The following is a 48,388-nucleotide window of genomic DNA, read 5'->3' on the forward strand; positions in this document are numbered from 1 at the left end:
TTACAATACTAATGCTCAGGAGCAGGGCGTATCCCTGCTCTTTTTTCGTTGCTGGAAGTCCCAAACGAGCTGAACCGTACCACAAGTAGGGCGTTTTATTTAAAATCCTATTCAGAGGCTTCGAATTGCTTAAATAATTCAATTTTATAATCGATTTTCGTCAAGATTTCTTCAAGCTTCTTTATTTGATCAACTATCCTGTAGCGGTATCCTCCATGAAGTATTTCCTTGCAATCGTCAATTCGCGCAGCCTGTACAGAGTTTAAGCGAAAATATGCCGTATAGATGTTCTGGATAATCTTGGGTGATCCCCTATTGGGAAAAATGGATCACCAGAGGGAGTAGAGCGAATGTTCGCGGCGTACGTCCTCAGCCACTTTCTCCTTTTAGAAGAATTAACTGATATGTTGAAGGTTAGTCGTCCTTCTAGAATCATTACTGTGGCTACTGGCAATCCATGTTTTCTCAGAAATCTGGAAAAATGTTATCGAAGAATACAAGCTTATAAATCGTTTCAGCGGAATGCGGGCCATGACTCAGAAGATGGACGGTCGCATACTGCTTGCTTTTGAACGGGCCAATCGTTTTGAAGGGACGGGGGTGTCGTCTGTTGCCTTTCATCCCGGATGGATAAAATCTAGATTAACGCGGCATGCACCATGGCGTCTTAGAGTCATGGCACTTTATGGATATTATTGTATTTTTTTTGTTTTTGCGGCTTCTGCCAAGGAAATTGAGGAGATGAACATTTTCTTTATCCCTTTCCTATACAAAATAATTGACAAAATTTCGCTCAAAGGATGTTAAAGAAAACATACCATAAATAGCAGCAATTCGAAAATAATCCTCGCAATCTTTGGTTATAACTCTCCATTTGCCATTAGTAACTTCAATTCATAAAGGCTAGGCAGCTTCTATCACAAGGAAGACCCTAACCTTCATTTCTAAACCTTACTCAAACGCCCCTCGAATCTCCTTCACAATCCGCTTCATTCGCTCAATCTCTTCTACTCCAAGCCTGCTCACAGCTACAGCATACTCATCGATTGCCTCCCGCTGTGCAGTCTCCAGCTTATTTGTTTTATCGTAGCTTTGAAATAACTCGCTAGGATGAACCTTTAAGGCATCCACAATTTTTTCAAGTGAATCTATAGAAAAGTTACGCTCTCCCCGCTCAACTGATCCTATGTATGCATCATCCAGGTTAGATAACTCCGCAAGCTGTTGCTGGGTCAGACCTTTTGCTTTCCGTATGTCCCTGATTCTATCTCCAACCGAATTGCGTAACTTTGTCATTATTAATCACCTCTCCTAAAGGTTAGGAGAGACTAAGAATAATTAGCAGGGTTATAAAAGCGGTATAATGCATTGAAATAACTACTTNNACTTCTAAGTTATTAGATAAAGTGATTCTTGCTAACTTTACTCTTTTTAAGGAGGGTTTATGTATGTATCACTCTATCCTAAAAGCTCTCGACTCCGACATTCTTATCGACATGATAGAAGCTGCAGAACAAGCCGAGCAGTGGAACAAAATGCTCTATATAGCCAACATCTTATGGAATTACACCCAGCATATTTATGAAGAAAGACAGTATTGTAAGGCGACAGGCAAGCGTATCCCATTTATTAAAATGGATCATCCACTGGTATATTATTTTGGTATCAGCGAGCAAATGCGAGGAATTGCTTATCTTAACTTGGGCGACTATGAACAGGCCAGAAACAGCATATACCGTTATGCTGAACTCAGCTGGATGGAGGACCTGGGAGAGGAAGGCCAAGTCATAGTCCGCGATTTCAGGCTCTTAGCCAAAGTGAATTTATATGCTGTAGAAATTCTGTCCGGGAAGACAGAACTCCTGAACGATTATGTTCGTGTTCTTCAGTCTTTTCCGCAAGAAGTGTTGGATGGTTTGGCAGTTATTCTGCAAGCAGCGTTACGCTATACAATAAATGTCGATAAGCACTTGGACTGCATGAAGAAGGAATTAAACCGCATCGACTTATCGCAGACAAATGAAATTGTTCAATCAAAATATCAGAGATTATTCAATCTCATGAACTTATACAATTCAACGAAACCTCGGTATCCTCCGGTCTCCAATTTAGTTTGACTATTCTCTAAACCCATAATATTCTTATTTAAGAAGCATATAACAAGGCCAAAGCATGGCCGTGACTTGACCATTCAGAGGCATTTATCCCAGCGAAGGGATAGTTGCCTCTTTTTTGCGTATCCGGCTGAGCAAGCATGTGGCAAGAAAGGCAAATATACCGATTTTAGGAGCAGCCGACATGATCATTTATAGCAGCAGTGCGCTAGCCTTCAAGGAGAAGGTTGATAATAACGAGTTAACTGTAGAGATTGAGAATGCTTTTATCAGCAAAATGGGGATGCGGCCAAGCCCCGGAGAACGAAGAGCCTGGAACAACTCCATGCAATTCATGGAGCGGGTCGTGCGCAATTCCAAGATCGCCGATGACTGCGGCATTATGATCGAATACAACATTCCGGCTACGAGTAAGCGGGTTGATTTCATTGTGGCAGGGCAGAACGCGGAAGGTAAGGATAACTTTGTGATCGTGGAGTTAAAGCAGTGGGATGCCGCTAAGGAGACGGACCGTGAAGATGTGGTCATTGCCCATATCGGAAGCAGGGAGCGTGAAACACCTCATCCATCCTATCAGGCATGGTCTTACCGGCAGCAATTGGAGGATATGAATGAAGCGATTCATAGCAGTGATTTAACCAGCCATTCCTGCGCATACTTACATAATTACCGGACACCTCAGCCAGACCCGCTTAAGAACGAACGCTATGAAACATATATTCGCAAAGCACCTTTATTTATGGCGGAAGACACGCAGAAGCTCCAGGAGTTCCTTCATAAGCACATCGGTAACGGAAACGGAGTAAATCTGCTGTATCTCATAGAGAACGGGAGAATTCGGCCTTCGAAGAAACTCATCGATCACATAGACGGACTGTTTCAAGGGAACTCCGAGTTTATTTTACTGGACGAGCAGAAGGTCGCATATGAAACGATCATCAGTTTAGCCAAAGATACGAGTAAGAAGCGTACCATCCTAATTAAAGGCGGCCCGGGCACAGGAAAATCGGTCATTTCAATGAATGCGTTGGGTGGCCTGCTGAAACAAAAGCTAAACGTTAGATTTATTGCGCCGAATGCCTCTTTTCGAACGGTAATGGTGGAGACTTTGGCGAAGCGGCAGGCGAAGAACAAAGCCAGGGCGCGGTCGCTTTTCGCCGGATCTGGGCAGTTCTATGATGCACCTAAGGATTTCTATGATGTGTTGGTTGTAGATGAAGCCCATCGCTTGAAAGGGAAAGGGGCATATCAATACCGGGGCCTCAACCAGATCGAGGATATTATTGCTGCCTCCAAAATTAATGTGTTCTTCATTGACGATTTCCAGCGGATTCGGCCGGATGATATCGGATCGGTAGCGGAAATAAAACGGGTTGCGGAACTTCATCAATCTGAGGTCCATGAATATACGCTTACTGCGCAGTTTCGCTGTTCGGGAGCGGAGGGGTTTCTCAACTGGATTGATCATATTTTTCAGATTAGTCAGACAGGCAATTTCAATGGTTGGGATCAGGATACTTTTGAATTCAGACTTATGGATACTCCCCATGCGCTCTATCAGGCCATCAAGGATAAAGTGAACGAGGGGCATAAAGCCCGGATGCTTGCCGGATTCGCCTGGAACTGGACTAAGGACACCGAGGGTAACCGGAACGGAGAGATTGCCGATGTCATCATTGAGGAGCATGATTTCCGGATGCCGTGGAATGGACGGGCCATCTCAACCATGTGGGCGATTCATGAGCAAGGACTGGAGCAAATCGGATGTGTTCACACTTCACAGGGCTTGGAGTTCGACTATGTGGGTGTAATCATCGGCAATGATTTGAAGTTTGATGTGCAGAACATGGAGATATACGCCGATTATGACGAATACAAAGATACCATGGGGAAAAGAGGCCTTAAGAACAACAATCATCAGCTTACGGCATTGATCAAAAATATCTACAAAGTGCTGATCTCCAGAGGCATAAAGGGCTGTTATGTGTATTGCCGCAATCCTGAGCTAAAGAATTACATCGAAGGACAACTTCAGCGGGTAGCGGTAGAGGAAGGCAGATAAATGACGATAATGAAGGAGCATTTATGAAAGAAATCATCGGATTTATATTCCAGTAAGATTATTGCAAGAAGACATATGACAATGGGGTGTAAGAGTGGGACTAACAAAGAACGAAATCATGATGAAGATTGAAAAAAACGGGCTTCAAGGGAAGATCATATGCCTGCATTCTTCGCTCAGATCATTTGGAGAAATTGAAGGTGGGATTAAAACCATCGTCGACGCATTTCTCGATACTGACTGCACGTTAATTGTGCCGACATTTACCTATGGATGTGAAACCTCCCCGCCAGCAGAGCGTCGAATCGAAAGAAACGGCTATGACGATCACGCGACGTTTGATAATGCAGTAGCATTTGAAATGGATACAAGGATGATCTCAACCGAAATGGGTGCAATACCCAAGTATATCATTCATGAAAAACAATGTTACAGAAGCGAACATCCTTTAAATTCATTTGCTGCGATAGGGAAAAAGTCCAAGGAAATCATTTCAAAGCAAACCCTTCTAAATGTATATGGACATTATAAGTATATTTATGAGATGGAAGAGAGTTATCTCATTTTAGCTGGAGTAGGACTAGACAGTGCAACACCTATTCATTATGCAGAAGAAAGAGCAGGCAGAGTATTGTTCCGAAGATGGGCGAAGCATAAAGATAATGAGACGATTGAAGTGGAAGTAGGGAGCTGTTCAGAAGGATTTCCCAATATGGAGAAATGCGTAGAAGAGATAAAAGCTGAGGAAATCGTAGGCAACAGCAATTGGAAGATTTTTAAATTTAAGCCCTTCATTGACGTAATAACGGAAGCGATCATCAATGATAATGAGATCACAAAATGCGAAGATAGTCATTGCCTACGGTGCAAAGATGCAATAGCCGGAGGGCCAATCCTGTAACCTCCAAAGGGGTTGTCCTGAACCAACTTAAGAAGTATCTTATTTTCGAGACGACATTGACTTCTTTCGCTCGTCCATACACTGCGCGTTTCCTTCTTGATGAGGGTACTGGATGTTTTAAGGCTTGCTGCAACAAGCAATATCAGATATGCAATTACAGGGTATCCAATCTTGCCGTTTTAGGATACCCTCCAACTTCTGATCCAGGCTTAGACGTTATAAGACATTTAGGAGCAAGCTTTACTGTGCTTGAATACTCCATGATATTGTAACCCACCCCCATAGCAAGCGGAACAGCACCAGTTCAGCAAATTGCAGTCTTCTGTGTCTCCGGGGGCGAAGTGCTCAACACCCTTTGGAATTGGGCGAGCCACAGAACACTTGCGGGGCTGCTAATTATTCTATTTTACTCTATAAAAAATCTCTGTTCCCGATCAGCCCCAATTGCTTGGCCTTTACCGTAGCTTCGGAGCGGGAATGAACGCCGAGCTTCTCAAACACACGGGTTAGATTATATTCTACTGTACGCTGGCTCATCAGCAGCTTGCTGGCAATGTCCTTATTGCTTCTGCCGTCCGCCACCTCCTGCAGAATCTCCTGCTCCCGCTCGTTGATGGAGATGTCCTCCATCTGCTTCTCGTCACGGGAGGAAGGCAGCCGCATATCGCTGCGGCGCAGCTGTCTGAGCAGGGTGACGGGGATGACCGATTCCCCGCGGAGCGCGCAGCGGATTGCGGTATGCAGCTGTTCTCTGCTCGCTGTTTTACTGACTATGCCCGAAGCGCCGGCTTCAACCAGAATGTTGAAATTCGAGCTGATCTCGTATCCTGTATAGATCAATATCCGAAATTCCGGGTTGATGCTAATCAGCCTTTTGGTCAGCTCAAGTCCGCTCAGCACAGGTATGTTCAGATCAAACAGCATCAAGTCGTATTCTTGCGTTTTTGCCATTTCAAGCGCCTCCGGCGAACTGTAAGAAACGGTCACATCCATTTCGGGGTCCTGCTCGATCATATTTTTGGTCCCTTCGCATACCGAGGGATGATCATCAACCAGTAATATACGCACCATCATCATAACCTCCTTCATCGTGGCGGGCTGCAAGCGGAAGCACCAGCCGTACTTCAAAGCCTTGGTCAGGCGCAGAATCAAATTTAATCTCGCCATTCAGACTCCGCACACGCTCCTGAATACCGGATATTCCCATATGGCTGAATGAGTCCTTAAGGTCCTTGAGATCCAGTCCCCGCCCGTCATCCTTATAATTGAAATATAACCGTTGGCCGCGGGATTCCAGCGTCAATTTGATATGTGAAGCTTTGGCGTGTTTATCCGCATTTCTGAGCAGTTCCTGAACGATGCGGTACACCGCCAGAATCTGGACATCATCCATTTCGATGGCATCAGGTTCAGTATGAAGCTCCACCGTGTAGTCCGACCGGATCTGCTCCTGTTGAATCAGCTGCTTCAATGCTTCCACGATGCCCATTTCCATTAGCAGCGGAGGCCGCAGCTCATTGCAGGTTTGCCGGATCTGATGGATCACATCGAGCAGCCCTTCCTTAATCTGATCCAGTTGAACGATAAGTTCGTGCTCCATCGGGTAGTCCAGCATCAGCGACTCCAGCTTGCGGTACCAGATAAGCTGATCCTGAAGCGCTGCATCATGCAGATCGGACGCCAGACGGCGGCGTTCGTTCTCGGACAGTGTAAATATCAGACGCAGCACCCATGGCGGGGCCAGCGTATTACGATTCTTAATTTCGCCTTCCAGATTCTCAATCAGTCCCTCTACGAGAAACAGATTCTCATAAATAATGCTGGAGTAATGCGCTATCGTTTTCAGCCAGTTTTTTTCAGCGTAGTTAAAGCTCGTGTAATTCGTTTTGTCGTCGATCCAGAGAATATGCCGGGCAGGGCCATAATTTCCAACCACCAGACAGATTCCCCGGTGCATCCGGATCATTTCTCCAACGGAAAGTCCGTTTGCCGAATGCTGCAGCTCCTGTTCCACCAGGGGATCGGCTCTTCCGTCACTCTTAACACGGACTAGCCCCTGATCATTCTCGCGCGTAATCTCCAGAAAAGAAACATTGCGGATCGGCAGAATCATTCCGATTTCCCGCTCCAGAATTTGCTCAAGGTCCGAGCGTTTCATCACCTTTGAAATTCTTTTGGAGAAACGGTCGATGCTCCCCTGAAAATCCTGCAAATCCTTCATAAAATAAGGGCGCAGCCGGTAATCCATCAACTCTTTCACGAACAGGAACAGCGTAATCATCAAATAAACCGCCAGGAAAATTTGTACCCAAACAATCCAGCTGTACTTATTTTGATGAATCAGCAGTCCCATGACGCCAAGGATCAGCAGGGCGGGAATCAGCGAAAGGGCTGTATAATAAAATAACCGGTTAAGCAGAAAATCGATGTCAAACAGTCTTTGGGTAACGAACAGATAAAAGTATACAACAGGAATCGCATATACAAAGATAGCGGTCAGTTCTGCGGAAATAAACGTCACGCCAAACAGTCCTGGCAGAGCGTTGAGCAGCAGGAAAGGTAGAAAGGCTACAGTATGCGCAGTCAGTGCAAACTTGAACAAGGTATGCAGTTCACCGGACCGGTGCTTACGGAATCCCGAGATCAGCTTGTAGACAATTAGAAAATTGGCGGCTACAAAAAAGACCAGCAGTGTCTGGGTTTCGAGCGGGTGGATTGGTTGGGTCAGAGCCACATCCAGAATCATCATTATCGCTACCAGACCTGAACAGGCATACATCACTTTCAGGACGAGTCGGGACAAGAAAGGCTCCTTGAACCGCTGAAGATACACCTGCATAAAGTGCACGAAAAAGACAGGAACGGCAGCGAAGCTGGCGCCAAGGCATACCCGTCCGACCGGATCGGCCATTCCGGAGGGCGTTGAACTGAAGTAGCTTAACCCGATACTAAGGAAGAACAGGATGAGCTGCAGCGCAGCGCGGTCATTTCGTTTCTTCCTGTACACATATACGGAGAACCCGAAGAGCAGCAGCAAAGATATGCCGGGGATAAGCAGGCGGAACACCAGCTCGTGCGCGGACAATTCCTGCTTTACCTCCAGCCGGGACGTCACTCGGTCTCCATTCAGATCCGACTGTTCAATGACGAGTGAATGGACATTTTCGATGCTGTTGTATTTGCGGATCGTCTCCAGAAGGCGCGGGTCAGCCCCGTCTGCCTCGAGAACCGTATCCCCCGGGCGAGTCTTATGCTCGCTCCAGCTGCCCGCTTCCACTTTGGTTACAATAACCGTGCCATGCGGCGTTAGCTCCACGTCAATTCCTATAATAGGGCGGGATAGAATCACAAAGGCCAGATAACCCACCAATAGGATAAAGAAGGACAAGCCCCCGATAATTTTTAGATGATGACCCGATAATTTAGGCAATGGGACAAGCCTCCAGGGAAATTATTGTGTATGATCAACACCAGTACATGCCTCTAAGAGGGGTTGGGTCATTATCTTTGCCGCGGCTGTTCATTACGTCCATAAATGCCCGTTCTTCCAGCGCAGACATTCCAGCAAGCTGTAACTGTCCGCTCTTAAGCTGCATCAAGAACCCCGGCTCTTTTACCATCTTACGAATGATTTCTTGTAACATTGTTTGTTCCTCCTCATAATTGGTTTTTTCTTCCTTGAAACCAATATATCAGGTTGGAGTCCTGAGCAAAACGACATTGTGGTCCGTAATTACCGCCAATCGATTACGGTGTTTCGCATGCGGTATTGCGGGGTACCGCCAGCTACTTTGCGGCCTCAATAATGAGATCCCGCCACTTCGGGTCAACTTCCATATGTTCAATGACATCTAGGAACCGATAATAATGCGAACGCATCCGCACCGAGGTATATAGCTGTGTCCCCGTGCGTTCCACGGCATCGCCGAACTCGGCATAGCGGTGCAGCACAGCGTCCGGCTCCAAGCCGCCGGCAAAATACTCCGCAATCCACTGGTCATTCTCCCCGATTTCAGCAAGCAGAAACAGCAGAGGCAGGGTTCTTTTGCGGCGGATGAAATCATTCTTGCCGTCCCAGTTCAATAAATCCCGGTAGTCATTTTTAATCTGGGCGGCAATCCCGATCTCCTCGGCATATTCGGCCACCTGTATATCGGCACTTCCCGTAGCTAGAATCACTCCGGTCGTACAGGCACACACCAGCAGCGCCGCTGACTTTTGCCGCACCATGACAAGGTAGTCCTCTTCGGTTTCAATTTCATTCATCAGATCGAGCGTTTGTCCGTTAATGGCTGCCAGCAGCTGGTCGTTGAATAAAGCCGCAATGCTCCGGGTCCGTTCGGCAGGAAAATCGCTGTACAGCAGCGTCTCCTGGGAAAGACTGAGGAACCCGATCGCCAGATTAAGGGCAATATCTTTGGGCAGCTGGCACCACGGCATATCCGCATGATCCTCATCCTGTAAATCATCAATAATATCAAGCGCGAGAATCATCATCTCCACGGCTGCAGCCGCTTTATAAATACCGTAATCCTCTCCGCCGAACATCCGGTAGTGCAGCAAGGTCATTTTTCCAAACAGCAAAGACTCTGAGAATTTAGTCTCGATCGCCGCCTGGGCGGCTTCATGCAGCAGCTTCACTCGAAAATAACGGTCGATCTGAGCTTGAAATTCGGACATCACGTTCCCCATAAAATTATCCATGAATCGTCCTCCACATCTGCATCTATCATCTCATGCTTCATTTTAATAGATAAAGGTTGTGAATTCCATTGTTTTCCTTTAAAAGCAACCTCTTGAATCCATTCCTCATTTCTGCTCATAGCAAAAAAGGGAGCCTCAGCAGCCAAGCGGCTGTAGAGACACCCTCTAATTCATTGTTTTTGACATTTGCAATGAGAGGAGCGCGGGGAGATCAGACTGGTGTACTGGATTTCATGTCCGCTCAAAATAATTTTACGCTCATGTACGTTGGAGAGTAGCGTAATATACGAGCTGTAATGATCGACCAGGGCTCTCAGAAATTCCTCTTCCAGCACAGCAGAGCTGATCTTTGGCAATGGGCCTGTCCAGCGGATATGATAGGTTTCAAGCCTGTCGATAAGGCAGTCGAAGCAAAAGGAAGGGTGCAGGGCGTAAACCGGGCCGATCTCTGTAATCTCTCCCCCCGCTACCCGGCAGAGAAATATGGTATCCCTGCGCTTCACGTCAACGTCTTCGTGCAATCTTCGCAGTTCAGAGGGATCGCTGTAAATCACAAGATGATGCCGCGGGGCATTCTCATCCTTGATTGGCGGTGTGGCCGGATAAGCGAACGGGATATCGACATCGGCATAACGGATTACACGAATCTCAGACCGCAGATATCCGCTGGTAAGCACCATGGACAGCGCATACGGGTCAACGTCGGCATCAACATCGGGAAACATTCCCTTGAAGCGTTCAAGAACGGCCAGATGACCGGGGTCCACCAGGATGCCATTCTCATAGAGCCGGCCCGCGCCCTTGGATTCACTGGAGAGTTGCTGGTCTTCAAGCGCCTTCTTCAGCTGCACCGGATTACGGTGGGGGATCGAGTACAGCGGGTTGGTGCGGCGGTAGCAATTAATGACCTGCAGAGATTCCTCAGCTGCCTCCAGTTCGAAAAAAGCATTCAACATCTTCTTCTCCTCCTTCGTTTAGCCTAGTACGATGCCATATACGCAGTGCTGGTATTTATGCTCCCTTAACAGCAGAAGCTCCTCCACCTTGTCCGCAAAATATCCGCAGATCGGCAGCGTATTTTTGTCCATTGCGGTGCTGACCAGCTGTACATTCTGCGCGATATGGCCGGCTTCAAGCAGTGCAAGCTTATAGGCCAGACGCCCGTATTTCTTGAAGCTGTAACGCAAATCCGCCATAAAGAACAGCAGAATGGATGCGCCCTCCAGGGCCAGACTCCGGGCATCCGTCTTGTATAGGGTCATTGGGAAAAGCTGCTCCAATTCTTCCGGCGACAGTGCGCTGCGGTAGCGGTACAGCTCTTTTTGCAGCGGCGCATAATAGTATACGCCGTCCTCAAGCCCTTCGACTCCCCGGATATACATATACAGCTTGATGGAGTACATCGCCCCGCCCGAAGGGTAGGTCCGCATGGAAATCTGCTTGCCTGCATGATTGGTTCCCATATGCCGGTCCTCATCACGCGGTCCGGCGGACCAGCTCAGCATAGCCGCCAGCTCGCTCAGCGACCACGACGCGCCCATCTGGCCCAGCAGTGTGGATCTGCGCTTCAGCAGCAGCTTATCGAGCCGCACTTCGAAATTCTCAGGGAAGGAAGGACCGCGCTCAAGACTTACCTTGTCCAGATACTCCTCCAGCGGCACTTCATTGCCGGGGAATTCGTAATTATCCAGCGGCCGCTGGTTGAATCTCCAGGCCACGGACCGCGGCTCCTCTCCCGCCAATTCCTCGAACAGCAGATCATAATCGTAAAACTCGGAAATTTGATTATGGGACGGTAACATCCGAACCCACCTCCTGATTCATTTTGTGACTCCAGAGAGTCCGGTACAGCGCATATTCATATTCAGGACCGATGCCGCAGCGGTTGTTCAGCATATGCAGGTGTGAATACAGGATGGATCTTACCCGCTGCGCATCGTCCTCCGCTTCCGCAATGGCTGCAAAACCGTCCAGCAGGCTGTTCCTCCGTTCTTCGTAGTTCCCGCTGCTCCCCAGCAGACGATCGGTGGATTCCCGCCAGTCCGGGTGCTCCGCACACCAGCGAGCCAGCTTTGAGGGAAGCTCCATGTCGCCGATCTGATACAGCCGCTGCCAGCTGTCCGCGCTCTTGCGGTAAAAGGACAGGACCTCCCCAAGACGGGGAATTCGCGTAAAAGTTCTTTCCGCCAGCTCTTCCAGCAGCCGCATTCCCACAATCAGGCGGCGGGTAAAGGCGCCTCCTGCCATCAGATCCAGCATATCGGCGGCCAGCCTGCTGGATTCCATGAACAGGGATTCCGTCAGCGGCATCAGTGAGGCACCGCCGTATCGCTCGTATTCCGGTTCATACTGCTTGGGGATAATCTCACCTTCCTCGTACCAGTCCAGGTTCTGCAGCTCGAGAGGCTCGCCGTCAAATTTATGGCCGCTGAAATATTCCTCCTTGCTCAGCCTGTGGATCGCGGGATAGCGCCTTATGTAGTCTCTCACCCGGTTAAACAGCTCTTCCTCACCGAGCTCTTCGTCCGCCAGATACCGCACTCGTATATGCGGGCCGTCTTCCCAATACCTTAGAAAGAACCATTTGGAGATTCGTCCCCGGGCCACATGCGCCTCCAGCTGCTCGGCCAGCAGCCGAATAAGTCCGTCATACCCAGGCTGGAACTGATAATACACCCTGTAGCTTTTCCACGTATGCATACATGTCCCTCCCTTATGGAAAAGGATGCGGATAGGGGTTTACCGTAAAGTCCTTGTCCAGCCCCCGCCGCTCTCTTTCCCGAGTCAGCCTTTCCAGAATTACGCGTCTATGCTGCTCTCCGAATGTCATGGGCAGCATGCCGGGAACCAGCACCTTGGCCGCGCTGTACCCAAAGCCCGCTACTTCATCCGGGGTCACATCCGCTATATACAACTCGCCGTAATGGTCAATGATCTCGGCGGCCAGTTCCTCCAGATCGCCGGCCAGATCGTCATGGGTAAACCGTCCTCCGGCATCGTAGGCATCCGGATAAAGCTCCTCCAGAGAAGCCTTCTGCCGGCCATCCTCCCGCAGTACAAAGTCCAGCGCCTGGAGACAATTGCTCTCGCTTGCATAATACAGGACATGGTCCTCGAACTCGGTGACCGCGCCCGGATTGTTCTCAAGCTGCCGCGTCCGTGCCCATGCACTGCCGCCTTCCTTCAGCTCCGCCGCATAAATAGGAAGCGAGGTGATGACCTCCATCGCTGCAGATTCCACAGCCTTCTCGGGAATAACATGAGCGGCGGCGGCATTATATGCCTTCATACCGGCGCCCTCGCGTGTGTCATAAGCCAGCGCCCATACACTGGGCAGCTTAAGCTCCATCGAAATATCGAAGAATCGAATCTGGATGCCTTCCAGCTCCATGAAATAGATAAGCTGCTTCAGCTCTTCAAGATGACTGCCGGAAATATCAATCTCTTGCAGGGGAAGGCGGTTATACCAGGCACAGAGGAAATTATCGCGTTCAATGACTTCGAATAGACCATGCAAGGCTGCTTCCTCCCATGTATTGCCCAGTGCAAGGCCGTTGGAGCTGTCATAGACAAATCTGTTCGTGCCGCTTCTAAAGTGTCCGTCGGCGAAGTACACCAGCTGCTCCGGCACCAGAACTTGCCTGCGTTCCTTCATAGAAAAAACCGGTGTCCAGTACACAGGCAGGCTCTCCTTGTACGGCTGCAGTTTATAGGCAGGATGCGCCATGGTCTCTGCGCTGTGAAGGCCGAATACCGCAGGGTCTACCGCCTGCCCCGAGAGCTGCTCATAGGAATATCTCTCCGCCGCAGGAGCGGTCCGGTCACACATTCCGCAGTATCTTTCCAGTGCTTCAAGAACCGCCAGCTTCTCGGCATCCGGCCGCCGGTAGGCCCGGCCAAATCCGGTCTCGACATAGGAAGGGCCAATACGGATTTCCATACCGCCGGCTTCGATATAGGAGGAACGCAGCTCACGGTAGCGATGCGTAATGGTTCCGCCATCGGGATCAAACCATTGGCGGAGGATCGCATCCGTACCCAAATCCGAGCGCAGCCGGTAGGTGCGTCTGTTTGGCTTCACCGTGACTGCAGTCTGCCGCTGACGCGGAGCTGCAACGGATGAAGAAGCCGCTGCCGAGCATACCGGACATGCTTCATGTCCATTCAGCAGATACCTTTCTGCGCGCAAGGCATCAAAGTGGATATGCTCGGCACAGCCTTCATACCGGAGAAGGCTGTCCGCCGCCAGACGGGAATTCTGAATACAATCGGCGACAAATCCGGCTGCCTGCGGATGAGACCCGGACTCCGGCGTCTCGTTGTACAGAAGCGACAGCAGACTTTCCCTTTCGGCATCCTTATATTTCCGCCGCAGGCAAGCCAGACATCCCCTGGTTTCTGCTTGATGATGCATAGGGCCCACAAGCAGCGTGTCCAGCAGGCGATGGAAGAAGAAAATGCCGCCCGGATCGGGAGCATTCCGGTAGAAAGGGGCGATGTCCTCCTCCAGCAAATGATCCAAGATGACAAACAGCACCGAGTCGTCTGCCAAAAACCGCTGATCCGTCAAGCGATAAGGGACATCCCGCTTCTCCAGTTCATGAATAACTTCCTGCAGAAGCATGCCGTCCGTCCGGTATAACACCGCTTCCTTCATTTCGTGTTCCCTCCTTCCGCTGCAAGTGCAAGATGGATATTCCCGAGTTCTGCAAAACAGGGATAAACAGCTCCAAGCTGTGATACGTTTCTGAAAATGCTGCCGTCATCTCCTGCCCCGGCGGCTCAATCTGTGCACGATTCATCTGCTGAGCCGCATCATGAGGTATGGAACAGCGAATGCTGTTCTGCTGCACCAGAGCATAGAACCGGAGCAGCGCCGCCTCAATAGCCGCTTGCTGTGATGAAGCACAGCAGCCGTCTGTCCAGGCATTTCCTGCTATTCCGGCAGCGGCACGGTAAGCGCCAACTCCTGGAATCCGCTCCACATAAATCTCAAGCAGCTCCGCTTCGGGTACAAAACGGCGAATCATCGCATGGATCCGCGTATTCCCGGAAAGCTCGGCAAAGGCAACTTTATGACATTCCATCCGCTCCAGACGTCCCGCAGCTTCCCACGTCTTGAACAGCTGCTCCGCCTGCCGCTCAAGGCGGTGTTCCTGCCCTGCCGTAACCAGCCAGCCAGCCGATGAGTCGGGCAGCACCCGCTCCAGCAGCCGCTCCAGGTTGCGGCACGAGGCGCGGACGATCTGCTCTGCGTTACCCTCGCCACAGTAGAAGCTTCCGTCGGCTGCGGCAGCTATTTTATATGGAGTCTGCAAAAGGTCGTTGGAGTGTACAATAAATTTGTGCACTAGCTGATTCTCCAGACGTTCCAGCCCATTCAGGCAAGCGATCCAGTCCACGGCCTCCGCCGATCCGGCGGGACCGGTCCCTTCTTCCCTGGAGGCTGTTCGCAGAACGTCGGCCAGCAGTATTTTGGGCTCTACGATCTTTTTCGCGCCGCTAATGTCAATCTGAATGATGCGTTTGGCTGCTTGTGCTTCCTCATTCGGCAGACCTTCGCAGGCGGCAGCTATGCTTCCGGCATAGCTGAGAAGAAGCGGCTCAGCCGTTGCAGTCCTCCACTGCGGGTTGCCGTCTTCCAGGACGGCCATGATCTCCGGATCATCACCTGGCGCCAGATTGCGCAGCAGCAGTGCTTTTTCCGGAGTTACCACGCGCAGCAGCCATTGCCCGCCGGGCGTGATATTAACCTCCGGCTTCCCGCTTGCGGGTACAGAGCGCTTCCCTTCCGGGAGCAGCCGGTTCGCCAGCGCCTCATCAATCGGCTTCCAGTTCGCAGAACTATCGCCGAACACAATCTCTTTCAGCTTTTGGGCGGTTTCCGGTGATGCTTTCAGCTGGTGCAGCCCTTGCTTGCCATACAGATACAGCTGTTCATCCCGTCTAATTAACCAGTGTGTCATTTCGGCTCTCACCCGCCATTTTCATCTCCAGATAACTGTAAGCATCCTTCCAATCCATCTCGTAGCCCGACTCCACGCTCTCGGATACCAAGCCGGTAATTCTCTGCTTACGCAGTGGCGAAATTTCCAGCATCGGCATTAAGGAATACAGCACGGCGGCCACGAACCGGTAGACGACAAAGCCTTTATCGTGGTAATGCTTCAAGAAATCGGAATTGGAAAAAAAGGTTTGATGAAACGAACTGACCTGATCATGGCGTTCGAAGAAATCCTCGCCGTAGTACAGCTTGTCATACACTAGCTCGCCCCGTTCATACGCCTGCTCCAGAATCGTCCACAGCGAACCGATGAAGATCCGCAGCCTTCCGAAAATAAACTCCCGCTCGAACCGGCCTTCTGTGAAGTTCTGCACTCCGTGTGTTACGAATTCCCGTTCCGTGTCCGTCCGTCCATGCAGAGCTTCATGAATTCTGGACGCTGTCGCTTCATCTTTTCTGAACCCTTCCAACTGGGCTTTAAAATATTCAAAATTCGAACGGAGCGATAGATACCCTACCTTAAGCCCGCCTGGACTGCTGCTGCCAGTAATAAAAAACATCTTGGCACTTTCCACATTTTGCTTGTCGGCAGGCAGCCCAATCCATGACTCATAAATATCCGCAATCAGCCGGCTCTTCAGCAGTTCGATACTGTAATTCACATTGGCGCTGCACAGCGGATTGCCATGGCTCAAGCTATTTCCTTCCTCTACCGTCACCTCGCCATCACGGCGAAGCGGCAGGAACGAACCCGAATACTCTTCCATCAGGGCAAGTTTGTTCACCATGCGCTCATACTTCACATATTCATCTTCAGTCCGCTCTCTGGAATGACGCGCCGCATGGCGGCGAATCAGCTCTTCCAGCTGGTGATTGGCATTTGAGGCATCAAGCGTAACCTTAAGATGGAACCCGAAGACCCAGCTTTTTTGCAGAATGATATTCTCCAGATTGGAGGTTTGAACGAACGACAGGATGGACCGGATCAGCAAGGCTGTCGCTTTGCTATCGTATAAATAACAATTAATAGTTCGCAGCCGCATATTCAGCTTCCCCTCCACATGTAATTTCGTAGGTATACTCCAGCACATTGTCCTGCTCCGGAGCCGCCACCGGAAATTCCTCTTCGATTACGATATATTCTCCTTTGGCCGCAAGCTGCATGAATACCTGGAAGAGCAGTGGCGAGGACAAATTGATGAATTGCGGTTTGCGCTCTGTAACCTCTGAAGCCGGCTCTGCTCCCCCGCTAAACGGCCGGGTATAGAACCTGGTGGGTATGCCGTTGGCATCAAAATAATCAATCGCGCGCTTCCAGGCTTCGAAGCGGTCCTTCTCACTGAATGCTTCCGACAACACGGAGGTATTGAGCAGCCATTTCTCCCGGGAAACCATCAGTTCGCGGTCGCCGAGCCAGATCCGGGGAACATGGATAACAGCCTCATCCGATCCTCCTGCCGGCTTCAGCCGTTCACGGAGAATCAGCTCGCCGAGGTCAAAATAGCTGGTGCCATGAGAGGAAAGGATATCGAAGGTCGTGAGAATCGCCGGAGCAGCTACCAGGACCAGCGTACCCAGGAATTGCGGACGTACGGTGTTGCCTGTCGCCTGTTCAAAGAACTCGGGGCTCTCAGTGGATGCGTTGTATCTGAATCCCAAATCCAGCCATGAGAGGGACTGTCCGCTCTCCGTCATCGATTGAATGGGCAAGGCAATCTCTTTCTGCACGGTTCTTTTGCGGATATTGGCATTGAATCCGAAGGTATTGCGGATATCCGCAACCTGATTTCCATCGAAGCATTCACGCAGATAAGCGGAGTATTCGCTTCCGGAGTCCTCCAGGTATTTCAGAAACCGGGCAAAGTAAATCGAGAATCCTTTATACATATGGTTCAACACCATACTGTCGCCGCTCTCCTGTACAAAAAATGAGTGCGAGAGCAGGCGTTCCCCGAGCACCTCCTGGATTTCACTCTGCCAGGCCGCTGTCTGTGCATCAGGAATGAGAATCTCGCTCTCTGCCGCGGCTTCGTTCAGGAATCCCGTTAAGCGGCGGGCGATATTATGCAGGCGCTGAGTCCGCTTATGGCTGTATGCTTTATCCCAATTAAACAGGCCCGAGGTTTCCTTCAATAACTCCGTGTCCGAAAAAAACACCTGCGCCATATCTCTGAGAACCTTCGAGGCTTCCTGCGAATTTGCGGGAACATAACTTGTGCCGTAATGGTTCTTGAAAAACTCTCCGGCTGCAAACTGCATCTTGACCACCGTATCAAAGCACATCATCAGCCATTGGTAACGGGACAGCTGGGCCAGTCGTTTCTCCCGATTTGAGTAGTCCTGGGTCTGCAACGTTTCATCAATGCCGTCAATGTACAGCAGGCTGCGGCGGGGCATCGGCTCCAGATCGAACAATGCAGCCAGCGCTTCGGCACAGTGATACAGGCGTTCAGTAGCTCCAACATCCAGCGAATCGGCAAATTGTCCGGTCAGGGAATTCAACTCGTGCAGCAGCGGAATACACGGGTGATCGACACCGTAGCGCTCCAGCTTCCGCAGCAGCTCTTCGGACAGGTTGCCGGCTTGCTCGTTCAGATATTCCGTCCGCTCCAGCACGCCGTTGCCAATGAGCTGGCGAAGGGTATCATCTGCCTGTTCACCGGAGACGCCCAGCGCGGTAAATAGTTCCCGCATGGCCGCATAGGGGAGAGCCTCCGCTTCCTGCAGACTCCCGAACAGCTTGCGCAGCGCTTCGCTGGCGCGGAGAGTGACAAGTCCCTGTCTGGATTTGTACAGCTGACGCTCGCCCTTGGTGTTCTGCAGAACCGTAATATAATACTTCCCCTCAAGCTCGACGGAGGTGGCGTTCAGGCGGTATTCCAATCGCGTAATCCACTCCGGGTCAAGAAACAGCTTGTCGTAAACCTGCAAAATCAGTGAATCATTCAGGCGGGGATACAGCCGTTTGGCTCCCGTCTTCTGGGCACCGTTGAAATTCCCGATCCCGGAGTATGTCAGATTAGCGAAGGGACTGGTCTTCATGCTGGCGCGGGTCAGAAATTTAATCAGCGTATAATCCAGCTTGCGCAGATTCCGGTCATGCTCCTCAGCTGGTGTCCGCAAGTATTTATCAAGCTTTGCTGTAATCGCACTGTTCACAAACGTGAGGGCATCCCGCAGCTCCTGGTCATCCAGATAGATTCTTTGCAGCCAGCGGCGGTCCGCTGCCGCAAGCTCTTCGAAGTTCTTCCGCAATTCTTCCATCCGGGCCCGGTGTTGCTGCCGCATGGCGAATATCTGCCTGATCTCGCGGCGCAGCTCTTCCGTGAACAAAGCCTCAACCCGCTCATACCGCTTCTCGGCGCTGGCTCTTTCATTAAAAAAGTCACGTTTGAACCGGATGGCCTCGAGCCGCTCCTCATCATGCTCCAGGCTGCCGATTTGCCGCTGCATCTCTTCGGTAATGCCGGCCAGCCGAAGCGCCGGTTCTCCGGCGCCTTGCCGCACAGCTGTATACCGCCCGCTAAGATCGCCCAAATACTGGGCTACATATCTAAGCGGGAAATTGGTTTGTCTGTACATATAAAGGGGTGCTACCCTCATCCTTCCCACTCCCGTCTAATTGTCAGGGACAATCCGGGGCTGCCCGGCCTGCCCGAACATTTGAATAATGGCCTGAAAACTCTTCAATCCGTACAGCAATGCATGCTCATCAATGTCAAAATATCCAGTGTGGACGTTGTTATTGTCCCGTAAATAAGCGCCGATGAAATAATAGCAGGTCTTGACGTTAAGCAGATCCCTTGCGTAGAAGGCAAAGTCGTCGCTGGAGAAAAGGAAAGGTGCCTCCAGCACATGCTCCGAGCCAAACTTCTTCCCCAGCAGCCCGGCGGTGAGCTTCGTCAGAAGCGTATCGTTCACGCAGCAGGGATATTCGGAAATGATCCTGCTGTCAAGAAGGCCCCGCACCTGGGATGATGCCGATACGGCATCAAGGAGCTGCTCATACCCGTCCCGGAGTACGGCTGTTTCCGCAGAGCGGAAAGTAAGATACAGCTTCAAACGATCCGGGATAACATTGTAGTAGCCATTCGTCTCCACATGCGTAATTTTGCAGAACCGGCTGGCCGTATTATAGGCTTGCTGGAAGTGCTGCACCTCTGAGAGCACCTGCAGAACATCCGGCTGGTCGGATGCATGGCCGGATGCCAGCTCCAGTTCGAGCTCTGCGTTCAGGCAGCCTGCCAGTGCAAGGCCGGGCCGCAGCGAGAAATATCCCGCATATAAATCAGGTGTTACATGAAGGGAATACAGGTATTCCAGCTTCTGCGCTCTCAGCAGGGGAATAAGCTCCCGCGCTCCGGCCATCACTTCCTCGGCCGCTTGAAAAATAAAGCGGCAGTTGACAGCCGGTGCTGTCTGGTCCACCCACCGGAGCAGCTGCAGCAGAATGGACATATGGGCATCATGGCCGCAGGCATGGCTGAGGCCAGGGTGCACACTTTTATAAGGAGCGTCTTTGGCATCCTCAATCGGCAGTGCATCAAGCTCTGCCCGGAATCCGATCACCGGTAATCCTTCACCGCCCTGATACGAAGCGATCAGCCCTTTTTCCGAGGAATGCTCTATCCGGATATGGGCCGTATGGCTGAGGATATAATCCTCAATATACAACCTTGTCTTCTTCTCCTGTCCGGCAAGCTCGGGAATGCGGTGCAGGTCCCTGCGGGTTCTCCGCAGCTCTTCCAGCTCATCGGCTCCGCGCTTAAGCGACGATTGCATTCTTTTTATAACGGTAGACTACGAGTGTCACAATCAGCAGCAGCCCGATGTTCAGCGTCATCATCAGAATGCTCTGAAGTGCATCGCCTCCTGTATAGAGGGTCTTAACCGCCTGATTCAGATAATAGCCCGGGAAGAAGCGCTGGATATGGGTCATAAAACCCGGAACCGAGAATCCAAGATCTTTGGTGATATTCATGGACATGAAGCCCAGGTACAGCGGGAAGGAGATAGATTGAAGCGATACGATGTCCAGCAGAAACCCAAGAATCAGGCCGAGAAAAATGTAATACAGACTGGAGTATAGCGCCAGCAGCTCCATCTTCAGCAGCATGCCGTCCATTTTCAACTGGAAGACTGCCGCACCGAACGTGATGATTACGGCCGCGATGACAACATTCAGAAGCAGCTGGACCAGAGCGGTAACAAAGATAAATTTTCCCGGCGAGTAAGGTGTGACGGTGTAAATGCTGCCGATATAGGACTTTTCTTTGGCAACCCGGGTGCTGAGCGTGTTCAGCCCGCTGCCGGCCGTTCCGAACAAGGTACAGAATACAGCGAGATACGTGATAAATTCCCCTTGGCCCTTATCCGGCTTAACAAAGGCATTCAGCACGAGGAAAAAAACAAGCGGCATTACGAGTGTGAAAAATACAAATCTTCGGTTGCGCAGCACCTTGAGAATCTCATAGCGGATAATAGTCATCATGCCTGCATCACTCCTTCTTCATATAGGTCATAGATTTCACGGTAACAGTCCTTAACTTCCTTCAGCCGTTCCTCATATGGAATTTGCCGCTCCTTCAAAACAGCCACAAGCGGGGATTGCTCTGCCGGATTGGAGACATACAGCCGTCCATCCTCCACCAATCCGCCGAAACGGCGCTGCAGCTCCTCTGCTTCCTCGGGCCGCGCGGGATGAACGACGAGGATTTTTTGGGCATTCAGATCCTCTTTGCTTACGACCGCAGCTACTTTTCCATCTTTGAGAAAAATAAACCGGCGGCAGAAGTCGTTCAGCTCATCCAGGTGATGGGAGGTTACAAATATCGATTTGCCCTGTTCCTGCAATTCCTTGATTTTGGTCCAGAACATTCTGCAGGCCGTGACATCCATTCCGACCGTCGGTTCGTCCAGGAACAGCAATTTGGGATTGGCGGCGAGAGAGAGGGCGAACGACAGTCTCCGTTTTTGCCCGCCGGACAGGCTTTGCACCATGCTGCGCGTCTCTTTCACCAGATCCCCGGCTTGAAGCAGCTCATTCGTATCCACCTTTGATTTGCTGTAGCTCTTATGCAGCTCAATGAGCTCCTTGACTCTCAGTCCATCGGGGAACAGATCCTTCTGCAGCATGATCCCGACATCCTTGCGGTTGTCAAAATGCCGTTCGATAACCCCCTCGTCGATATCGGTAAGGCCCAGAATAGAACGGATCATCGTCGTCTTGCCCGCCCCGTTGGGTCCGATCAATGCGATGCTCTCGCCTTCCGCCACATCAAAGCTCACTCCGGCCAGGACCTTCTTTTCCTTGAACCGTTTCTGGACGCCTTCTAATTTCAGCAGCATTTGCATGTTGTTCTCCTTCTTTCTGGTTATCTTTTATAGTGTTCAGGGGAATGGATGGGGCGCCGGGTTAACATCCGCCGAATCCATCTTCCAGTACTGCGCAGCCTGCCGGATACGCCGCCGGCACAGCAACCGGCTCTCTTCGCCAAACCACATGGGCTGCATATCGGGCACAAGCACTTTGACCGCCTCCAGCCCAAGCGCCTTATAGCCTTCGGGTGTCTGACGCACGATAAACGCTTCTCCGTAATGGCCCGTCATCCGGTCCAGCAGCCCTGATGTTTCGTCCGCCAAATCAATCGTCGTATTTCGCAGTTCTCCATAGAACCCGGCAAACCGCTCACGGATGCCGTACTGTCCACCGCCGGCCAGGAAGTTGAAGTGATGTCTTTCCTCCTGAAGAAAATACAGAATGGGATGATCCTCGACCCTCTGTACGCCTTCATGGCGGATACGCCAGGCTTTCTCGCGGATTTCTGCGGCATGCGTTCCGTAATACTCCAGCGCCAGCAGCATTTCTTCGAGTGCCGAGAGGATGGCCCTTTCCGGATTGGGATGGGCGCCGGATGTACTGTATGCAGCGAACTGGGCTTCCGTCTGTCCCAGGCAGAGCACCCAAATGACAGGAATGCCCGTCTCCATCGTGATATCGAACAGCTGCACGGTATATCCCAAAACCTCCAGGCGTCCGGTCATATAGCGGATCTGTGCATTCTCCACCGAAGCTGGAATAATCTCGGGCGGCGACCGCCGCAAATACCAATGATTCAGGAAGGCATCGCGTTCAATCAGCTCCAGACAGGCATAATAGATGCTGTCCAGGAGCGTCGTGCCCAGTGCATTCCCATTGGAGTTGCCTTTGTAAATCCGTGGTCCGGATAAATACCCTTGATCCGGCTTGTAATATGCCAGGCATTCCGGTATATACGCTGCGTCTTGCCGCTTCCAGGAGAAGGCGGGTATCCAGTTCAGGGGCAGGTCTTCATGGTAAGCGGCAATCTGATGTCCCGTCCCCGTTACAGAATCGATAAACATCAGCGGGTCGGCAGCGATTCCTCTGCTTTGCAGGCTGCGGGTGCTGGATACTACACCCAGACGTTCCCGGCCGCGCGGATGCATTCCCGCATAACGTTCCAGCGCCTCGCACCGTGACTTTAGCTCGCTGGACCTGTAATCGGTGGAGCTGCCGATGCCAAGCTCATATTTCTCCTCCCGGTATATCCTGAAGAAGCTGGTTAGGGAAAAAAACGAACGGGTATTTCTATCCTTGTAGATAATAAAATTGGAATCGGCATTGCCCGGTGCGAATACAGCATCGCACACCTTAGTGGCCTGAGTCCGGTACGGATCACCGTACGGGAACATATAATGCTGGTCAAACGCCTGGCGGATTGCAGCGATGTCATCCTCCGGTTCACACTCGGCGCAATGCTTGCAGCGCTCTGCGGGCCAGAAGGAATACCTGCGCAAATCACCGCTGTCCTCAATCCGGTAATAGTCGAGCACTCCGGGCGCTCCGGCCTGCCGGAGCAGCAGGACCAGACATTCCTGTACCAGCTCTTCATCAACGCGGTAGCTTCCTGCGATTTCACTGCGGCCTTCATCCTCAGGAAGCCGTTCGAACTCTCTAAGGTTCTCATTCCTCCGTTGGCCGAAGCAGGACGGACAGCCAATTCCGCCCGGATGGAAAATGGGACCGGCAAGTACTTCGTGAACATCCACATGCAGGAGCGCAAATCTCTCCTCCACGGGCCAAGCCTGCCCTCTGTCCATCTGATGACCGTATGCTATGAAGCAGAGCAGCCGTTCACTGCCGATCTCAAGGACAATTCGCTCTTCCTGGCGGGATACCGCCTGGGACAATGTCATTGCCGCCGTTCTCATCGCCGCTCGCCTCCCAACAGAGAGAAGCCGAATTTGCGGGACAAACCGTCCTCATAACGGAACAGCGGGCTGGCGGGGGCTTCAGCGGGATCGGGCCGGCAAGGCTCGGCGGAATGACACTCCGTCCTGTGGATCTGGTTCCATACCCGGAACAATCCATCGCCGCGGTCTTCACCGAATGCGCTGTACAGCTTCCCTTGGTGTTCGACCTCGATGTGATAAACCACCATGAGGGCTTTTAATTTCCTGTACCTGGCCTTTGAAGGAAGCAACTGCTCCGCATCCGACCAGAATGCAAAGCTGTCGGGATAAAAGAACCCCCGCTCCAGCTCTTCGGCGCTTCCGGCTCCTGAGCGGTTCAAAAAATGCAGATAGGCAGCCTGGTCGGTCAACCCCGGCGAAAGATGACGATAACTGTAGTAATGCTCCAGCAGATAAGCATACATATCCTCCAGAACCCGGCGTTTGCTGAGTCCGGCGAAGCTTTCGACCCTGCCGCCAAAATCAGCCTCCAGCTTCCAGTAACGGTCGAAACGGAAATCGATGTTCTTGACCACTGCCGTCACCAGCTCCTGTGACAGAACACCTTCGTCAACGGCGGTGTCCCGCAAATGTTCCAGCGGACTGCAGTGAAGCGGGCAGCATTCGGCATGCGCCACTTCAGGCAGGGGCTGGATGTACAGAAGCCCGCCGGGATCAAGCCTGACCAGCTTATTGCCGGCAAACTTCCGGCTGCCCAGGAAGGCCGGAAGCTGTAATCTGAACCGGCTTGCTATGGGATACTGCAAGCCGAGACAGCTGGGGCAGACACCGGCAGACAAGATGATCCGGTCGCCCAGCTCATAAGCTTCCAACTCTGTGCCGGTCTGCTCTTCTCCGTTCAACTTGAGCCGGAGATTCGCCAGCCATTGCGCTTCCTCTGGAGACGGCTGCGGGTTGGAGAACAGCCGGACGAGCTGTTCATAGCCTACAGTTCTAAGCCTTATCCTTCTCCTGCGGCCAATTAATTCAGTACCGCCGGAGGCTTCCATAATGCGTACCGGATGTTCGCCCATCTCTTTATCCCCCCATTCTGAGCGGTTCTTCTTGCATTTCGTATACATACTCCACGGCATACTCATTGTCATAAGGATCGGGAAGCGCCTCTTCAAACACAACGGCCAATTCCCCGTACTGCCTGTGGCAGCGGTCCATATGCTTCAACAATTCCATACAATACTGCGGTTCCTCGGCGTCCAGAAAAATCGGCTTATGCAGTCCTGACTCGCCATATTCGATGTGAAGCATACCTTGACGAACAGGAAACAGCCGGATGAACGAATGCAGCGGTGCATGATAGATTTGCAGCAGCTCATGAAGCCGCCTATATCCGTCGAAATCCTGCGTCACCCCGGCAAACAGCTTCTCGTGAAGAATTGTTTTTCTTCTTTGCAGAATCAGCTCCCCGTAGCTGATTCTGCCAATTTGCCGGCATTCATCAATCGTAAGCTCATTGTAGTCAAGCCCGGTTCCGGTGATAAAACCGGATTGGCTGAGCAGGGCAAGGTTCCTGTAATCTTCCGGCAGACAAGCCGGTGCAAGCGTGCCTGTGTATAAAGGAACTCCTCGGTTCTCCTGGAGCTGCAGCTCAAAGCTGTGGCGTTCTCCGTTCCAAATAATCATGGCATCGCGCAAATCCGCAGCAAGGCTGTTGCCCTCCGCAAAGCCGTTCATATTGGGATTGAACCCGCAGGAGGGCGAGTAGGGAATTAGCCGTGCCCGCTCCCCGCAGTTAAACAAGGCTTTTACCCGTTCAGATATGGCGTCATGGCTCTCCGGCAAATGATAGATTGAATAGGCCAGGTAGCTGTTCTTGCAATCATTCACCACGAGCTTTCCGGTGCCGCTCTCTTGAAGCCAGAAGCCGGCAGCCGCAGGCTGACGGATTTGAAGTGCCTCCAGTCCTGCCTCCAGCGAAGCCAGATCAGCTCTTTGTAGAGCAACATCCTTTCCTGACTCTGCCGGCGCCAGCTTCGCCCGGTATTGATCTCTCAGATCCTCCAGCTGCGCTACTGCGGGAGCGTTCTCGAATACACTTCCCCTGCATGTTCGGTTCAGCGCCACATGCTGCTCATACTCTTCGGCATGCCTGGACATGCTCTGTTGAACGGAGGCATACGGCACCGGAAGCATATCGTGGAGATGGTTCTCCATATAGAGCCGGAACTTCAGGCGGTTGTCGAAGATCGGCAGAACTCCGGCCCATTCGGCAAGCGGATCATGGAACGGCTCCACGTCAATAGACGGCCCGGGCGATGCTCCGGCATAGCTGTCTTCATTGAACGGATTAACCGGATATTTGCCTTTCCACCTGAGCAATTCACAGCAGCGGTTCACATGCCTCTGGGCGATTTCGAGCAATTTTTCCCTTTGTGGGACTTCATGGGTCTGTTCAAGCTGACCAGATAGCAGGTGGATGGCTTCCAAATGCCGGGCCAGGGCCTTTATCATGCTGCTGCCAGTACGAAACGCAGAGACAGTCTCGATGAACGACTCCAGCGTAAGCGGCTCACTTTCAATATCCAGCGTATTCTTGATATAGCCGCAGCCCAGCAAATGAACGGCCTTGGCCGTCATCGTTTCCATGCTCTCGTTCCACATCAGCGCCAGCTCATCCAGGCTGACGATGCTGCCCGGTTTGATTGTTGCGGCAGCCGGTGCCTTTAGGCGGTACTTTCGCTTCGTTCTAATATATAGTCCGGGCTCCATTGCTTCCGGTCCGGCGCTACATTCTACAAGGAGAGTGCCTTCTTGATCCCTGTATTCCACCCTGTACCGGCTGGCCCGTATCACCTCAGGAAGCAGCAGCCATAATTCAAACCAATGAAGAAGAATCCATTGAGCGAAGCTGATCCGGCTCTCCTCTCCGGTCCCTTGCCCCCGGTAAATCGAAGTGAAGGAAGAGAGCGGTGCTGTTTTGGCAAAAGAACGCATCATTATTTTCCATACCTTTCCGCTTTTTTTAGAGCTATAGGATTTGTTCAATGAACAATACATTTCATAGTTAGTTAGCAGCAGTGCATTCTGCACACTCGACTGCTGCCGAAACAGCTTATACAGTTCCTGTTCCTGCGTCTTGCACTCGCTCTTGAACCGGGTGCCTAATTCCTGATGCCGCTGCTTCAGTTCACTGCCGGCTTGGTCCAGAGAGAGCGCCTCAGCAATAATCTCCGGTGGAATTTGGTCTGCTTTCGGGATCTTCCCGAGATGGATTTGCCCTTTGCGGATTCCCTGCTGTAGCCGGATATAAGCGATCCGTACCTCCGGCTCCTGTTCTATGCCTTCAGACAACCGCTGCTGCAGCAATTCTTTACGCTGAATAAATACATGATGATCTTCACAATAGGTTAGGAGTTCCTGGTAGAAACCGTGCTTGATCTGCTGCAGGTCACTGGAAGGAACATGATTCCGTCTTTCAAACAGGTAAGTTCGACTCAACCCGGCTCCCCCTTCTGGAATTGTTTTTTGGATGGGCGCGGCTAAGGCCGCCCCATCCACGGTTGATCTTGCAATTTAGGCACAGGAGGAAGAGCACGACGAGCAAGACGATGAGCCGCAGGTGGAAGAGCTGCCGCTTCCGCTGGATGCTGCCGTTGACGGAATCGCGTCTGCTTGTTCCAATTCAATCAGTTCCAGATCAAGAGCTTCCAATTCTTTGTTCAAATCCTTCATTATTTATCATCCTTTTCATAATTAGTATTTTAATATCATTGCGATGCTGCTAATCTTAAGCACAAGAGGAGGAACACGACGAGCAAGACGATGAGCCGCAGGTGGAAGAGCTGCCGCTTCCGCTGGATGCCGCTGTTGACGGAATTGCATCCGCTTGTTCCAATTCAATCAGTTCCAGATCAAGAGCTTCCAATTCTTTGTTCAAATCCTTCATTATTTATCATCCTTTTCTCATAAATTAGTGTTTTAATATCATTGCGATGCTGCCAGTCTTAAGCGCAGGAGGAGGAACAGGAGGAACAGGACGATGATCCGCAGGTGGAGGAACTGCCGCTGCCGCTAGTAGCGGCTGTTGATGGAATTGCTTCCACTTGATCGAGTTCGATCAGCTCCAGGTCGAGGTCTTCAAGCTCTTTATCCAGATGACTCATATGTATACTCACCTCCTTCAGGCCGGTCGGAATGCCGCTTGTCTGGCGCTCCGTTTCCGTTGTTGGTTTCTTTCTGAAGTAAGAGTATCACAGCTAAATCAAGCCTTCACCGACAACAATACCAGTAATTACCACAAATAAATTGCGGTGCAGTTGCAGGTTTTTTGCGGACTAATATGCATATTTGGGTGTCTATACTGATAAAGATTAACGAACAAATACATAGGGGGAAGAAGACTATGGCGGTAAGCGGAAGACAAGAACGGGGCAGAAGAACCTTTCTGAATAAAAGAGTTTGCGGATTATGGCTGATCTGGGTGGCCGCCATCCTGTTTGCGGGGCTGGTTGCGGGTGGAACGCAGCTCATTTCCATGCCTATATTTTCACTGGGGTATATGGCCGGAATATTTGGGATATTAACGAACAAAGCGGTGAACCGCAGGCTGTCCTACGGACCGCAAACCGCCTTTCAAGGCAAGATGACGCTCTATTCTATTATTCTTATGTTCATACTAATGGTGCTGATTGGCGGTCCTCACTTTGGAGACGGCAATTACCGGATGGTCTGGCTGGGGGCTTTTTTAGCGATAGGCCTTCATTTTGTTCCGATGGCATGGGTGCATGGGCGCTCCATGATCCTGCTGGCCATCCTGCTAAGCGCCAATGCCCTGACCGGCATGCTGTGGCCGGACCTGTCTTTTCACACCATTGTCTATGTGGATCTTGCCATTAAGTTGATCTGGGGGGCCGCGCTTCTCCTCTCCGGCCGCCCGGCAGCTGCCGGGCAATCCGCAAGCACTAAGGCGATCGTCAAGTAAACGGAGACCAGGGCAGAACGGATACTATCCAACGTAAAAAGACACCTGTTAAGGTGTCTTTTTACTGTCCAGCGCACCGGGACAGCATGCTCCAGCGATCTGATGGGCGTGAATAAGGATTATATCCCCCGCCTCGCGTCGCTCTGTCTTATCTTCAAATCGAAAGAATTCTACAGCGGGCACACCAAATGCTGCAATGATTTTTTCTAATGTCTCTAAAGTGATGTTCCGATCTCCGCGTTCGACACCACCTATGTAGCTGTAGTGAAGCGATGCCGCTTCTGCCAGTTGCTCTGAGTCCACCCTTTTGCTCTTCTAAGCTCACGAATACGATTGCCAACACTTTCTGGCAAATTCATGGGATCACCTCTGCATTTAGGTTAGAAGAGGGAAGCCAGGCATAACAGACCACCAAAATCAAACCAAGTATTAGATTTACTGTACTTATAAGTAACAAAAACCACCAACTCCCGTCGGTGGTTCATGATCGATATAGTATTATTTCAATTCAATCTCGCCTTGCTCGGTTCCCCAGAATCCAGTCTGGACATTCAAAATAAAGCCAGTCAAGTTTTCCGGGATTTCAAATACTACATTGCCTGTCTGGGCCAATCCGGGATTGATTCCATCATATAAAAAATAGTCTCCGGACGAAGTAATCAATGTGGACGGGTTATACGTAACTTCGTCTTTTTTGAGCTGGAAGAATGAGGAGTCTGTGGTAATCATCTCTTTGCCGACGTTTTTCACCGTTATATTCACTACCAGGAAGACACTTCCTTCAGCCTGAGGCGAGTAGGATAAGAAATCTCCATCTTTGATTTTTTTGGTAGTGGTTACTTTATTAACTTTGAAGACGACATCCCCAACCTGCAATTCTTCTCCCTTTTTTGCAAGTTTTTTAGTTTCTTCTTTCTTGGTGTCCTTTGTTTCTACAGAGCTTGTGCCGGTATTGGATTTAGCGGTTGTACTGCTTGAGCTATCCTTATCTTTAGTAAATACACCAATGAGAACAACCACTACAATTAGAGCGATGAAGCCCAGGCATCCGATTTTAAAAAATTTCTTCAAAAAGAACCCTCCCAGTTAGGTAATTTGAACTATTTTTCTGTACTATCAATATATCGGAGCATGGAAGAAAATTCTTTATAAAGATTAGGTTTTATTTGAAAATAATTGTTTTTTTGAGCAAGTCAAGTAAACTATGAATGATACTATCAGAAATAGAATGAATGCAGCATAAACAACGCGTATGCCTATTTTTCGGGAACGTTCCCAAAATCTCCATTGCCAAATGCCTACATCTGGTATATATTCAAAATATATTTTTGGTAACGTTCCCAAAAAGGAGGTGCTGATCTGTGAGAGTTTCCATCCGGGATATCGCCAAGCATTGCAACATGTCGGTTAGCACCGTGTCCCGGGCACTCAATGGCGACTACGGTGTGAAGGACAAGACGAGGAAGGCTGTACTGGAAGCCGCCAAGGAGCTGGGCTATGTCCCCAACCTTTCCGCCAAGGAATTGGTGAGCCGGAAGAGCAAGCTCGTCGGGCTGCTGATTGATGACAGCGACTATGAAGCCCGTCCGGCTTTTTTCGAACAGCTTCCATATATCAACAAGGTGTTGGCGCTGCACCAATATCGAGCGATTATTTATACGCTTAGCGGAATGGGCTATGTGGATGGGGAGCTGTCGGACATTCTGAATCTGCGCAACTTAAGCGGATGCATTGTGCTGAGCCCATTTCCCTCCGACTATCCGCTCTATGATGAAATCAGGCGCATGAGTTATCCGACGGTGGTACTTGAGAACACGGTGCTGACCCGATATTGCTCCAACATCAATACGGATGAGGTGCTGGGCGCCTATATGGCTACACGCTATCTCATCGACTGCGGGCATCGGCGGATTGCATTCGTGAACGGGTTCGAAGCGTTCGAGATGAGCCGGGAGCGCCTGGAAGGCTTCCTTAAGGCGACCGAAGAAGCGGGCCTGTCGAAAGATGAGACTCCCATCCTCTGGAGCGATTATACCGGCAATGGCGGAAAAAAAAGCGTGCAAGAACTGCTTCGTCTCCACCCGGAGACTACGGCTGTGTTTTTCGCAAATGATTTTATGGCTATGGGCGCCATTTCGTATTTGGCCGAGGCCGGCATTCGGGTACCGGATCAGCTGTCCGTCATTGGCTATGATGGGCATTTCACAGGCAAATATTATAATCCGCCGCTCGCAACCGTAATCATCGACAACCCGGCTATCGGAACGCGGACCGCTGAATTGCTGCTTGAACTGATCAATGGCGGCAGCGGCAAGACGGTCAGAATCAAGCCCCAATTATTCAAAGGCAAGAGCGTTAGAACTTTATAAGGATGGTGGAACCGCAATGTCTAAAGTACTGCGTTATTATGGGATTTGCGCACTCGCACTTGCAGCAGTCACAGTAACAGGATGCACGTTGAATAAATCCGAGGTTGTTGTCCAGCCAATGACCGAATACACTCCCAAGGATGAAGTTGCATTAATTGAGAAGATCCGGCAGAACAAGGATTCCAGCAAGGAGCTGTACGAGACCTACCGCGACCTTACCGTCATTGATATTCATAACCATGATGCCGCCGATCCGGCTGCCATTCAGAGGGAGAGAGAAGAGTACGGAGTCGACCGTATCGTTCTGTTCGGAAATATTTCGGAGCCGAGCGCGAAGTACACCGATCAATTAGCCTGGGATGAGTATAAAAAGACACCTGCGAATCTATACCCCTCCTTTGCGGGATTTCCGATCTATGAGGATGAGGGCGTGACCATCGTTCAGGACAAACTGGAGAAGGGTTATATGAACATAGGAGAAGTGGCGGCCGCTTCGACGTATTCGGAAGCCGTGTCCAGATTGCCATGGAAGTCCCAGCACCCGAACGACGGTAATTTCCCCAAAATCTACGACCTTGCGGCCAAATATAAGGTGCCTGTACTCCTGCACATCGACCCGCCGAGCGGCGAGCCGATCAAGCATTTGGAGGAGGCCCTGGACCAGCATCCGGACACCATCATTATTTTTGGCCATGCCAACGCCTATAACACACCGGAAAATATCGAATCGCTGATCAGCAAGCATCCGAACCTGTATATCGATTTTTTCGCCGGGTTTACGGCGTATAACAGCGAGAGTACAAACAAACTGGAGGACTTCGTTCCCCTGATCGAGAAATATCCGGACCGCTTTATGATTTCCACTGACTCGGGATACGGTTTGTCGAAAACGCTTGCAGCGAAAGCGCTCTATGATCTCATCGACCTGCTCTCCCCGGAAACGGCAGAGAAGGTTGCTTATCAGAATTACGAGGGCCTGATCGAACGGCAGCCTCCGACGGATACGCAGATCGAGACGATTAAGAAGCTATCCACCGAAGCTGGAAAGTCCGGTACGTATAAGCTGAACAAACGGATGGCGAATGAGCTGATCTTTAAGCTGGAGGAAGAGGCGAAAAAGTAAATATCAAGGAACGAGACGCATCATCCGAAATGAGTCCAAGAGTCATGGTCATTTAATTCTGCTCAGGTTCAGCTGACTTTTTTATAAACCAGGCCAGTACCAAAATAATTATTGCCAGAATGAGCTCGATCCCAAAAACGGTTTGCAGACCGGCGACCATGCTTTGTGTCTTCTCATGTACCGCATTGGGATCGGGTGAGTGGTGAAGATAGCGAGTGGCTCTGGACGACATGATGCCGACGAACAACGCGATGCCGATTCCTCCTGCAATCTGTTGGAGCGTATTGAAAATGGCGGTACCATGGGGGATCAGGTGATGCGGCAGCTGATTCAATCCTGTCGTCTGAGCTGGCATGACGACGAACGACATGCCCAAGAACAAGAGAATATGATCGAACAGAATGGAGCCTCGCGTTGTATCACTGTCGATGCCGGCAAACAGCAGCAACGATAGGGCGATCAGAAACAGTCCGGGCATAATGACGAATCTCGGCCCGAATCGATCGAGTAATTTCCCCGACAGGGGCATCATGATTCCGTTCAAAATACAGCCTGGCATCAGAAGTAATCCTGCCCCGAATGCGGTTAGCTGCATCACATCCTGCATATAGATCGGCAGCAATGTCGTTGTGGCGAACAGAACCATCATCAAGATTACAATCAGTATTGCAACCAGAGAAAAAGTACGGTGCTTGAAGACGGAAAGATCAATCAATGGTTCTTTGAGCTTGAGCTGCCGCCATACGAGCAGGAGCAAGAAGAAGCTGCCAATGGCAATTATCCCGTAACCTTCAAGCCGGGTCCGGGCACTTGTCAGGCTGAAACCGTAGGTGACGCAGCCGAAACCGGCGGTAGACAGTATTATGGATACAAGATCAATCCTTGGCTTGGTCGGCTCTGTCACATTCTTCAAGTACAGGATTGCATACACAATCGAAAACAGTGCTACTGGAATCATCATATAGAACAGCCATCGCCAGTTCAGGGTATCAATGATCAATCCGGACAAAGCTGGCCCGATGACAGGGGCGACCATGATGACCAGTCCCATAAGACCCATGGCGGCGCCCCGGCGCTCCGGAGGATAGAGGGCAAGAATCGTATTCATCATTAACGGGAGCAATAATCCTGTCCCGCATGCTTGCACAACCCTGCCCGTCAGCAAGACCCCGAACCCTAGGGATACTGCACACAAGCAGGTTCCTGCTAAAAATAACGCCATCGCAGACAGGAACATCTGTCGGGTCGTGAACCATTGCTGCAACAATGCGGTCACCGGCACCAGTACGCCGATCACGAGCATATAACCCGTCGATAACCATTGGATGGTTGCAGCCGCAACGTTGAATTCCCGCATCAATCCCGGAAGCGCATTGGTGAGCAAATTTTCATTAAGAAATGAAACAAATGCACCAATGAGCAGCGCGGTTAACATCGCCCCACGCTTTATTCCGACGCTTGTCTCTTGAGCCTGTTCGTTCATCTTCTACCTCCCGCATGTTCTTCATCAACCTGAGGAACATTTTACGTGAGGCTGCCCTAATTGAAAAAAGCGAAATGGCTCTTCATACGTGGAATTTCATTCATCCATTGAAAGCATAAGAGGGGGGTTCTCGCTATGTCGCTTATTCGCGCGGTTTTTCTTGACAAGATGCGGTTTGGGGATTAGTATAGCGTGCCGGTCAACTTTAATCCCGTTCATCGCCATCGCCACCTTCCGCATGAGCAGGAACAGGAATGGTCAAGGTTACCTTCCCGCCACCGGTTGATGCATCATTCTCCAGGGTCAAGGTCCCCCCATGATGCTGCGCGGCGGATGCGGCAATGTACAGCCCCATGCCGTGATGATTGCCGGAGCTTCGGCTCGGGTCTCCCCTGTAGAACTGGGTGGCGGCTTCTTTCAGATCGGCTGGCGAGAAGCCGCAGCCCGTATCCGTGACCGTGAAATGAACGGCGGCTGCATCCCCCCGGACAAGCAGCGTCACGCTCCCATTCGGAGGAGTATGCTCGGCCGCATTGGCGATTACATTGACGATCCCCCGATGAAGCAGCTCCTTATCAATGAAGATCAATTCCGGAAGGGCCTCCTTCCGTACAAGCGTACGCAGGTCCTTGCCAGACGCAAGAGCCTTCATCTGCAGCTCCAACTCTGCAAGCAGATCCTCTGAGCGTACCCTCGACTTTTCACGAACAGAACCGGTCTGCATGCTGGACAAATCAATGACCTCTTGGACGAATGCTTCAATTTCTCCGGCGCTTCGAAGAATGTATTCGTTATACTCCCGCTGGCTATCATCCTGCGATGTCTCCTGCAGCAGCTCCGCATTTCCCCGGATGATGGTAAGAGGGGTTTTGATGTCGTGGGCAAGCGCGGAAATCTGCTCTCTGCGGGAACGCTCCAGCTCCCATTGCTGCTTCAACGAAGTGTGCAGGGCTTCTTTCATCTGGTCCAATGAGGCGAGTACGTCGTCTATTTCGCGAATACCGCTGGGCTTGACGGTGAATTCAAGATTTTCGTTCTGGATGTTTTCAGTCGCTTCCTGGAGTCCCGCCATTCTCTTCGTAAGTCTTCTGCCGAAGTGGGCAGCAAGCAGAGACGCTTGAATCAAGATACCCACTATGAAGAGCAGCACCCCCAGCAGCTGCGGGTTTGGCAGATTGCTGCGCAGAAAGGAAGAAGCGTATTGCGGTCTTAAGGTGTACCGGAAGATCCAAATCTCATGCTGGCGCTGGATGGCGGTGTAGAAATGCGGAGAGTCCTGGTTGTTCCCTTGCTGTATAAGCCTCCAGGCATGGCCGGCCTGCGCCGGGGTTAGATTGCCGGAGAGCAGCTTCCCTTCCTTGGAAAAAACTGCGTAATCCGCCAGCTCCGGAAGCTGTCCGGGCGCTGCCGCGCTGTCTGATGCCAGGCTATTCTTGAACGCCTCAATCTGCTTCTCGACATAGTTGGCGGGCAGTATGAGATTGGAGGAGAAAGCCATCGTGAACAGGCCAAGCAGCAGCACCAGCAGCAGAATCGTTCCGATGCTCAAGAACAGGAGGTACTGGAGAAAGAAGGTGCGAAGGCGTATCGTTTTCGTTCGGGTTATAGCTTCCACTTGTATCCAATCCCCCAGATGGTCTCAATCGCGTCGATGCCTGATTTGCTCAGCTTGGCGCGGATGTTCTTGATATGCTCCGTAATGGCGGTGCTGTCGCTTTCCCCATGGAACCCGAAGACCGCTTCATATATGCCTTCTTTGGAGAACACCTGTCCCCGGCTGCGCGCCAGAAACTCGCAAATTTCATATTCACTTTTGGTAAGCGGCACTTTTTCCTCTTTGATATAGAGCTCTTTGCCGGAGAGGTTGAAGTGGACGTTCTCCAGATACAGGACATTTCGCCGTTCACGGCTCTCCCGTCTTAAATGGGCGCCGATCCGCGCCCGCAGCGCGCCTATGCCAAAGGGCTTTACAATATAGTCGTCCGCTCCCAGCCCAAGGCCGTACATCAGATCAGTCTCCAGCGTCTTGGCCGTTAGAAACAGGATGGGGCAGTCCACGGCCGACCGGATTTCCCGGCAAATCGCAAAGCCGTCCATCCCCGGCATCATCACATCGAGCAAAATGAGATCATATGCGCCAAGGTCGGTTTTGCATACCTTTGTAGAGTCTGCTATCGTCGTCACCAGATGATTATCTTTGAGAAGTGCGTTGCGGATCAGAGACAGGATGGCGGGTTCATCGTCCACCACGAGTATTTTTGCCATATGGGTATCCCTCGAATGTGAGCTGTATTTCTAATTATCGGTTGATCGTCCTTCCCAATGCGTAAACCATGCACAAGATAGAATGGAAGCCAGCGCCGTTCCCAGAGCCCAAACCGTTATTCCGGCGTCCAGCCCCGATAGGGCGGGCGATGCAGCAGTACCGGAGGACCAGACGGTCCACATTGAAGCGAAGCGGGCGCTCCAGCCGAACGGGATGTACGGCCAGATTCCATCACCTAGCCCGGTTAGCAGCAAGGCGGCTATCAGGCTTCCTACGATCCCGAGTCCGATGGAAGCGCCTCTTCCAAATCGCAGACTGACAAACCCGTGCAGCAGATAAAGAGGCAGGCTGCTTCCGAACAGAATGAATGCCCCAATGAGATAAAAGAGCATTTCCAGTCTGTCCTGATGCAGAATGCCACGGAAACCCAGTCCGAACAGGACGCTGGCAAGCAATATGGCCCCAAAGCCGAATAACAGCAGCATCAGCAGCTTGCTTGCATAGGCCTTGATTTTGTTTCCGGGAGTCGTGAGCATTCCTTGAAAATGTCCCGCAGCCGCTTCCTGCTCCGCAGCCATTGAACAGACCAGCCCAATCAGGGTAGGAAGGGCGCAGCCCAGAACCTGCAAATAAGCCAGCACTTTGTCGGTGGAGCTCCACGAAGAGTACGAATAATACGCCAGGAATATCCCCGCTCCAATTAGCGGAGCCAGCAGGTGAATCAGGAGAAACGGCGTCCGCCTCGTCTTGAGCAAATCCGCCCTTAGCAATCCCAGCAATCCTGTTAATGGCGCCATCTTACCTAGCCCCCCGCTTGCGGAACCATAGCGCAGTGAGAACGGACAGCACTCCGAACCATGCCAGAGAAATCAGGACACCCGGGAGAATCATCTTCGTATCCCTCAGCGGACTGTCTGCCGGTACGGGAAGGCCGTTCGGCAGTATATAGAGAACCGGGCACATGAGCCTGAATGTAATGGTATAAGGAACAATGCTCCAGATACCACCGGCGCCGAAGACGACGACCCCGGCGATATTGCCGGCCATATTAAGCAGAGTGGTGGCGAATAATCCGCAGCTTGCGGCTAGAAACAGGCATAGCGGAATTTGCCATAGAAACGTGACGAAGATCAGGAAGCTGCCGGCAATGCTGTTCAGCAGCGGAATCGTATTGCCGAACAGCATTCCGCCGGACGTAATGCCAACCAGGAAAATGAAAGTGACCGCCAAGAGCCATTCCGCACAGGCCGCGATTTTCCCGGCCCACAGAATCTTCGGATCAACAGGCAGCGCCAGCAGCCCGCGGTACTTCATCTTGGCATCCTTCTGTACAGCCAGCGAACAGGTGAGGGTAAGCGCTCCGGGCAAGAGCATCGTGTACCACCAGTTGTAAGCCCCGCCCTGAAAATAGCGTCCCCCCATCAAAAAGAAGCAGAGAAGCAGCGTTACCACAGGTCCAATCCAGGCCAGCTTGGGGATAAAGGTGCGATTCCATTTCAACCGTTCAGCCTTGATGTAAGGAAGCATCCTATTCACCCACTCTTCGGCTTTCGGCAGCAACCTGCATGAACAAGGATTCCAGCTCTTGCCCCTGAGGTGCGATTCCCTGATACCCTAGAACTCCACCGGCGATAATTCCGATTTGATCCGCTACCTGTTCGACCTCGGAGAGGATATGGCTCGACAGTATGACGGTGATCCCTTGCCGGGGAAATGATCGGATCAGCTCCCGAAGCTCCTGAATCCCGATGGGATCAAGCCCGTTGGTCGGTTCGTCAAGAATGAGCAGCTTCGGCTGGCCCAGCAGTGCGATTGCGATTCCCAGCCGCTGCTTCATGCCCATGGAGAACTGTCCGGCGCGCTTTTTTCCGGTGTTGGTCAAATCGACTATGGCAAGCACCTCATCAATCCGGGACTCCGGCAATCCGAGCGCGAGGGTACGAACCTTGAGGTTCTCTCTTGCAGTCAGGTTCTCATAGAGCGGCGGCGCCTCAATCAGTACGCCAATATCGCATAAATCCTTCCGGGTCCATTCATGTCCATGAAAGAGAATGCTTCCGGAATCGGGGCGCAGCATTCCTGCGATCATTTTGAGCGTTGTGGATTTGCCGGCGCCGTTTGGCCCAAGCAGACCATAGACCGAGTCCCGGGGAACGGCTAAGGATACTTTGTCTACGGCCGATTGGCGTTTAAAGCTTTTGCATAAATTTTGTGTCTGTAAAATAATGTCTCGCATATTATATCACCCTTTCCACATCCATAGTGTAGAGGGCAATTCTAAGGATTCTCTAAGGAATCCTAAAGCGGAGAAAGATTCGTATTCCTGGGGCGCAAATGCTGTTGTAACTTTTATCACTGCCACAATACTAACACCACAAGTAATATGTTAAACTGTTAGAAGGCATTAACGCTTTAATGAACTGAATAACAAGCAGCTTTGATTGCTATGGATCGCACTATAGCAGGAGCGGCTTCTGGAGAGACTGCGGAGTTCCGCAGCGCCGAAGGGTTCACAATCTCAGGCAAAAGGACAGAAGAGTACTGAATATATATTTGTTATGCTGATAGGAGTCGACAGGACAAGTAGTATTCATATTCTGATGAACCGGGAGATTGGAGAACATCCAGTCTCTTTTTGTATTGGCATCAATGTAAGGCATTCATAGGGGGGAATCAGCATGGCACAGCAAGAGTTAAAGAGAGATTTAGCCAACCGGCATGTTCAGCTCATCGCCATCGGCGGCACCATCGGTACGGGATTGTTCCTGGGATCGGGCAAAGCGATTCAGCAGGCCGGACCGTCCATCATGTTTACGTACTTAATCGTGGGGATCGCCGTATTCTTCGTGATGAGAGCGCTCGGAGAGCTGCTGCTGTCCAAGGCGGGCTATCAATCGTTCACGGATATTGCCGAGGATTATCTCGGGCCCCGGGCGGCATACATTACCGGTTGGACCTATTGGTTCTGCTGGATCATGACGGCGATGGCGGATGTAATTGCGGTTGGCGTCTACGTGCAGTATTGGTTCGACATTCCGCAGTGGGTACCGGCTATTGTCTGTTTAATCATTTTGCTGGGACTCAATCTGTTAACGGTAAAAAGCTTCGGGGAACTGGAATTCTGGTTCGCTTTGATCAAAGTGGTCACGATTCTAGCCTTGATCGGCACCGGGATCGTACTGCTGGTTATGGGATTCAAGACGGACGCAGGAGCGGTGACCGTCAAGAACCTCTGGGAGCATGGGGGAGTGTTTCCGAACGGAGTTTCAGGCTTCTTATTTTCCTTCCAAATGGTTGTGTTCGCCTATGTCGGTGTAGAGTTAGTGGGGGTGTCGGCAGCGGAAACGTCCAATCCGGAGAAAAATATTCCGTCCGCCATCAATAAAATTCCCTTGCGGATCTTATTCTTCTACGTCGGCGCGCTGTTCGTCCTGCTCTGCATTAACCCGTGGACGGAGCTTAGTCCGGCTGAAAGTCCTTTTGTCAAAACCTTTACGCTGGTAGGGATTCCGATCGCCGCAGGCATTATCAATTTCGTCGTGTTAACTTCGGCCGCTTCTGCTTGCAACAGCGGGATGTTCTCCACAAGCCGGATTCTCTATAATTTGAGCAGGAACAACCAGGCGACTCCTCGTTTTGGCAAACTCAATAAAAATCACGTACCGGGGAACTCGTTGTTCATCTCCACACTTGTCATTTCCGTGGGCGCCCTTCTGAGCAAGCTCATTCCGGAGCAGGCTTTTGGAATCGTGACAACGGTTAGCGCCATTTGTTTTATATGGGTGTGGGGCGTTGTACTCGTCTGCCATATCAAGTATAAGAAGACCCGGCCGGAATTGCAGGCTAAATCCAAATTCAAGGCACCCTTCACGCCTTTCATTAACTATGCGGTCTTAACGCTGTTTGCCGCTATTCTCATCATTATGCTGTTCGCCAGCGAGACGCGTCCGGCTTTATTGTTTACCCCTCTGTGGTTCATTCTACTGTTCGTTCTGTATTCGAGCAGAAGCAGAAGAGAGAAGAGCGACAAGAACAGCATCATTCAATCATGAGCAGCAATAATTCCAGGAGAGGAGTGGCCGTTGGCCGCTCCTTTCCTTTTGTGAACAAGAAACCTACAGCTTTAGTCGGTCTGATCAGAAATGATTGTAATGGCTTCATCGATGGTCAGCACTGTTTCGGTCATCCCGGTCATATCTTTCAGGCGTACCTGTCCAAGGCTTGCTTCATTTTCTCCGATTAGCATGACGTACCGGATTCCTCGGGAAGAGGCGGCCGCAAGCGACTTTTTCAGTTTCCGTCCACTTGTGTCCATACTTGTCCGAATCCCGTTAGCCCGCAGCAATGCCGCCGACTTCAACACTTCTGCAACCGTATTTCCGATAGGGATAACCGTAACGATAGCGCCTTTGGTTTGGACCGGACGATTCGCAAGCATCTCCATGATGGATTCCATGCCAAAAGAGATTCCCACGGTCGGATATTGAATATCCTCTCTGCCGACCAGCTGTCCAATTATGGCATCATACCGGCCGCCGGCTCCCAGGCTGGAGCTAAACGCGCCCGAAGCATCGAAGATTTCATACACGGTTCCCGTGTAGAAAGACAGCCCGCGTGACAGGAAGAGATCGAAGCTGCCTATTTCCGCCAGCCCTATTTGCTCAATGAGAGCTTGAAGGGACCGCACCTCTTGCGCGCCGGGTTTGTCCTGGATTCCATACATGCCGGATACATCTTCAAACGCAGGGTTATCCAGCTGAATTAACTCCATGATTGCAGCTGCTGCTTGAGCATCCAGCCCTTTGCTTCTTAGTTCCTGCATAACCCCGTCTAGTCCGATTTTCTTCAGCTTGTCGAGTGTCAGCATGACAGACAGCCATTCATCCGAGGGCACGCCAATGGATTCAAGCACTTCACCCAGGAAGCGTCTGTTGTTCCATCTTAATGTAATCGGGATTTCCAGTCTCTTGAATACTTCAACGGCCAACTGCATGAGTTCGGCCTCAGCTTCAGGTCCCGCAATTCCAACGACATCGGCATCACACTGTAAAAATTCGCGCAGACGGCCCCGCTTCACAGGTCCATCCCGAAATACCTTCCCCATCTCATACCGCTTGTAAGGAAACTCGATACCGGGATTTAAGGCGATCACCTTGGCAAAAGGAATGGTCAGATCATACCGGAGTCCGAGTCTCCGCGAGCCCTGATCGCTTAGCTGGTACATCTCCTTCAGGATTTCATCGCCGCCTGCATACTTGGAGGTTAGCAGCTCGAGCTCGTTCAAGATCGTCGTATCCATTGCATCAAAATCATACCGTCCAAACACTTCCTGAAGCGTCGTTTGAATTTTCTTTCGGAGCGCTTGTTCCTTGCCGAAGAAATCATAGGTCCCTTTTACATTCTGCATCACAATCATTCCCTTCTATTTGGCAAAATAAAAAACGCGCTGGACCTCTTGGTCCTGCGCGTTTCATATGCCGCAGGGAGGCCAACGCAAGAAGCGTTAGCCCACCCTGATTTTTATACAGGTGTGCTAACGCTGTTTGTGATGATGAAGTTGATTCAGTAGGGTTTGTTTCATGATTCAATCACCTTCAACTGTTGATTACAGACGATTATAGCGGATCGCTATGGCTCATGCAACAATCATTGCCTGGACAGTTCCCGGCAGCGGCTGCGACTTTCTGGAAAAAGATAACTTGATCGGAGCCGATTTTTCTGGTATTTTCTTAGTAACAAATTGTTATTATCAATATCGAACTAAGAGATGGGCTACGATGAGCTAACTGCTGCGTTCGCGATATTTTCACAAGAGAAAGAGGGGGCACCTATGAGGAAATTACCCGGCAACTGGAATTTATTCGAATTGGTCTGGCTTGGACTGTTCTGCGGAACGGCAATCGTATTGACTGTGATTATGAAGGATACTTTTTTTGGGTTCACGGTCTTCATGACCGGGGTATTATGCGTGGTTCTCGCGGCCAAGGGCAATCTGATGACCTATGTGTTCGGCATGTACAATACGTTCGGATACGCTTATTTAGCTTATACCAACGGATTGTTCGGGGAGGTCATGCTGAATCTACTCTTCTTCGTCCCCATGAACGCCATCGGCTTCCTGATGTGGAAGAGACATCGCCACGACGGCAAGCTCACCATGCGGGAGATGGATCAGAGAAGCTTGCTTCTCATAGTGGTCGTATGTGTACTGGGCAGCCTTGGACTTGGGTTCGGACTGTCATTCATCCCGGGGCAAAATTCGCCGTATATTGATGCCTTGACGACAGTGTTATCGGTTGTGGCGACATTTCTGATGGTGAGAAGGTTCAAGGAGCAATGGCTGCTCTACATTGTCCTGAATGCCTTCACGGTGCTGCTGTGGGTGATCCGAATGCTGGAAGGAAGCAGCGATGGCGGACTGATGATCGTGATGTGGGGCGCGTATCTGATCAACGCGATCTACGGATATAACACTTGGAACAAAGGGGCTAAGGAGGTTCTGGCATGAGAACGTTGGGATTGACGCTAGGGAAGTTCGCTCCGCTGCATAAAGGACATCAGTTCATGTTCGACACTGCCCTGCAAGAGGTCGATGAGCTGATCGTTGTCATCTATGACACGCAGGTTATGCCGGTTCCGCTGCATGTCCGGGCGAACTGGATTCGTGAGCTTTATCCGACAGTAAGAGTCATCGAGGCCTGGGACGGCCCGGACGGATATTCGAATGATCGGGAGCATGAGATCAGGGAGGAACAGTATATCCTGGGCCTCTTGAATGGCGAGCAGGTTACGCATTTCTACTCCAGCGAGTTCTACGGCGAGCATATGAGCCTTGCGCTGGGTGCCATGGACCGGCGGGTGGATGAAGAGCGCAAGTTCGTGCCGATCTCGGCAACGATGATTCGCTCCGACCCTTATAAATATCGGGAGTTCATCAGTGATGTCGTATACCGGGACTTGATTACGAAGGTCGTGTTCGTAGGAGCGATGTCGACCGGTAAATCGACTATTACGGAAGCCTTGGCCCAGAGGTACGGGACGGTATTCGCAAGCGAGTACGGGCGGGATTATTGGACCGATCATCAGGTGGACCGCAGAATCGGTCTGGAAGCATTCGACGAGATTGCGGCCGGGCATGTCGAGCGGGAGGAGCAGGCTCTGCTTCAAGCGAACCGGTATCTGTTCGTCGATACCAATGCGATCACCACTTATATGTACGCCCTGGACTATCACAGACAGGCTCCGGAGCTGTTAACACGGTTAGCGCTGGAGAACGCGCAGCGTTACGATCTGTTCTTCTTGTGCGACGACGATATTCCATATGACGATACATGGGATCGCAGCGGGGAGCAGAAGCGGCATGTTTTTCACAAGCAGATTATCGCGGATTTGAAGGAGCGCAGAATTCCCTATATTACGCTGAGAGGAAGCCTGGAAGAGCGGATGCGCAAGGTGGATGAGGTGTTGGCCGGGTTCCGGCCGTACAGCAATTTTTTTGGAGAGATGAACAACTAATGAAGCAACTTGGAAGAGGGAGGTGTAGCTGGTGGATAGGCTGGATCGCGACGGTCTGACGGAGCGTGAATTTATGCAGCGGTACCGGGCTGGAGATTACGAGCGGCCCTCGGTGGCGGCGGACATGGTGATCTTCACCGTTACCGACAACGAGGCGGACAGTTACCGCAAGCTTCCGGACAAGGAGCTGAGGATTCTGCTGATCCGGCGGGGCGCGCATCCTTATCTGGGCCATTGGGCGCTGCCGGGCGGCTTCGTCCGGCCGAATGAGACGACGGAGCAGGCTGCGGCGAGAGAGCTACGTGAGGAGACGGGAGTAGACGACGTCTATCTGGAGCAGCTGTATACGTTCAGTGACATTGGGCGCGATCCTCGTACCTGGGTGATGAGCTGCAGCTACATGGCTCTGGTGGCCGGCAATCAGCTTGAGCTTAAGGCCGGAGACGATGCTGCCGAGGCCGCCTGGTTCAAGGTATCCCATCGGCTGCTGCGGGAAGGCAAGGAGCTGACCGGTGACGGATATATCAAGACGCAGCAGTATGAGCTGCGGCTAAGCTCACATGAGGCGGAACTCGCTGCGGTCGTGGAACGGACAGTGACAGTGAAGCAAAGCTCGACAGCCACATCTTATTCCATTGTGTCAAACGACGGGCTGGCATTCGATCATGCGAAGATTATCGCCTACGCCATAGAGCGCTTGCGGGGCAAGGTGAATTATACCGATATCGCGCTTAATCTGATGCCGGAGCTGTTCACCTTAACAGAGCTGCAGCAGGTATACGAGGTCATTCAGGACAAGGAGCTGCTGAAGGCCGCCTTCCGGCGCAAAGTAGCCGATCTCGTTGCGGAAACGGATCATTACACCGAAAATGCGGGCCATCGCCCATCCCGTCTATATCGAAGAAATATGGAGGATTACCGATGATTTACGGAATCGAGGATTTACGACAAGCGTACAATGCCGGCAAGACTTTCAAATTCGTGTTCTTCTGGGGCCACACGCCGCCAAGCGATGGAAGTGTGGACAAGAGCTGCTTCAGCCAGTGGTGGATGAGCCCGTTCACCGTTGAAGGAATCGAGTATTCCTGCGCCGAGCAGTTCATGATGGCGGAGAAGGCGCGGCTGTTCGGGGATGAAGAGATGCTGACACTGATTTTGCGGGCCAAGCATCCCAAGGAGATGAAGGCTTACGGGCGCGCGGTCCGGAGCTTTGACAAGGATGTCTGGGACAGGGAGTGCTACGGAATCGTCAAGCGCGCCAGTCTGGCCAAATTCGCGCAGAACCCGCAGCTAGGCGATTACCTCAAATCGACGAAAAACCGCATTCTGGTGGAAGCCAGTCCACGGGACCGCATTTGGGGGATCGGCATGGGTGGGTCCAACCCGGACGCAGAGAATCCCGTTAAATGGCGGGGCAAAAACCTGCTGGGATTCGCGCTGACCGAAGCGCGGGATGAGTTATTGCAGAAAGAAGGGGAATGAAGTGGACCGAAAACAGATAGCACAGATGACCTTGCGAATACAGCAGCAGGGCTTCTATGAATACGAGGGGCAGCGGGTAGATTTTGCCTCGGCGCAGAAGCATTCCGAGGACAACAGTGAGCTGATCACACCCGAACAGGGGGCGGAGCTGGTAACGGAATGCAATAAGCTGCCGAGGCTGCAGCAAGCGGCAGTCTATTCCGTCGCCAATGAGGCTACCGTGAAGGCGATCATAGATTTGGTCGAAGCGGAGAGAGATCGGGTCGGGGTGCTCAACTTCGCCAGTGCGAAAAATCCGGGCGGCGGATTTCTGAACGGAGCTATGGCCCAGGAGGAGAGCCTGGCGGCATCCAGTGGATTATACAATACGCAGCTTCGCAACGAAGGCTACTATTTGGCTAACCGCGCCTGCCCAAGCATGATGTATACCGACCATGCGATTTATTCGCCGGACGTGGTCTTTTTCCGTGACGAGCGATTTACTCTCATGAAGCGGCCGGTTACGGCTTCCGTGCTGACGCTGCCCGCCGTGAATTATGGACAGGTGCTGCTTAAGGGAGAGGACAGCCTGCAAGCTGAACGGGTAATGAAAGACCGGATGCGGCTGGCGCTGGCGTTATTCGCGCATAAGGGAGACCAGCATCTCGTCCTGGGAGCATACGGATGCGGTGTGTTCCGGAATGATCCGGTGAAGGTCGCGGGCTGGTGGCGGGAGCTGCTGGATGATGAAGGTTTCGGATTATTTTTCTCAACAATCAGGTTTGCCGTGCTGGATACATCCAAGGATCGCAAATGCATACATGCATTCGAAAAGGCGTTTATTGGCTGATGGGATATATACGCTAAGCGCCGTGAGTACGGATTGAATAGGTGGAACCTCTCAAAAGCAATGGGCATAAGCTGATCTATGTCAATTGGAGAGGATGTTGGAGTATGCTTCCTTATCGCCCGGGATTTACGCCCTGCGGGTGTTATTATTCCCCCTATTACCAAGGCGGATGGCTTTGGAGGCAAGGCGCCATGGAACCGGCCGATAGCAGCCGGCTGCCCCATCAGCAGCGGCTTACCTTCGTGCTTGTGCATGGCTCTTGGGCAGACGCCCACTTCTGGGACGGCGTCGCGGCGTCATTGCGCAGCAAAGGGCATATCGTCCATACGCCGGAATATGCCGGTCACGGCAAAGACCCGAACAAAGCTGTTACGCATGCGATGATCACGAAGTCCGTTGTCGATTATATTACGAGGCTGAACCTGTGTGACATCATTCTCGTCGGGCACAGCTTCGGCGGAAGCGTCATCCAGAAGACTGCCGAACAGGTATCGGACCGCATCCGGCGCCTCGTCTTCTGGGACGCGTTCGTACTGAAAGACGGCGAGTCGGTTGCCGATGAGCTTCCGCCCCAGACGAGACAAGGCTTCGAGCAGCTCAGAGCTGCTTCGGGCGATGATACGATCATGCTCCCGTTCCCGCTGTTTCGGGATTTGTTCGTCAATACGGCTACGCTGGAGGTAGCCAAGCGGATGTATGCAGGCGTCACTCCGGAGCCGGCGAAGCCGCTGTTCGAGCAGCTGGATCTTAAAGGGTTCTACTCGCTGACTACGCCGAGAAGCTATGTATATTTCTATCAGGACAATGTTCTGCCGCAAGGAGAAGGCTTCGGCTGGAATCCGCATATGTCCACACGGCTCGGGCAGTTCCGCCTCATCGTTGGCGACGGGGACCATATGACGGATACGGTTACAAGACCAGCTATGTTGGCGCAGAAGATATACGAGGCGGGCCGGGACTGACGTGCCGGCTCGATTTTTTAGCTGATAAGCCCTGTTTCCCTTCGATCCTGGCGGATCATGGAGTGGAGGAGGGTTTTTTCACGCGGCAACCCTCATTATTCCCCCCTTGCTATAAGGCCCTTGCTATAAGACCATTGTTATAGGCTCCCATTGGCCCCTCATAAGCATACGCGCAACTCAGGACGTTCACCCCTTCGGTCTTTCCTTCACCGTCTCCCCTTCAATCAACACCGGCTGATAGTACGTGCAGTTTCTTAGATCCTTCTTCCCTTGCAGCTTCTTAATGACCCAATCGGCGGCGTCGCGTCCCATTTGTTCCTGCGGATGGGTCAATGTCGTGAGCTTGATATTTGCATTCTTGGCGATATAGGAATTGTCCTGACCAATAATCGACAAGTCGTCCGGAACGGATAGATCAAGTTGTCTGCATACATTTACGACTTCTAATCCCACCTCGTCGTTGTAGCAGACGATTCCGGTCAACGAGTCTCTGTTCTCGATTAGAAACTTCTTTAAGTTGGTGGACAGGTCCATCTTTGACTCGGTATCGAAGGACAGCACCTGCTCGGGGTGAAACCGCAATTTGGCCTCTCCAAGCGCCTTGATATACCCCTTCATCCGATATTTCCCCTGCAAATCATCCATTTTGGCAATGATGCCAATCTGGGTATGTCCTTTGGAGATCAATTCCCTGGTCGCCAGATAGCTGGACTGTACGTCATCGAGGCAGAAGTACGGCACATCCAGTTCCTCATAATAGGCATTAATCATGATGAACGGCACATCCTGTTCCTTGAACGACAGGTAGTACGCGATATTCGGATTGTATAGATTACTCTTCGTAGGCTCAATAATAAGACCGTCCACGCCAAAGGACAGCATCATTTCCAGGGCCTTCTTCTCCTGCGCGACATCGTTATTGGTACTGGCTAGCAGCAGCGAATAATTATCTTCATTCAAACGTCCTTCAATCCCGCGAATAATGGAAGGAAAGATGTAATCCGAAATGTAGGTCGTGATAACGCCGATTGTCCGATTGTTGGGATTCCCGCCGGCTTTGGAGCGGAACTGGTTGCTGACATAGGTGCCGGAACCTTTTTCACTCCTTAAAAAGCCCTCGTTGGACAGCTCAAGAATGGCCTTTCGAACCGTCTGCCGGCTGACTTCATACATTTCCTGCAAAGCCGATTCCGTCGGGATTTGTTCGCCTACGCTGTAGGCTCCTGAAAGAATATGGCTCTTGATCTCATCTATGATGACCTGATATTTGGGTTTCACCTGTACTCACTTCTTTCTCTATTTGTTCAAATACTAATTTATTCGCTCGTTAAATTTGTATGTACATATTTGGACGTGATTATGAACCTATTATAATCCATAGT

44 protein-coding genes, 1 pseudogene and 1 riboswitch are annotated in these 48,388 nt (G+C 51.4%); of the genes and pseudogenes, 14 read left to right on the plus strand and 31 right to left on the minus strand.

Annotated features, from left to right (window positions below):
• The first annotated feature begins 531 nt into the window (after nt 1-531).
• Nucleotides 532-807: a hypothetical protein gene (locus KIH86_RS06650; RefSeq protein WP_223081574.1), complete on the plus strand. Its 276-nt coding sequence runs from the start codon at nt 532-534 to the stop codon at nt 805-807.
• A 144-nt stretch (nt 808-951) separates the two neighbouring features.
• Here KIH86_RS06650 and KIH86_RS06655 read toward each other — a convergent pair whose 3' ends face one another.
• Nucleotides 952-1,296 (minus strand): helix-turn-helix domain-containing protein, encoded by a 345-nt coding sequence (locus tag KIH86_RS06655; protein ID WP_223081573.1) that lies wholly within the window; start codon nt 1,294-1,296, stop codon nt 952-954.
• 152 nt (nt 1,297-1,448) lie between these two features.
• Here KIH86_RS06655 and KIH86_RS06660 point away from each other — a divergent pair, with 152 nt between their 5' ends.
• From KIH86_RS06660 to KIH86_RS06670, 3 genes are all read left to right on the plus strand, one after another.
• Entirely contained in the window at nt 1,449-2,117 is a 669-nt protein-coding gene (locus tag KIH86_RS06660; protein WP_223081572.1) for a DNA-binding protein, read from the plus strand.
• Between the two features lie 181 nt (nt 2,118-2,298).
• Nucleotides 2,299-4,176: a DUF2075 domain-containing protein gene (locus tag KIH86_RS06665; protein ID WP_223081571.1), complete on the plus strand. Its 1,878-nt coding sequence runs from the start codon at nt 2,299-2,301 to the stop codon at nt 4,174-4,176.
• Between the two features lie 118 nt (nt 4,177-4,294).
• Nucleotides 4,295-5,077: an AAC(3) family N-acetyltransferase gene (locus KIH86_RS06670; RefSeq protein ID WP_223081570.1), complete on the plus strand. Its 783-nt coding sequence runs from the start codon at nt 4,295-4,297 to the stop codon at nt 5,075-5,077.
• 411 nt (nt 5,078-5,488) lie between these two features.
• On the opposite strand, the gene KIH86_RS06675 is transcribed toward KIH86_RS06670, so the two are convergent.
• The 20 genes from KIH86_RS06675 to KIH86_RS06770 form a co-directional block, all read right to left on the minus strand.
• On the minus strand, nt 5,489-6,148 hold the full coding sequence (locus KIH86_RS06675) for a response regulator (RefSeq protein WP_223081569.1): 660 nt from the start codon (nt 6,146-6,148) through the stop codon (nt 5,489-5,491).
• The gene (locus KIH86_RS06680) at nt 6,126-8,507 is read right to left on the minus strand and encodes a sensor histidine kinase (RefSeq protein WP_223081568.1); all 2,382 of its coding nucleotides are present in this window, start codon (nt 8,505-8,507) and stop codon (nt 6,126-6,128) included. The genes KIH86_RS06675 and KIH86_RS06680 overlap by 23 nt, the downstream gene beginning before the upstream one ends.
• A gap of 34 nt (nt 8,508-8,541) precedes the next feature.
• Nucleotides 8,542-8,721: a competence pheromone ComX gene (comX, locus tag KIH86_RS06685; RefSeq protein WP_223081567.1), complete on the minus strand. Its 180-nt coding sequence runs from the start codon at nt 8,719-8,721 to the stop codon at nt 8,542-8,544.
• A 142-nt stretch (nt 8,722-8,863) separates the two neighbouring features.
• Nucleotides 8,864-9,781 carry a polyprenyl synthetase family protein gene (locus tag KIH86_RS06690; protein WP_223081566.1) on the minus strand — a complete coding sequence of 306 codons (918 nt, stop codon included), beginning with the start codon at nt 9,779-9,781 and terminating at the stop codon, nt 8,864-8,866.
• A gap of 170 nt (nt 9,782-9,951) precedes the next feature.
• Nucleotides 9,952-10,737: a hypothetical protein gene (locus KIH86_RS06695; protein ID WP_223081565.1), complete on the minus strand. Its 786-nt coding sequence runs from the start codon at nt 10,735-10,737 to the stop codon at nt 9,952-9,954.
• A gap of 18 nt (nt 10,738-10,755) precedes the next feature.
• Nucleotides 10,756-11,583 carry a SagB family peptide dehydrogenase gene (locus tag KIH86_RS06700; protein WP_223081564.1) on the minus strand — a complete coding sequence of 276 codons (828 nt, stop codon included), beginning with the start codon at nt 11,581-11,583 and terminating at the stop codon, nt 10,756-10,758.
• Entirely contained in the window at nt 11,567-12,481 is a 915-nt protein-coding gene (locus KIH86_RS06705) for a thiopeptide-type bacteriocin biosynthesis protein (protein ID WP_223081563.1), read from the minus strand. Before KIH86_RS06705 ends, KIH86_RS06700 begins: the two co-directional genes overlap by 17 nt.
• Nucleotides 12,482-12,494: 13 nt before the next feature.
• Nucleotides 12,495-14,438, minus strand: a complete 1,944-nt coding sequence (locus KIH86_RS06710) for a YcaO-like family protein (protein WP_223081562.1) — start codon at nt 14,436-14,438, stop codon at nt 12,495-12,497.
• A complete protein-coding gene (locus KIH86_RS06715) occupies nt 14,380-15,747 on the minus strand; it encodes a hypothetical protein (protein ID WP_223081561.1) in 1,368 nt (455 codons plus the stop codon). Before KIH86_RS06715 ends, KIH86_RS06710 begins: the two co-directional genes overlap by 59 nt.
• Nucleotides 15,728-16,828, minus strand: a complete 1,101-nt coding sequence (locus KIH86_RS06720; protein WP_223081560.1) for a hypothetical protein — start codon at nt 16,826-16,828, stop codon at nt 15,728-15,730. Before KIH86_RS06720 ends, KIH86_RS06715 begins: the two co-directional genes overlap by 20 nt.
• Complete coding sequence (locus tag KIH86_RS06725) at nt 16,809-19,388, minus strand: lantibiotic dehydratase (protein WP_223081559.1); 2,580 nt, start codon at nt 19,386-19,388, stop codon at nt 16,809-16,811. The genes KIH86_RS06720 and KIH86_RS06725 overlap by 20 nt, the downstream gene beginning before the upstream one ends.
• A gap of 15 nt (nt 19,389-19,403) precedes the next feature.
• Complete coding sequence (locus tag KIH86_RS06730; protein WP_223081558.1) at nt 19,404-20,567, minus strand: M20 metallopeptidase family protein; 1,164 nt, start codon at nt 20,565-20,567, stop codon at nt 19,404-19,406.
• Nucleotides 20,551-21,276: an ABC transporter permease gene (locus tag KIH86_RS06735; protein WP_223081557.1), complete on the minus strand. Its 726-nt coding sequence runs from the start codon at nt 21,274-21,276 to the stop codon at nt 20,551-20,553. Before KIH86_RS06735 ends, KIH86_RS06730 begins: the two co-directional genes overlap by 17 nt.
• Nucleotides 21,273-22,133, minus strand: a complete 861-nt coding sequence (locus tag KIH86_RS06740; RefSeq protein WP_223081556.1) for an ABC transporter ATP-binding protein — start codon at nt 22,131-22,133, stop codon at nt 21,273-21,275. The genes KIH86_RS06735 and KIH86_RS06740 overlap by 4 nt, the downstream gene beginning before the upstream one ends.
• 42 nt (nt 22,134-22,175) lie before the next feature.
• Nucleotides 22,176-24,017: a YcaO-like family protein gene (locus KIH86_RS06745; protein ID WP_223081555.1), complete on the minus strand. Its 1,842-nt coding sequence runs from the start codon at nt 24,015-24,017 to the stop codon at nt 22,176-22,178.
• Nucleotides 24,014-25,072: a hypothetical protein gene (locus tag KIH86_RS06750; RefSeq protein WP_223081554.1), complete on the minus strand. Its 1,059-nt coding sequence runs from the start codon at nt 25,070-25,072 to the stop codon at nt 24,014-24,016. The genes KIH86_RS06745 and KIH86_RS06750 overlap by 4 nt, the downstream gene beginning before the upstream one ends.
• Nucleotides 25,073-25,076: 4 nt before the next feature.
• Entirely contained in the window at nt 25,077-27,494 is a 2,418-nt protein-coding gene (locus KIH86_RS06755; RefSeq protein ID WP_223081553.1) for a hypothetical protein, read from the minus strand.
• 75 nt (nt 27,495-27,569) lie between these two features.
• Nucleotides 27,570-27,728: a thiazolylpeptide-type bacteriocin gene (locus KIH86_RS06760; protein WP_223081552.1), complete on the minus strand. Its 159-nt coding sequence runs from the start codon at nt 27,726-27,728 to the stop codon at nt 27,570-27,572.
• Between the two features lie 55 nt (nt 27,729-27,783).
• Nucleotides 27,784-27,942, minus strand: coding sequence for a thiazolylpeptide-type bacteriocin (locus KIH86_RS06765; RefSeq protein WP_223081552.1), 159 nt, complete (start codon nt 27,940-27,942; stop codon nt 27,784-27,786).
• 58 nt (nt 27,943-28,000) lie between these two features.
• On the minus strand, nt 28,001-28,159 hold the full coding sequence (locus KIH86_RS06770) for a thiazolylpeptide-type bacteriocin (RefSeq protein ID WP_223081551.1): 159 nt from the start codon (nt 28,157-28,159) through the stop codon (nt 28,001-28,003).
• Between the two features lie 239 nt (nt 28,160-28,398).
• On the opposite strand from KIH86_RS06770, the gene KIH86_RS06775 reads away from it, so the two are divergent.
• The gene (locus tag KIH86_RS06775) at nt 28,399-28,977 is read left to right on the plus strand and encodes a DUF6609 family protein (RefSeq protein ID WP_223081550.1); all 579 of its coding nucleotides are present in this window, start codon (nt 28,399-28,401) and stop codon (nt 28,975-28,977) included.
• Nucleotides 28,978-29,109: 132 nt separating this feature from the next.
• Here KIH86_RS06775 and KIH86_RS06780 read toward each other — a convergent pair.
• Nucleotides 29,110-29,336, minus strand: a pseudogene (locus KIH86_RS06780) (helix-turn-helix domain-containing protein); the annotation flags it as partial.
• 139 nt (nt 29,337-29,475) lie between these two features.
• Complete coding sequence (locus KIH86_RS06785) at nt 29,476-30,048, minus strand: DUF4352 domain-containing protein (protein WP_223081549.1); 573 nt, start codon at nt 30,046-30,048, stop codon at nt 29,476-29,478.
• A gap of 290 nt (nt 30,049-30,338) precedes the next feature.
• Between KIH86_RS06785 and KIH86_RS06790 the strand changes: the two genes are divergently transcribed.
• Nucleotides 30,339-31,346: a LacI family DNA-binding transcriptional regulator gene (locus KIH86_RS06790; RefSeq protein WP_223081548.1), complete on the plus strand. Its 1,008-nt coding sequence runs from the start codon at nt 30,339-30,341 to the stop codon at nt 31,344-31,346.
• 16 nt (nt 31,347-31,362) lie between these two features.
• Entirely contained in the window at nt 31,363-32,469 is a 1,107-nt protein-coding gene (locus tag KIH86_RS06795) for an amidohydrolase family protein (RefSeq protein WP_223081547.1), read from the plus strand.
• Nucleotides 32,470-32,521: 52 nt separating this feature from the next.
• On the opposite strand, the gene KIH86_RS06800 is transcribed toward KIH86_RS06795, so the two are convergent.
• From KIH86_RS06800 to KIH86_RS06825, 6 genes are all read right to left on the minus strand, one after another.
• Nucleotides 32,522-33,952 carry an MDR family MFS transporter gene (locus KIH86_RS06800; protein ID WP_223081546.1) on the minus strand — a complete coding sequence of 477 codons (1,431 nt, stop codon included), beginning with the start codon at nt 33,950-33,952 and terminating at the stop codon, nt 32,522-32,524.
• Nucleotides 33,953-34,157: 205 nt separating this feature from the next.
• Nucleotides 34,158-35,567, minus strand: coding sequence for a HAMP domain-containing sensor histidine kinase (locus KIH86_RS06805; RefSeq protein WP_235775294.1), 1,410 nt, complete (start codon nt 35,565-35,567; stop codon nt 34,158-34,160).
• Entirely contained in the window at nt 35,555-36,217 is a 663-nt protein-coding gene (locus KIH86_RS06810; RefSeq protein WP_223081545.1) for a response regulator transcription factor, read from the minus strand. The genes KIH86_RS06805 and KIH86_RS06810 overlap by 13 nt, the downstream gene beginning before the upstream one ends.
• A gap of 30 nt (nt 36,218-36,247) precedes the next feature.
• Complete coding sequence (locus KIH86_RS06815) at nt 36,248-37,015, minus strand: lantibiotic immunity ABC transporter MutG family permease subunit (protein WP_223081544.1); 768 nt, start codon at nt 37,013-37,015, stop codon at nt 36,248-36,250.
• Between the two features lies 1 nt (nt 37,016).
• Nucleotides 37,017-37,745 (minus strand): lantibiotic immunity ABC transporter MutE/EpiE family permease subunit, encoded by a 729-nt coding sequence (locus KIH86_RS06820; RefSeq protein ID WP_223081543.1) that lies wholly within the window; start codon nt 37,743-37,745, stop codon nt 37,017-37,019.
• A gap of 1 nt (nt 37,746) precedes the next feature.
• Nucleotides 37,747-38,454, minus strand: coding sequence for a lantibiotic protection ABC transporter ATP-binding protein (locus KIH86_RS06825; RefSeq protein ID WP_223081542.1), 708 nt, complete (start codon nt 38,452-38,454; stop codon nt 37,747-37,749).
• A 228-nt stretch (nt 38,455-38,682) separates the two neighbouring features.
• A riboswitch (glycine riboswitch) is annotated at nt 38,683-38,762 on the plus strand.
• Nucleotides 38,763-38,896: 134 nt separating this feature from the next.
• Here KIH86_RS06825 and KIH86_RS06830 point away from each other — a divergent pair.
• On the plus strand, nt 38,897-40,270 hold the full coding sequence (locus KIH86_RS06830; protein ID WP_223081541.1) for an amino acid permease: 1,374 nt from the start codon (nt 38,897-38,899) through the stop codon (nt 40,268-40,270).
• A gap of 71 nt (nt 40,271-40,341) precedes the next feature.
• On the opposite strand, the gene KIH86_RS06835 is transcribed toward KIH86_RS06830, so the two are convergent.
• Nucleotides 40,342-41,625, minus strand: coding sequence for a histidine--tRNA ligase (locus KIH86_RS06835; RefSeq protein WP_223081677.1), 1,284 nt, complete (start codon nt 41,623-41,625; stop codon nt 40,342-40,344).
• Nucleotides 41,626-42,048: 423 nt separating this feature from the next.
• On the opposite strand from KIH86_RS06835, the gene pnuC reads away from it, so the two are divergent.
• From pnuC to KIH86_RS06865, 6 genes are all read left to right on the plus strand, one after another.
• A complete protein-coding gene (pnuC, locus tag KIH86_RS06840) occupies nt 42,049-42,726 on the plus strand; it encodes a nicotinamide riboside transporter PnuC (protein WP_223081540.1) in 678 nt (225 codons plus the stop codon).
• Nucleotides 42,723-43,733: an AAA family ATPase gene (locus tag KIH86_RS06845; protein ID WP_223081539.1), complete on the plus strand. Its 1,011-nt coding sequence runs from the start codon at nt 42,723-42,725 to the stop codon at nt 43,731-43,733. The genes pnuC and KIH86_RS06845 overlap by 4 nt, the downstream gene beginning before the upstream one ends.
• Before the next feature lie 31 nt (nt 43,734-43,764).
• Nucleotides 43,765-44,658, plus strand: a complete 894-nt coding sequence (locus tag KIH86_RS06850) for an NUDIX hydrolase (RefSeq protein ID WP_223081538.1) — start codon at nt 43,765-43,767, stop codon at nt 44,656-44,658.
• Entirely contained in the window at nt 44,655-45,215 is a 561-nt protein-coding gene (locus KIH86_RS06855) for an NADAR family protein (protein ID WP_223081537.1), read from the plus strand. The genes KIH86_RS06850 and KIH86_RS06855 overlap by 4 nt, the downstream gene beginning before the upstream one ends.
• Before the next feature lies 1 nt (nt 45,216).
• Nucleotides 45,217-46,044 carry a TIGR02452 family protein gene (locus KIH86_RS06860; protein WP_223081536.1) on the plus strand — a complete coding sequence of 276 codons (828 nt, stop codon included), beginning with the start codon at nt 45,217-45,219 and terminating at the stop codon, nt 46,042-46,044.
• 191 nt (nt 46,045-46,235) lie between these two features.
• Nucleotides 46,236-47,006, plus strand: a complete 771-nt coding sequence (locus KIH86_RS06865; RefSeq protein WP_235775295.1) for an alpha/beta fold hydrolase — start codon at nt 46,236-46,238, stop codon at nt 47,004-47,006.
• Between the two features lie 186 nt (nt 47,007-47,192).
• Here KIH86_RS06865 and KIH86_RS06870 read toward each other — a convergent pair whose 3' ends face one another.
• Nucleotides 47,193-48,284 (minus strand): GntR family transcriptional regulator, encoded by a 1,092-nt coding sequence (locus KIH86_RS06870; RefSeq protein WP_223081534.1) that lies wholly within the window; start codon nt 48,282-48,284, stop codon nt 47,193-47,195.
• Nucleotides 48,285-48,388: the final 104 nt, after the last annotated feature.

The organism is Paenibacillus sinensis (genome assembly GCF_019904155.1).
In the GTDB taxonomy this organism is placed as follows: Bacteria; Bacillota; Bacilli; order Paenibacillales; family Paenibacillaceae; genus Paenibacillus_AQ; species Paenibacillus_AQ sinensis.

Bases quoted from the DNA above. Each gene is read 5' to 3' on its own strand.
- KIH86_RS06650 (WP_223081574.1), top strand. From the start codon at position 532: ATGACTCAGAAGATGGACGGTCGCATACTGCTTGCTTTTGAACGGGCC.
- KIH86_RS06655 (WP_223081573.1), bottom strand. From the start codon at position 1,296: ATGACAAAGTTACGCAATTCGGTTGGAGATAGAATCAGGGACATACGG.
- KIH86_RS06660 (WP_223081572.1), top strand. From the start codon at position 1,449: ATGTATCACTCTATCCTAAAAGCTCTCGACTCCGACATTCTTATCGAC.
- KIH86_RS06665 (WP_223081571.1), top strand. From the start codon at position 2,299: ATGATCATTTATAGCAGCAGTGCGCTAGCCTTCAAGGAGAAGGTTGAT.
- KIH86_RS06670 (WP_223081570.1), top strand. From the start codon at position 4,295: ATGATGAAGATTGAAAAAAACGGGCTTCAAGGGAAGATCATATGCCTG.
- KIH86_RS06675 (WP_223081569.1), bottom strand. From the start codon at position 6,148: ATGGTGCGTATATTACTGGTTGATGATCATCCCTCGGTATGCGAAGGG.
- comX (WP_223081567.1), bottom strand. From the start codon at position 8,721: ATGTTACAAGAAATCATTCGTAAGATGGTAAAAGAGCCGGGGTTCTTG.
- KIH86_RS06690 (WP_223081566.1), bottom strand. From the start codon at position 9,781: ATGGATAATTTTATGGGGAACGTGATGTCCGAATTTCAAGCTCAGATC.
- KIH86_RS06695 (WP_223081565.1), bottom strand. From the start codon at position 10,737: ATGTTGAATGCTTTTTTCGAACTGGAGGCAGCTGAGGAATCTCTGCAG.
- KIH86_RS06700 (WP_223081564.1), bottom strand. From the start codon at position 11,583: ATGTTACCGTCCCATAATCAAATTTCCGAGTTTTACGATTATGATCTG.
- KIH86_RS06705 (WP_223081563.1), bottom strand. From the start codon at position 12,481: ATGCATACGTGGAAAAGCTACAGGGTGTATTATCAGTTCCAGCCTGGG.
- KIH86_RS06710 (WP_223081562.1), bottom strand. From the start codon at position 14,438: ATGAAGGAAGCGGTGTTATACCGGACGGACGGCATGCTTCTGCAGGAA.
- KIH86_RS06715 (WP_223081561.1), bottom strand. From the start codon at position 15,747: ATGACACACTGGTTAATTAGACGGGATGAACAGCTGTATCTGTATGGC.
- KIH86_RS06720 (WP_223081560.1), bottom strand. From the start codon at position 16,828: ATGCGGCTGCGAACTATTAATTGTTATTTATACGATAGCAAAGCGACA.
- KIH86_RS06725 (WP_223081559.1), bottom strand. From the start codon at position 19,388: ATGAGGGTAGCACCCCTTTATATGTACAGACAAACCAATTTCCCGCTT.
- KIH86_RS06730 (WP_223081558.1), bottom strand. From the start codon at position 20,567: ATGCAATCGTCGCTTAAGCGCGGAGCCGATGAGCTGGAAGAGCTGCGG.
- KIH86_RS06735 (WP_223081557.1), bottom strand. From the start codon at position 21,276: ATGATGACTATTATCCGCTATGAGATTCTCAAGGTGCTGCGCAACCGA.
- KIH86_RS06740 (WP_223081556.1), bottom strand. From the start codon at position 22,133: ATGCTGCTGAAATTAGAAGGCGTCCAGAAACGGTTCAAGGAAAAGAAG.
- KIH86_RS06745 (WP_223081555.1), bottom strand. From the start codon at position 24,017: ATGAGAACGGCGGCAATGACATTGTCCCAGGCGGTATCCCGCCAGGAA.
- KIH86_RS06750 (WP_223081554.1), bottom strand. From the start codon at position 25,072: ATGGGCGAACATCCGGTACGCATTATGGAAGCCTCCGGCGGTACTGAA.
- KIH86_RS06760 (WP_223081552.1), bottom strand. From the start codon at position 27,728: ATGAAGGATTTGAACAAAGAATTGGAAGCTCTTGATCTGGAACTGATT.
- KIH86_RS06765 (WP_223081552.1), bottom strand. From the start codon at position 27,942: ATGAAGGATTTGAACAAAGAATTGGAAGCTCTTGATCTGGAACTGATT.
- KIH86_RS06770 (WP_223081551.1), bottom strand. From the start codon at position 28,159: ATGAGTCATCTGGATAAAGAGCTTGAAGACCTCGACCTGGAGCTGATC.
- KIH86_RS06775 (WP_223081550.1), top strand. From the start codon at position 28,399: ATGGCGGTAAGCGGAAGACAAGAACGGGGCAGAAGAACCTTTCTGAAT.
- KIH86_RS06795 (WP_223081547.1), top strand. From the start codon at position 31,363: ATGTCTAAAGTACTGCGTTATTATGGGATTTGCGCACTCGCACTTGCA.
- KIH86_RS06800 (WP_223081546.1), bottom strand. From the start codon at position 33,952: ATGAACGAACAGGCTCAAGAGACAAGCGTCGGAATAAAGCGTGGGGCG.
- KIH86_RS06810 (WP_223081545.1), bottom strand. From the start codon at position 36,217: ATGGCAAAAATACTCGTGGTGGACGATGAACCCGCCATCCTGTCTCTG.
- KIH86_RS06815 (WP_223081544.1), bottom strand. From the start codon at position 37,015: ATGGCGCCATTAACAGGATTGCTGGGATTGCTAAGGGCGGATTTGCTC.
- KIH86_RS06820 (WP_223081543.1), bottom strand. From the start codon at position 37,745: ATGCTTCCTTACATCAAGGCTGAACGGTTGAAATGGAATCGCACCTTT.
- KIH86_RS06825 (WP_223081542.1), bottom strand. From the start codon at position 38,454: ATGCGAGACATTATTTTACAGACACAAAATTTATGCAAAAGCTTTAAA.
- KIH86_RS06830 (WP_223081541.1), top strand. From the start codon at position 38,897: ATGGCACAGCAAGAGTTAAAGAGAGATTTAGCCAACCGGCATGTTCAG.
- KIH86_RS06835 (WP_223081677.1), bottom strand. From the start codon at position 41,625: ATGCAGAATGTAAAAGGGACCTATGATTTCTTCGGCAAGGAACAAGCG.
- pnuC (WP_223081540.1), top strand. From the start codon at position 42,049: ATGAGGAAATTACCCGGCAACTGGAATTTATTCGAATTGGTCTGGCTT.
- KIH86_RS06845 (WP_223081539.1), top strand. From the start codon at position 42,723: ATGAGAACGTTGGGATTGACGCTAGGGAAGTTCGCTCCGCTGCATAAA.
- KIH86_RS06855 (WP_223081537.1), top strand. From the start codon at position 44,655: ATGATTTACGGAATCGAGGATTTACGACAAGCGTACAATGCCGGCAAG.
- KIH86_RS06865 (WP_235775295.1), top strand. From the start codon at position 46,236: ATGGAACCGGCCGATAGCAGCCGGCTGCCCCATCAGCAGCGGCTTACC.